Origin of the sequence: Limosilactobacillus gastricus DSM 16045, assembly GCF_001434365.1 — a bacterium.
Lineage (GTDB): Bacteria > Bacillota > Bacilli > Lactobacillales > Lactobacillaceae > Limosilactobacillus > Limosilactobacillus gastricus.
Map to the genome: position 1 here is coordinate 1 of NZ_AZFN01000004.1, position 57,671 is coordinate 57,671.

Consider the following 57,671-nt stretch of genomic DNA (forward strand, 5'->3'; position numbering starts at 1 on the left):
AGTGTCCAACTTTAAGGGTTCACTTCAGATGGGAGATTAGGATTAATAATCTCTTTTTTTGTTTACAAAAGTAAACGAAGTGCTATACTAATTATGATTACAAATGTAGACGAAGGAGTTGATTGGATGGAATTAACAGTTTCCAATAGCGAGTGGGACCTTATGCGAGTGGTCTGGTCTTTAGATCAAGCCACTTCGGCTCAAATTATTGCGGGGATTCAAACACAGCGTTCCTGGAGTGCCTCGACCATTAAAACAATGTTAAAACGGCTGGTTGATAAAGGTTGGTTAACCTTTACAAAGCAGGGACGGCGGTTTAATTATCAAGCGACTATTGATGAACATACTGCAATGTCCCAACGAGTCGCTGATTGCTTTGCGCAGATCTGTGATATGCACAAGGGCGAGATCCTTTATCAGGTAATTGATAATGCTGCTTTGAGTCAGAGTGATATTGAGAAATTACAAATCTTATTAGCGCAAAAGGCATTAACGGCACCACAGGCCGTTGCATGTAATTGTATTGAATGTCGTCAATGTCAGGAGGAAGAAAAATGAGCGTTCTTCAAATTGTAGTTTTAGTTCTTGCCATCGTGTTAATTGCTTTTATTAGTTGGTGGTTTTTCGGCAAACACGACACGGGAGCAGTTAACGCCACTATGGTTGGTGACCACCAACAAGTCGAAATTAAAGTGGATGGTGGTTATTCCCCTGAGACCGTGGTGTTAAAGCAAGGGGTTCCAGCACAATTGATTTTTAACCGGCTGGATAAATCCAATTGTTTGGATGAAGTGGTTTTTCCAGATCAGGGGATTGATGAAAAATTACCGGCCGAAGCTGTCAAAAAAATCCCGTTTAATACAGATCAAGCGGGGGAGTATTCATATGCTTGTGGGATGAATATGTTTCATGGAAAGGTGATTGTTAAGTAGGAGGTTAGCTGATGGGATTATTTAATAAAAATCAGGTCGTTAAGATTAAAGTTGATCATGGATACGAACCGTCGGTAGTGAAAGTTAAACAGGGTAAACCGGCTCAATTAGTGTTTAAAAGAACGAATCCATCGTCTTGTCTTGAGGAAGTCAAATCGACTCAGTTGGGGTTTGATCAATCGCTCCCCATGAATCAAGCCGTGACAATCTCCATTCCAACGGATCAAGCGGGTGAATACGAGTACACCTGCGGGATGGAAATGTTTAAAGGAAAGGTCGTAGTTAACTAATGACCTATACCAAGCGCTTTTTTATTTCGTTGGTTTTATCAATTCCAATGTTAATTCAAATGATTGGAATGCTCTTTAATTGGATGATGCCATTCTATAATTGGATTGCTTTGATCACCACGACTTTGATCATGGCTTTATCCGCCTTGCCCTTTTGGCAAAGTGCTTGGGCGGCCTTTAAGCATCATCATGCGAATATGGATACTTTAGTTGCAGTTGGTACAGCAGTGGCCTACTTTTATAGCATCTTCGCCATGTTTACGGGACGAGAAGTCTATTTTGAAAGTGCAGCCTTCGTGACGGTTTTTGTCTTGTTAGGGCAGGTCTTTGAAGAACGGATGCGCCATAATGCCTCTAGTGCTGTAGAAAAATTAATTAATTTACAAGCTAAAACGGCTGACGTAATCCGTGATGGAGAAGTTATGACGATTGCGCTTGATCAAGTAACCGTGGGTGATTTTGTGCAGGTACGACCTGGACAGAAAATCCCCGTCGACGGTGTCGTGACTGAAGGTCGCTCGACGGTTGATGAGTCGATGTTGACCGGGGAAATCATGCCTGTGACTAAAGAAAGAGGGGACCAAGTTTATGGGGCGACTCTTAATAAGAGTGGTCGCTTATTGCTGAAAGTCCAAAAGACAGGCAATGCCACTATGCTGGCACAAATTGTTGAATTGGTGAAGATGGCGCAAACTAGTCGGGCACCTATTCAAAAACTAACGGATCGCATTGCGGACGTGTTCGTTCCCTTGGTATTAATTATTGCAATTGTTACTTTTACCCTATGGTATCTGATATTTGGAGCGACACTCGTGCAAGCGATGCTTTATGGAGTTGCCGTAATTGTCATTGCTTGTCCGTGTGCTCTAGGTTTAGCAACTCCAACAGCGATCATGGTTGGGACTGGACGGGCAGCTAAATATGGCGTCTTGATCAAAGATGGTGAAGTATTAGAAAAAGTGGACCATCTGCAAACGATAGTGTTTGATAAAACGGGAACCATCACGATTGGTCAGCCACAAGTAACAGATGTAATTGGTGACTGTCAAATGACTTTACAATTAGCGGTTAGTTTAGAAAATTCATCCGAACACCCTTTGGCACAAGCAATCCTGGAAAAAGCTAAGGAAGATGGAGTTTCTCAGCAATCAGTTAATAATTTTCAAGCGATCCCTGGGCAAGGAGTTCGTGGTGAGATTGATCAACAAACGATCTTGGTCGGCAATGACAAATTAGTCGCTAATCAGCAAATTTCAGCTGATTTGCAAAAAGCTAAAGTTCAACTGCATCAGGAAGCTAAAACCGTGGTGAATGTCGGCGTTAATGATCAAGTAATAGGATTAATTGCGATTCAAGACCAACCCAAAGCCGACGCTGCTCAAGCGATTAGGGCCTTAAAACAACGGGGTTTGAAAACGATGATGTTAACAGGAGATAGTCAAGAGGTAGCTCAATCCATTGCCCACTTGGTTGGGATTGATCAGGTAATTGCGGATGTTTTACCTGATCAAAAAGAAGCATCAATTCGGCACTTACAAGCGACGGGATCAGTCGCCTTTGTGGGGGACGGTATAAATGATGCTCCAGCATTATCAACGGCGGATGTCGGGATTGCGATGGGCTCTGGGACTGACATTGCGATTGAAGCTGGTGATATTGTCTTGACCAATAATCGTCTCCTAGGAGTTGTAGATGCAATTGATATTAGTAAAAAGACCTTCCAACGAATTAAACTGAATCTTTTCTGGGCCTTAATTTATAATGTGATCGGGATTCCGATTGCGGCCGGGCTCTTTGCGGAACTTGGCTTAATCTTGAGTCCGGAATTTGGTGGGTTGGCGATGGCCTTATCATCTATTTCGGTCGTTGGTTCTTCTTTATTGCTAAATCGTGTTAAAGTTGGTTATGAACAGTAGAAAATATCAAGAAGCTGGGGAATTTTTATTTTCTCAGCTTTTTAGTTTGTGAAATTATTTAATTTCTTAAGTTTTCTTCACAAAGTATTTGATTGGCTAGGCGACTGGTAATTGTGAATTTAATAATTTTTATCCAAAAGCTTGTGAAATTAAAAGAAAGCGTTTACAATGTGAATCACAAAGTGAATGGAGGAAATTATTATGACTTATCAAACGATTAATCCATATTCCAACGAAGTGGAAAAGACTTTCGAAAATACAAGTGCAGCTGAAGTTGAACAAGCCATAGTTAGTGCTCGCCAATTATATTTAAAATGGCGGACTGGCGACGACTTAGCAGCTCGAAAAGCGGTGATTGTAAAGTTAGGACAGCTCCTTCGGGAACGGCGGACATCCTTAGCCGAATTAATGACCCGTGATATGGGGAAACTCATTGGAGAAGCCGAGGGAGAAGTTGACCTTTGTGCCAGTTTTTGTGATTACTATGTTGAACATGCGGATGAGTTTTTAGCACCACAACCCATCTATACTAATTCTGGGAATGCTCACATTTTAAAGCAAGCCTTAGGGGTATTGATGGCTGTGGAACCATGGAACTTCCCATTCTATCAGATTGCGCGGGTTTTTATCCCTAACTTCTTGGTGGGAAACCCAATGCTCTTAAAAGATGCTTCCAATTGTCCAACTTCAGCGCAGGCCTTTGCAGATTTAGTACTTGAAGCTGGCGCTCCTAAAGGCGCATTAACCAATCTCTTTGTCGATTATGATCAGGTGGCGGCGATTATTGCCGATTCAAGAATCGCCGGAGTCTGCTTAACCGGTTCTGAACGTGGTGGTCGCTCAGTCGCCACGGAAGCCGCAAAATCGTTAAAGAAATCGACACTCGAACTCGGTGGAAATGATGCCTTTATTGTTTTAGAAGACGCCGATTGGGACCAGTTAGCGCAAATTGCTCCGCAAGCTCGACTATATAATGCCGGCCAAGTATGTACGTCCTCGAAACGATTTATTGTTCCTGAAGCCCGGGTAGATGAGTTTGTTGAAATTCTTAAAGCGGCCTTTAAACAGGTTAAGATGGGCGACCCAATGGATCGATCAACGACTTTAGCGCCGATGTGCTCGAAGAAGGCGAAAGAAAAGTTAACTAAACAGGTTCAAACAGCAATTGATAATGGCGCTAAGCTGGAATATGGCTTTGAACCGGTCACTGAGCTGGCGGGGCAATTCTTCATGCCGACGATCTTAACGGGGATTACGGAGGACAATCCTTTGTTTGATCAAGAAATGTTTGGACCTGTCGCGGTTGTTTACGGATACCAAACCGAATCCGAAGCAATTGCCTTAGCTAATAATTCTAGTTATGGCCTCGGAAATACGGTTTTTGGTTCTGATATTGCCCATGCTCGAGAAGTGGCCGCTCAAGTAGAAAGTGGGATGAGCTGGCTAAACGCAGGGTGGGCCTCTCTACCTGAAATTCCGTTTGGTGGGGTGAAAAATTCAGGTTATGGCCGGGAATTGAGTGAAATTGGCTTTACTGAATTTGTTAATCAACACTTAGTTTATGAAGTAGAATAGCTCCAAGCCCTTTACCTTACTGACTACTTGTGCTATAACATTCATCAAAACGAGGGTTGCTTCCGAATACGCCTCGCTAAAAACAAACAGGAGATGATGTTATGGAACGAATTGCTAAATCGAAATTATTTGATTTATTAGGGGTTGTACTAGTGGTGGGGATTGCCATCGCCAGTGGTTATTTAACTGAAACCCTTGCAGAAGTAACAAACTGGGGTAGTTGGGCGCGTTGGGTGCCATTTGGGCTGATCTCTATTGGGAATTCGGTCCTGTCCATTTATTCGACCCGGCTAACTGGTCGCATGAATAATGTCGGTAATTGGATTGGGATTATTAACGCTGTCCTATCAGGAACCATTGATTACTTACTTGGCAATCAGGCGGCGATTGTCACGTATCCGGTGACCTTTATCATTTATATTTTTGCAATTCGAACCTGGATGCGGTCGGAAAAGTATCGGGCGACTAAGCCCTTGACGGGAACGAAGAAGTGGCTAGTGATGATTAGTCTGTTCATCTTAAGTATGGCCTTTTCCTTTGCCACCAATTTGATTGGTTGGAAAAATGGTTTCCAACAACCGCTATTTTGGATCGTGGTGATTGCCTTTGGCCTTTCACTAACCGCTAATGTTTTAAATGCCATGAAGTTGACAGTCCAATGGCAATACTGGTTTGTTTATAACTTTGTCCAGTTAATTAAAGCCATATTGCAAGGTAATTTTGCTAACGTTGGTAAATACATCTACTACATTATAAATGCCTTGGCCGCCTTAAGTTTTTGGACAAATTTATCTGCCAAGACAGAAATTGAAGAACCATAAATAAAAACTCGATCTTGAAATTCAGGATCGAGCTTTTATTTTTAGGTTAAGGTTTCGCCACGCAGACTACGGTAAAAATTAACTTGGCAGGCTTTGTAATAAGGTATGATCCAGATACAAGCAATTCCGCATGTAATGATCCCCAGGATACCCCAGCCGATGAAGGATAAGTCGAGCAAGAATAATTGAGTTTTATGACCGTCCATTAATTCACGACTCTGAGTAATACAGTTCAGGTAAGAAGGTCGGTCATCAGGATGAGCGCTCAATTCATCCTTATAGATAAAGTAGGTTTGAGCATAACTATAGTGCTTAATGATCGCGGGGAATAATAGTAAGATTGACCAAAGAGAAAGGAAAATGTACATGATCAAGTAGAGACATAGGGTTGCTAAGAAGTACTTTTTCGTATAAATCGAAAACATCCCCTGCGTGGCACTGAAGTTGGCGTTATCCGTTCGGAACCAATCTAGCATGGTAAAGAGTGCTCCAATGGCTACGAATTCAACTAACATAGTGATGATAAAGTTCAGAATATTATTGTTGAAACCTGCGACGATATTGTTATGACTTAAGAACCCCAAATTATTATAGTGGTATGAGGTTAGGTCGGGGTGGAAGAATAAATAGATTAAAGCACCGAAGATAACACCACCGATAAAGGCAAAACCAATACTAGCGATAATTGCTAAAATAATTTGAATAATATTTAAGCTAATGGCTTGTCCCCAGTGGCCCCGTAATTTGTGACGGGCAGCTTGTTTTAGTTCGCGTCTTGATACCATGTTAAGTCCCTCCTTTTTATTTTATTATATCAGAAATAATGCAACCGTTATATAGCTGATCTAACAATTATGAGACCGTTTTCTTTCAAGCTAAGATGAGATAAAATGGATATATTGAGGAGGGGTGTCAGATGTTTTTAATTGATACGAGTCGACATGGCAAGCCAGTGTATGATCCAATTGTTAACCAATCATTGGATAATTATTTAATTAATGATTTACGGTTGCCGGGGCATGGCTTAATCATGTATATTAATGATCCGGCGGTAATTATTGGCCGCTTTCAAAATGCCTATGCTGAAGTGAATTTGCCTTATTTAAAAGAGCAAGGAATTAAGTTGGTGCGCCGTTCCAGTGGCGGCGGGGCGGTCTATCATGATCGCGGAAATATCGTCTTCGAAAATATAGTAGTAGGCGATTTATCTAATTATGGTGATTTTAAAGCCATCGGGGATCCAATTGCCCAAGCATTACGTCAACTAGGGATTGCTAGTGCAGAAGTCCGCGGTCGAAATGATATCGCTGTGGATGGGAAGAAGTGTTCTGGGATGGCCATGGTTAAAAGTGGTGATGCTTATGCCGCTGGTGGCACCATATTGTTTGATCTTGATCAAACCGTTGCCTGTCAAGTTTTAACCCCAGATCGGGGAAAACTTGAATCCAAAGGGATTAAATCAGTAGATGCGCGGATTACCAATTTGAAGCCTTACTTACCAACGCAATATCAAACCTGGACCAGTGATGATTTTAAGAACTATTTATTATGTGCCTTGTTTGAGGTTGATCAAGTTGCTGATATTCCTACCTATCATTTAACTGATGAAGATTGGGCAATTATTGACCAACGGATTGCGGATCATTATGGACAAGAGGCTTGGAATTATGGTAAGAATCCCGGGTATCAATACTATGTTTCAAAACATTTTCCGATTGGCACTATCTCCTTTAACTTTAGTGTTCAGGAGCAAAAAATTAGCGCGATTAAAGTCTTTGGTGATTTCTTCACGACAGGAGATCCTACTAAGGTGGAAACAGTTCTATTAGGGTGTAGATTTGATCACGATCATCTAAGAGCTAGTCTGTCACAGGTCGATTTACCGGCTAATCTTGGTCATGTCACCGTCGATGAAATTGTTGATTTATTAATGGAGGAAACAAATGGAAATTAAAACAGCTGTCGTTCAAACACAAGGAGCCCCATTAGAATGGACTCAGGCGCAATTAGATGAACCAAAAATCAATGAAGTACTGGTTAAGGTGGTAGCTAGCGGGATCTGTCACACGGACGCGGAAGGACGTGATACGGGGATCACTCCTTACCCCGTTGCGTTAGGCCACGAAGGAGCAGGGATTGTTGAAAAAGTTGGAGCGGCAGTGACCACAGTAAAGCCCGGTGATCATGTTGTCTTATCTTATACGGTTGATGGAACCTGTCCACAATGTCGAACCGCGCATCCGGGTAGTTGTGAAAGCTTTAATCTTTATAATTTTGGTGGAGCGTCTAAAGATGGAACCCACCGAATTCATGATGAAACCGGTCATGATATTTCTAACTTCTTTGGCCAATCTTCTTTGTCAACTTATGCGGTCGTTGATGAGTCTGGAGTAGTGAAAGTAGATCCAGAAGTTGATTTACGGTATTTAGGTCCGCTTGGTTGTGGCTTTTTAACCGGGGCGGGGACAATGTTAAATTATATTAAGCCTCAATTTGGAGATACGGTTGCCGTATTTGGGGCTGGTGCGGTCGGAATTGCGGCAATTATGGGAGCCAAAATTATGGGGTGCCGTCATATTATTGCCGTTAACCGCAAAGATTACCGGCTAACGATTGCCAAAGAAATGGGTGCCACGGAAGTCATTAACAACTCTAAGGTTGATCCGGTAGCTGCCATCAATGAAATTGTTCCAGGTGGGGTTGATTATGTAATTGATACCACTGGGGTTGGTTCGGTCATTTTAGATGGCTTACATGCCCTGCGACCAGGTGGAGAATGTGTCCTAGTCGGAATTGGTGGTGACCTGAACTTGAATGTTATGAATGACTTGCTAGCAACCAGTAAGAAGCTAACCGGGGTTGTGGAAGGTGACGCAGTTCCGCAAACCTTTATTCCTAAATTGGTTGATTACTTTAAGCAAGGAAAGTTTCCACTAGATAAATTAAGTCGCTTCTATCAACCCGAGGACATTAACCAAGCCTTTGCTGATTCCGCATCGGGAGAGGTGATCAAGCCCATTATTGTATTTGATGAATAATAAAATCGCCTGAGAAAGTATTCGTGCTTACTCAGGCGATTTTTATGATGAACGTTGCTGGTTATTTAAAATTCCGTCAATAATGTCTTGCAGACTAATGGCTTTCATTTCATTAAAAGCTGCTTGTTGAATTCGATCATAAGCGTCTTGTAACGTAGTTTGAATGTTGCCACCAACAATACAAGCTGGATTGGTATTCGGATCAATATGAATTAAATCATGGTTAATATCAACAGCTGTATAGACGTCGTAAAGATTGATCTTAGCTGGTTGTTTTGCTAAAGAAGGGGTGGCCGATCCTTGATGAGTTAAGATGAGTCCAGCTTTTTTAGGTCGCGCATAAGATTACGAACCACACTGGGATTAGCTTCAATGCTATCAGCAATCCTTCGGCTGGAAAGGTCACCATTTTGATAAATATCAAGATAAGCTAAGAGATGAATAGCATCACTAAATTTATAAGAAAATTTCATGATCAGTGGCTCCTGTAAGTTAGTAAATCATCACTATTGTAACAAATTACCAAAAGGGCGCCCATCTTGCTGGCGATTTTCATGATGACTAGCGACTCAAAACCTCTTTAATGGCCTCGGTAATTGGCAATAAATCATGACCAAGGACGGTTGGTAAATCATTAGTATTTTCTGACAATGACCCTTCTTCAATTGGCAATTGGAAAGAAGCATAAAGCGTTGCCAGATCATGATTTAAACCAGTCGCTTCTAGTGCTGAAATGTATGCGTCTTGACTAAGCTGAGTTACTTCAAAATTGTTACCGGTTGCCACTTGAAGGGCTTCACCTAGTTGAGCATAGGTCATGGCCGGACCAGTAAATTCATAGATCTCAGCGGGGGCTGTTGAGACTAACACTTTGACCGCCGCTTCAGCATATTCACGTTCAAGCGCCCAGCCGGCTTGGTTGTTAGCCCAGTAAGCAGCTACTTGGTCATTAGCACCGTTTTGGAGGAAACCAAGCTCATTTTCTAAATACCAATTGTTCCGTAAGAAAGCATGGTTCAGGCCCGCCTTAATAATGGCTTTTTCGGTTAATCGATGATCTTGGGCTAAAGCGCTAATTGAAGTTTGAGCATGTGGAAAACTAGTATAAGCTACGAATTCGACATCATTATTTTGCAATGCCTGGATCACATTTTGGTGTTGAAGATCACGACTTACTTCACCGCCAGGTTGAGAAGAAATAAAGAGGACTCGATCAACCCCGTCAAGGGCAGCCGTCATTGAATCAACTGAGTCGTAAGATCCTTGTCGAACTTCAACCTGTGGGAATAAAGTTTGAGCCTTGGCTTGATTCCGGGCGATTACAATGATGTCCTTTGTATCAACTAACTTTAATAATTCATTAACCGCCGTTTGTCCAAAGTTTCCAGTAGCAGCAGTAATTGCGTATTTCATAATCTAATACTTCCTTTCGAGATGTTGATTTATAATTTACAAGTATTATCATAACACATGTAATTTTTAAGTCAACAAGTTTATTCAAAAAAATCAATCTATTCGAAAATAGACTGATTCATTCGCTGTTATTTTAAGATCGAAAAGGCGGCTTTTAAACCCGCGATGACCATATCAGTACCGATGACGGCCAAGATTAACCCCATGAGTCGGGTGATGACAGTTAATAAATTCTGCCCCAATTTTTTAATTATTAATTCCCCGTATATAAAGAGAAAATAGGTTAAGAAAGCAAGAATGGCAAATGAGAGAATCACAATTAATGGATTATGCTTGTCAGCGAGGTTCATGGCTGTGGCAATGGTTCCTGGCCCAGCCAATACCGGCATGGCTAAAGGGGTGATCGCCACCGACATCTGTTGGTCAATGCGCGGATTCTTTGGATCAACATTGTGTTGGAGACTAGATGATTTTCCTTTAAGCATGTCGTAGCCGATAATGGCGATGACAATTCCGCCAATGATCCTGAGAGCTGATAAATTAATCCCAAATAAATCGAAGATATATTTACCAACGAGGGCAAACAGGATCACAATGATGGTCGAAATCACTAAGGCTTCTTTAGCAATAGAGCGATTAACTTTAGGATCATCGGCGGTCGTTAGGCTGATAAAAACGGGCATGTTACCAAGCGGATTGAGGATGGCAAAGAAGGCCATAAAGGACACCGCAAAAGCTGTTATCAGGTTCATAGTTGGTACCTCCTTTTAGATAGCTTTATTTTACCATTATAGGATGGTTATAATGTGAAATAGATTACAATACTTATTATTTGTAAGTGAATCTCTGAGATGATAAACTTTAGATATTAAATTAAGGAGATTAAAAATGACAAATCCATTCATTGAATTACAAAGCAAACGCCACTCGGAATATGATTTAAATGATCAGGTGAGCCAATCACCAACACAATTGGCTGATCTAATTAAAACGGCGATAAAGCAATCACCGACCGCCTTTAACAATCAATCAACGCGAGCAGTGATCACATTTGGTAAGGATTCGGATGCCGTTTGGGAGATTACTTTAGCGGAATTGAAGAAAGTAATGAGTGATGATGCAGCGATCGAACAGACTGCCGCCAAAATTGATGCCTTTAAGGCGGGCTTTGGGACGGTGCTCTTTTATACTGATACAGATGTAGTTAAGGAGATGCAGGCTCAATTCCCTAGTTATGCCGATAATTTTCCTGATTGGGCCGAACAAGGTCTTGGGGGTGCTCAACAAGCCGTTTGGGAAGCTTTGACAACAGAAGGCCTAGGCGCAAGTTTACAACACTACAATCCTTTAATTGATCAACAAATTGCTGAACGATTCGACATTCCTGATTCATGGCAGTTACGTGCTGAAATGCCATTTGGTAATGTTGGTCAAAAGGCAGCGGCTAAAGATTCAATTGATGATGATTTGCGCTTCAAAACCTTTGGGATTTAAGGAGGAAGATGATGGCTAAATTATTAAGTAACACGAGTTTAACAGCGGAACAAACGCAATTTTTTAATGAAACAATGGATTTTATTTCTACTAGCGGAGTAGACGGGAAACCCCAAATTGGCCCTAAGGGATCATTAAGGGTTTTAGATGATGAACATTTAGTTTATCTAGAATATACTTACGGGCAAGCCTTTGAAAACATTAAGGCTAATCCTAAAGTAGCTGTTGCTGGATGGGATCCCAAGAATCATTTATCATTCCGGGTTAACGGGACAGCAGAGCTTCACAAAGATGATGACCTTGCTGATAAATTATTGGCTGATAGTCAACATCCGGAAGCGACGGTGGTCGTAATTAAAATTGATGAAATTTATGCTTTAGCATAAAAATTAAATGCATATTAAAAGGCTCCCTAGATTGGGGAGCCTTTTAATATGGATTATTGTAATTTTGCTAAACCGTTAGTAGCGACTTTTTTCAAGGCCTTAGCTGAATCAGCCATGGCTTTTTGTTCCCGCTCGTTTAATGGGACTTCAATGACCCGAGCGACCCCAGAAGCGTTAATAACTGCCGGCGTTCCAATGTAAATATCTTCTAAACCATATTCACCATTCATTGGTGCACCAACTGGGAGAACCGCATTTTGATCCCGTAAGATTGCCCGTGAGATCCGCATTAAGCAAGTTGCAACCCCGTAGTAGGTGGCACCCTTAGTGTTGATGATCTCATAAGCTTTATGCCGAACATCATCTTCAATTTGTAATAATTCTTCGTCAGTAACCCCAGCTTCTTTTGCCATTTCTAATAAGGGCTTACCACCAATGGTAGCGCTGGAGTAGGCAGCAAATTCCGTGTCACCATGTTCAGCCATCATATTTGCCATCACATCTGGTGAAGCAACGCCAAATTTCTTAGCTAAGGCAACCCGAAGGCGAGCGGAATCTAGCGAAGTCCCTGAGCCAACAACTTTGTTCTTTGGGAAACCAGAGAACTTTTGAACGGCGTAGGTTAAAATGTCCACTGGGTTAGCAGCGACTAAGAAGATCCCATCAAATCCACTGGCCATGATTGGATCGACGACGGATTTCATGATTTTTAGATTTTTATCAACTAATTCAATCCGTGTTTCGCCTGGCTTTTGAGGCACCCCGGCGGTAATGACTACTAAATCGGCATCGCCACAAGTGTCATAATCAGCATCGTAAACCAATTTAGGCGAAGTGAAAGGTGTTGCATCTTCTAGATCAAGGGCATCCCCGTGAATGCGGTCTTTATTGATATCGATAATCGCAAATTCTTCAGCGAGTCCTTGTTGAACCATTGCAAAAGCATAACTGGAACCAACCGCACCATCACCGATCAAAACAACTTTTTGATGATTTTTAGACATAAGTAAAAACTCCTTTTCTGATAATGCTTACTTACAAATTAATTTTACTATAAAGATTATGTCCTTGTCATTTGAGGATCGCCAATCTAGTCTGGATCAGCTAGTGACTTGCCACTTTGAGTTTGCTTAAACCAGGTAAAGGGCTTGCTCGATAGTTTGGTATTCTTCCGAACTCAATTCTAGGTTTAGGGCTTTAGCGTTAGCGGCTACCTGATCAGGGCGCTTAGCACCAGGAATCACGACGCTGATAAACGGATTTTGAATATACCAGGCCAGCACGGTTTGCGCCACAGTTGCCTCATGAGCGTCAGCAATTGGCCGGATTTGTTCAACTGCAGTTAAAGCCTTGGTGAAACGTGGTTCTTTAAAGTCGGCAATTTGACTGCGAATATCATCTGCTGGGAATTCAGCTAAGTGGTCGTATTTACCAGTAAGTAGGCCTGAAGCTAATGGGAAATATGGCACAAAAGAAATCTGATTTTCATGCAGATATTCGACCATTCCATCAGTCAGATGATCTTGGTGGAGCAGACTAAATTCGTCTTCAACCACATCAACATAACCATCAGCATTAGCTTCTTTAATTTGAGCAAGGCTAAAATTCGAGATCCCGATGGCGCGAATCTTCCCTTGTTCACGTAACCGCTGTAAGGCGCCAACTGCTTCGGCCTTTGGCGTATCATGATCCGGAAAGTGGAGATAATAGATATCGATATAATCAGTGCCTAAACGTTGCAGACTCTGATCAACTTGTTGAGTAATGAATTTTGGATCATTATTGATTATTTCTTCACCCGACGAAAAATCGTGGGCGCCCTTCGTGGCAATCGTCAATTCATGACGATCATAATTTTTAATGGCCTGACCAACTAATTCTTCCGAGTGACCTAACCCATAAACATAGGCCGTGTCGAGCAATCTGATGCCGTGATCAATGCCGGCCTGGACTAACTTGATTCCATCCTCATCTTTTAAATTTGGAAAAAGGTTGTAACCACCCACGGCATTGGTTCCCAATCCCAATGGAGTTGTGGTGACATCAGTCTTTCCAATAACAGATTTTGTCATAAGCTCCTCCTTTTATTGATAGCGCTTCCATAACTTTATTGTAGCATATTCAAACTTCTTCTTGGAAGGACTCCCAAAAGCTTAGTTAGCAAAAATTCTTGATAAAATCATTGCCCTAAAGTCAACTTTAGGGGGTAAGATATAGACATAGATAATTTTTAATTTATATGGAGGAAAATTATGAAAGCTGCAGTATTTGAAAAAGCTGGTCAAATGGTAGTTGATGAAGTGGCAAAGCCAACCATCCAAGCCAGTGATGATGTAGTCATTCGTGTCGTTCGTGGTTGTGTGTGTGGTTCTGACTTGTGGTCATACAAAGAGGGAGACGAAAAGGAAGCGCACTCTGCCAATTCCGGTCATGAGGCAATGGGGATTGTAGAAGAAGTGGGTCCTGATGTAACCTTAGTTAAGCCCGGTGATTTTGTTATCGCCCCATTTACTCATGGATGTGGACATTGTGCCGCCTGTTTAGCTGGTTATGATGGGACTTGTGAAAATCACCCCGTACCAACTAATTGGAGTAATGGTTATCAAGCCCAATATATTCGTTTCCAATATGCTAACTGGGCTTTAATTAAGGTTCCTGGTCAGCCTGAAGATTATTCGGAAGGGATGTTAAAGTCCTTATTGACTCTTTCTGATGTCATGGCAACTGGTTACCACGCTGCGCGGTCAGCAAATGTTCAAAAAGGGGACAAAGTTGTTGTAATTGGTGACGGGGCAGTTGGCCAATGTGCCGTGATTGCTGCTAAGATGCGGGGAGCTTCCCGGATTGTTTTGATGAGTCGGCATGCTGACCGTCAACAAATGGCGCTTGAATCAGGGGCCACTGATATTGTTGAAGAACGTGGTGAAGAAGGGGTTGCCAAGGTTCGGGAACTCCTTGGTGGTGGGGCTGATGCCGCCCTTGAATGTGTTGGGAAGGAACAATCACTCGAACAAGCCTTGGGTGTAATCCATAATGGTGGTCGCGTTGGTTTTGTTGGGGTTCCCCACTTTGCTAAGTATGACTTAGGGCAAGCCTTTGTTACGAACACGGCGATTGCCGGTGGAACAGCTAGTGTAACCACTTATGACCGTGAAGTTCTTTTGAAGGCCGTCTTAGATGGAGAAATCAATCCGGGAAAGGTATTCACGAATACTTATACTTTGGATGAAATTGATCAAGCTTATCAAGATATGGCAAATCGGAAGACGATTAAGTCTTACCTTGTAATGGAATAATCTACCGAAAAAGTTGCGACAAAAATTTGTGGCAACTTTTTTTATTTTGTTCTTGACCTGGAACGCGTTTCATAAATTATCCTATGGATGAAATCAAATGAAAGCAGGTGTTCAGGATGACAATCAAGCATATTTTTACTGATTTAGATGGAACCTTATTAAATTCTGATGGTCGGTTAACTGACGAGAATGCTCTGCTAATTAAGCAGAGTCAATTGCCAGTGACCATGGTATCAGCCCGCTCTCCTCGCGAAATGTTAGCCCCGCTCCGGCAACTCGCTCTTACCGGTCCCCAAATTGCCTTTAATGGCGGTTTGATTTATCAGATGCTGCAGGGAGAACTTAAAGTTTTAGATACCCATCCGATGAATTTAGTGACGGGACGCCAAATTCTTTCGTATATGGCAATTTATTTCCCATCAATTAGCACCACTTATTATGATGAACGGGCTTGGTATGCGGATCATGTAGATTATGGCACAGAAATTGAAAGTCAAGTTACTGGTGAAGCGCCCGTTATTATGAATCCCGGTCAATTTTTAGCAAATCCGGCTAGTCATTTAATGAAGATTATGATTATGACCCATAATTCAGCCGAACGTGAAGTCATTAGTCAAGCCTTGGCGCAATTGCATTTGCAGGATGTTAATATTAAGGCTTCTGGTGAACAGTATCTTGAAATTACTAGTCGGCAAGCCTTAAAATCATTAGGGATAAATTATATTGCGAAAAGCCTTAAATTAAATAAAGCTGAAATGGTGGCTTTTGGTGATGGCCAAAATGATTTGCCAATGTTCCAACAAGTTGGTTTAGCAGTCGCAATGGAAAATGCTGCCACAGAAGTGAAGGCTCAGGCCAACTTGATTACTAAGACCAATGATCTAAATGGGGTTGGTTGGGGACTAAATTATTTAATCTCATAAAAGGAGATACTTATGGTCACAATGCTTGATATTGCTCGCGAGAGTGGATATTCTTTATCGACTGTTTCGCGGGTGGTTAACCAAGAAAAATACGTTTCCGAAGAAGTCCGCGCTAAGGTTCAAGCGGTCATTGATGCCCATGACTATGCGACTAATCGAATTGCTCAGGACCTCAGCCATGGTGAGAATCGGGTTGTCGGGGTGGTTTTGCCAGATAATCGCCATCCCTATTTTGAAGAAATCTTACGAGGCATTACGGATCGGGCTTTTGAAAGTGACCATCGGATTGTCCTATTACCTTCACGTTATGATAAAGATAAAGAAGCAGAATTTTTAGAGGGCTTGCGACATAAAGAATACTCCTCCTTGATTTTTACATCGCATCGGTTGCCACTTACAGACTTTTTAAAATATCAAAAGTATGGGCCGATCGTTTGCTTGGAACACACAAACCTACCAATTTCGAGTGTTTATAGTGAACGAATTGCGGCCGCGAAAGATGCCTTTCGATGGTTTAAAGCCCAGGAACCCACCTCAATTGCTTTGCTCTTTTCACGTGCTGCCAGCGTTAGTGCCACTAATCGTCAAACCCAGTTAGCTTTTGAAAAGGTGTTTGGATATTCTTTGCCAGATCAGGATATCTATACCGGCATGTATACCTTTGATGACGGGTATCGTATCGCTCCACAGTTAGTAAAACGTCAGTACCAGGCAGTTTTTGCTAACAGTGACGATATTGCTAGTGGGATTTATCAATACTATCGTTACCATCAGCTCACACAACCAATCATGATTGGACAAGAACAGCAGACTTCGGGGCAGTTATTAACGCTCCCAACCATTAACCATAATCTCTTTGAAATTGGCCAACGCGCCTTTGAATTGGCTGAAAGTACGGAAGTTCAACAAATTCCGATTCCAGCCGCCTTCGTTTTAAGAAACTCTTCAGAGATGTAACAAATTTTCGGATTTGTTGCATTTTTTTAATTTCCCCTAAATTCAGGAAAAATGATTAACAGATACTTAAATTAACGGTAAGATTAATTATTATAAGGTTATTAGAAATGACTCATTAAAGATTGGGGGAAAATACGATGGCGGGGAAGACCTACGGATTAATCTACATGTCACCAATTGATATTCGACTTGATATTGTCAATTTGAAGAAACAAACCGTGATTGATCGGGTTAATTCCGTTCCGTTTGTGTCGGTTGGTAATTATCAAGCCGAAATGCCACAGATTATTGAGACCTTAATGGGCTTTAAACAATTAATGGCTGATTATGGAGTGGCTGATTATCACTTTTGGTGGCATTACCAAACGGTTGATCCTATTACGGCAGGCTATATTTGCGATCAAATTAAGATTCGGACGGACCTAGATGTCGATTTGCTGAATTTGGGGCAAGTCACTTATTTAAAGAATAGTGCCGTTTTAGCAAGTTTGAAACAAGGCGACTTACAATTAACGACTGATTATGTCTATCAACTAACTTTAAGTCCCCAGGGAATTGTGATTTCTGAGTTTTACCGTCATGAGTTTATACAAAGCTGGACGATCAGCTTAAACCTAAATGAATTTAAGTTAATTAGTGACTCCATGTCGCATTCATCTCTCAACCCGATTGAAATCATGATTGACTATACGCGGAGTAAATTAGAATATTTACGTAAAGAATTAGTACATTCAGACTTAGCCACTTTGATTATTCAGGATGCCTGGATTTTAAATCGTCATTTCTTGGCATCGGGTGAAGAATTTAAATTACTCTCCAGAGATGAGATTAAACAGTGTTTTACGGATGCAACTCAGCAATCGGATCAGTATTTAATGCAACATTATGGCTTTGAAGAAGAACAGGGCGCGCGCTTTTTATTCGGGATGATTGTAATCCAACGAGTCTTTCATTACATTGCTCCGCGTGAAACTTACCTGACTAACCGCTCGATTGGTCATGGTTTAGTGCTGAATGAAGCCGCTCGGGCTGGCTATTTAAAGGATAACTACGCGGAGGTAATTTTGACGGCTGCCAAAAATATTGCGGAACGGTATCAGGTTGACCTTCACCATGCCAATCAAGTTCATCGGTTTGCCAAACATTTATTTGAACAATTAAAGAAGTTGCATCGGCTCGATAAAAAAGAAGAATTATTACTAGAAGTTGCCTGTTATACCGATGACATTGGCACCTTCATTAATCAATCAGGGCACTATGACCACTCGGCTTATATCCTACAAGCTAACCCGATCATCGGCTTATCAGATGAAGAAAATAAAATTATTGCCGAGATTTCACGCTATCATAGCTCGGAGTCTCCGGAAACCGGTCAAGCCCATTATCGACACCTTGATAATGACATTCAAATGATTGTGGCCAAATTAGCTTCCATTTTGCGACTGGCCGATGCCCTGGATGATTCTCGGCGGCAAAAGATTGATAAAATTTCTCTGTCCCTTAAAGAAGGGGAATTAATTGTGACCGTTTCTTCGAATCAAAATCTAGCATTGGAACGGTGGTCCTTTGATCTAAAGGCAAGTCTATTTAAAGAGGTCTTCGGCGTGAAACCGGTATTTAAACAAAGAAGGGTGAAACAAGCATGACCAAAAATTTTGCTAAAACCGAATATTTTAAAAATCGTGAATTAAGCTGGATTGATTTTAATGGTCGGGTCCTGCAAGAAGCTCGCGATAAAATGAATCCCTTGTTGGAAAGAGTTAACTTCTTAGGCATCACGCAAAGTAACGTGGATGAATTTTTTATGGTTCGGGTCGCCTCGTTAACCAAAATGGAGGCAGCCAAGGTTGAATCAACCGATGCGAGTGGCATGACCCCTCAGGCCCAAATTATTTCTATTAACGAAGCGGAACATCAAGCGGTCCGCCAACGTTATTCAACTTATAACAAGCAATTAATCCCGGCACTTGCGGATGCCAATATTCATTTGTTATCAGCAGATCAATTGACGGATGGTCAAGCTGAATTCATCGAGCGTTACTTTAATGATGAAATTTATCCAATTCTGACCCCGATGGCGGATGATTCTTCGCGGCCTTTCCCTTTTATTAGTAATAACTCCCTAAATTTAGGGGTGCTTTTAAAAGATGAAGCAGGCAATAACGATTATGCTACTTTGCGGGTGCCGACTGGGGTAGTTAACCGATTGGTTAAATTGCCGGAAGCTGAGAATGATTTTATTTTGCTGGAAGATATCATTAAGCCTTTCTTAGGGCGTCTGTTCACCGGTTACACCATCAAAAAAGTGATGGCGTATCGACTGATCCGTGATATGGATTTAGATGTGGCTGAACGGGATGCCTCAGATCTTTTGATGGCGGTTCAAGATCAACTGAAAGAACGGGAACGGGGCCATGTGGTTCGTCTTGAAATCGATGGCAAGATGACGGATAAACTTTGTCGACGGTTAGTAAAAAAGATTCACGTGGATGAACGGGCGATTTATGAGGTCAACGGGCCAATCGATTTAACTTTTCTCAAGAAGTTACCATCCCGAATCAGTGGTCATGATGATTTGAAGTATCAACCTTTCCATAGTTATCAAGAGCCAGCCTTAGATAAAGATCATGATATTTTTGCGGCCATGCGCCAGCAAGATCATTTGATGCAGCACCCTTATGATACTTTTGACAGTGTCGTCAACTTTATTCATCAAGCGGCGACTGATGAGCAGGTTTTAGCCATTAAAATGACGCTATATCGGGTTTCAAAGCAATCACCAATTATTCGAGATTTAGGGCTGGCGGCGCAACGTGGTAAACAAGTGACGGTTTTAGTCGAGGTCAAGGCCCGCTTTGATGAAGATAATAATGTTCACTGGGCTCAACAACTGGAAAAGATGGGCTGCCATGTTATTTATGGTTTGGTTGGTTTAAAGACTCACTCTAAAATTGCCCTGGTTATTCGGCGAGACGAAGATGGAATTCGGCGTTACTTGCACTTGGGAACTGGTAATTATAATGATTCCACAGCCCGTTTTTATACTGATATGGGTTTGCTAACTTGTAATCGTGATATGGGGATGGATGCCACGACGCTCTTTAATATGTTATCGGGCTATTCGCAACACCAATATCTACATAAGATGCATCAATCGCCAAAGTTGATTCGTCAATTTATTAACCAAAAGATTGATGAAGAAATTGCCGCGGCTCAGGCTGGTAATAAAGCTCTAATCAAGATGAAGATGAATTCTTTGTCAGACAAACATATTATCGAAAAGCTTTATGAAGCTAGTGCGGCGGGTGTGAAGATTCATCTGCTCATTCGGGGGATTTGTTGCTTAAGAACTGATTTGCCAGGTGTTAGTGACAATATTAAGGTTCATTCGATTGTCGGTCGGTTCTTGGAACACAGCCGGATTTATTACTTCTATAATGATGGAAATGAAGATGTATATTTGTCCAGTGCTGATATGATGACCCGGAATTTAAACCGGCGGGTAGAACTATTATTCCCCGTCTTGCAAACTGATTTACACGATCGTGTTTTACGAATTTTTGATATTTTATGGCGAGATAATGTTAAGACGCGGGTTTTGCATGACGATCAGTTTGAACGCGTTAATCGGCGGAATCAGGATCCACTAGATGCCCAACAATATTTTGTTGATGAAGCGGAACAAAAGATTCAAGCTTTAAAAGCTAGTGAGCAGGATAAGTCGTCAAGTGAATTTCAGCCCTTGACTAAGCATCCTGATAATTTGTCGTTAGATAGTGAGGAATAAATAACCATGATCAATTTTGTTGTGATCGATTTAGGCTCTAATTCGGTTCGAATGCGGATCAATGAGTTAATGGAGAATGGATCATTTTTGTTAACGCATCAAGTTAAAGAATACGTCCGTTTATCGGAAAATATGGGACCCGATAAAGTCTTGCAAAAAGAACCGATGGAACGGACGATTAAGGCCTTGCAGGAATTAAAAAAAATCTATGATCAATTACCCAATCCGCAGGTACATGCCATTGCGACCGCAGCCGTTCGCCAAGCGAAGAACCAAAAGCACTTTTTGAAGCGCGTAAAAGAAGCGGTGGACCTAGAGTTTGATGTTATCTCTGGCGATCAAGAGGCCTATCTTGACTACCTCGGGGTTACGCGGACTTTGCCGGTTAATGACTGTATCATCATGGATACGGGTGGGGCTTCGACCGAATTAGTCTACGTCGAAGGAGGTAAAATGAGAGATCGGATTTCGATCCCGCTGGGTTCAGTTTTAATTTCCCAACGGTTCGGGTTAGATGATGAAATTTCAGCGGTCAGTCTCTTTAAAGCCATGACCTTTGTAGAACAGTCCTTAGCCAAAATTGATTGGCTCCAAGAGGCTCATGGGAAGCAACTCATTGGCCTGGGAGGGAGTAATCGGACCTTAGCCAAAATTATGCGACGTCAGTTGGCTCTTGATCCTGATGATCTTCCGGATATTCATGGGATGCATGTACCGAGTGCGCATGTTTATGAACTTATGGAATCTGTCATTCAAATGAACCGGACCCAACGTGAAAAGACCCCAGGTTTAGCGAAAGTTCGAGCCGATGTGATTGTAGGTGGCTGGATGCCGATCATTTTAGTGATGCGGATGCTAGATATTCAAGAAGTCGTCTTTTCTAATCATGGTTTACGTGAAGGAGTTCTCTATGATTATTTAGATCATCAGGCTTAATTACGGGGGTGAGTAAATGCCAGTAAGTTTTCGGCAAGCCACGACCGCAGATTTACCAATCATGACTGCGATATACAATCAGGCGATTCGCCGTGGTGGGATTACTGATGATGATCAAGAAGTCACCGTCGACGATCGTCAAGTCTGGTTTAAGACCTTTACGAATCATTTTCCTTTATGGGTGATTTTAGATCGTCAAAGAGTGATTGGTTTTGTTGGCTTGGAAGAATTCTTTCCTCACCCGAATTTTGATCAAAGTGCGCAAATTTGTCTTTATCTTGATGATTCTGTTCAAGGGCAAGGAATTGGTTCAAGGGCCTTAGCATATGTTGATCAAATGGCGGAGCGGTTAAAGATCAAGACGATTGTTGCCTACATTTATGCAGATAATTTGCCCAGTCAAAAGTTGTTTGCTAAAGTGAACTACAAATATCAGGGGGATTTACCCCAGATTGCGCATGTTCGTGGCGAATGGGCAACCATCAAAACTTACGTGAAAAACTATGAATAGCAGGTGATATGATGTTAAAAGTTGGAATCAGTGGCGCTACTGGTCAGGCCGGATCGGAATTAACCAAGGCGGCCCAAGCTAGTGGTCAAATCGAAGTTACGGCCCTGGTTCGAAATGGTGAAAAAGCAAAAACAATGCTAGGTGATCAAGTTAAGGTGCTCGAAAAAGATGCCTTTGCGCTCACTAGAGCAGACCTGGCCGATTTTGATGTTATCGTGGATGCTTTTGCGACCGCACCAGACCTATCCTATTTACAAGTTGATTTGGCGGCAAAGTTAGTCAGTTTTTTCCGTGAGACTACTAGCCCACGTTTAGTATTTATCTTGGGTGCCGGAAGTTTACAGACCGGTGATGATCACCATTTGTTCGTGGATGATATTGCGAAAACTCCTGGAGCCAACGAATGGATTGCAATTCCACAAAATCAGTTAGCAGAATTAGAATTTTTGCGAAACGTCAAAAATGTTAACTGGGTTGGGGTGTCGCCAGGGGCAGAATTTAAGGTCGGCCCTAAAGCAGCAGCGGTTAAATATGGTCATGATGAATTATTGTTTAATGACCAGGGAGAATCATTTACGACCTATGCGACGATGGGCGCTGTCCTGACTAAGGAAATTATCGAGCCACAATATCACCAGGAACGATTTACGGTGATTAATCAATAATTTCCCTTGACATTAAAAAATGATTAGAATACAATTAACGAAATTAAAACGAAAGGACGATTACGTAATGACATTAAAAACTTGGCACAACTGGCATAGTTAAGTAAGTGTACATTTTGGTGTAGGCTTACTTTTGATTTGACTTAAATCAATTGATCGGGCCTATGCCGGCGTAATCATTCATTAGTAATGAGTTGGGTGGCGTAGCTGTCACTCAGCTCTTTTTATTTACCTGGAGATGGCCCATGGACAAGCAAATAGGAAACGAGGTAAATAAAATGACCAATGCAGTAGAAAAAAATATGTTTTATGGTGAATTCGGGGGCCAATATGTGCCTGATAATATTAAGGTGGCGCTTGATGAAGTCGCGAAGGCGTATCAAGCGGCTAAAGAGGATCTGAGCTTTTTAACCGAATTACGGGCTTTATTGAAGGATTATTCCGGTCGGACGACGCCTTTATATTATGCAGAAGCCTTTACGAAGTCTTTAGGTGGCGCCAAAATCTACCTTAAACGAGAAGACTTGAATCATTTGGGAGCACACAAGCTCAATAATGTCTTGGGACAGATTTTATTGGCGAAACGAATGGGGAAAACACGGATTATTGCAGAAACCGGAGCTGGTCAACATGGGGTGGCGACGGCCGCCGCGGCCGCACGGTTTGGTATGGAGTGTGAAGTTTACATGGGGGCGGTTGATTGTGAGCGCCAAAAGCTAAATGTATTTCGGATGAATTTATTAGGGGCCAAGGTTAATCCAGTTGAAGCTGGAACAGGCACCTTAAAAGATGCTGTCACAGCGGCCTTTGCTGATTTTGCGCAAAATCTAGAAAATACCTTTTATATTGTTGGATCGGCGGTCGGCCCGTATCCTTATCCACAAATGGTGCGAGATTTCCAAAGTGTGATTGGTAAAGAAGCGCGAGCACAAATTTTAGAAAAAGAAGGACGGCTTCCCGATGCGGTTGTAGCTTGTGTCGGGGGTGGTTCCAATGCCATCGGTTCATTTGCGGCCTTCTTGCAAGATCAGGATGTGCGTTTAATCGGGGCTGAAGGAGCTGGAAAAGGGGCTGACACTTCTGAAAATGCGGCCACGATGACCAATGGACGGGTTGGCGTTAGTGATGGGATGAAGTCCTATGTCCTAATGGATGATCAAGATCAGGTCTTACCGGCTTATTCTATTTCTGCGGGCCTTGATTATCCAGGGGTTGGTCCGGAACATGCCTATCTTAAGGATGCTCAACGGGCAGAATATTATCCCATTACCGATCAGGAGGCGATTGAAGCTTTCCAACTCTTATCAAAAACGGAAGGGATCATTCCAGCCCTAGAAAGTTCACATGCCCTCGCCCAGGCAATAAAATTAGCGCCTACTATGGATTCAGATCAAATCATGATCGTGACCGTGTCAGGGCGTGGGGATAAGGACGTTAATCAAGTCGCTGATTATTTAGGGGTTGAATTATAGAAATCAAGAAATGCATTTAGGGGTGAAAAGGGACAATTAAGGTTTCTTTTCACCCTCTTTTGAGTGTCCAAAGATGGTTAAATTTCTTATAATATAGTTATAAGAAAATGGGGGGGCAACACTTATGACGACGATTTCTGGAAAGAAACGCTTGCTTCAAATTACCTCGATACTTAAAAAGTATTCTTTCATCAGTAATTTTTATCGGCAGACGAACCCAGACCAAATACGTCTGGCCTTAGAGGAGTTAGGTCCAACTTTTATTAAGTTAGGGCAGATTTTATCGACCCGGCCCGATTTGGTATCGCCAGCACTGATCAATGAATTACAACAGTTACAAGATAAAGTTAAAGCAGACGATTATGAGGTCATTGCTCAAATTTACGAGGATCAAACCGGCCAAACAATTGCTGAAAATTTCGCTAGTTTTGAAGAAACCGCCTTTGCATCAGCTTCTATTGGTCAATGTCACCATGCCACTTTATTAGATGGCACGCCGGTCGTGGTCAAAATCCAACACCCTGACGTATCGACTTTGGTGCAAGTGGATCTAAATCTCTTCCGCCGGGCCGTGAAAATGCTGAAATACGTGCCCAATGATGGCAAATCGGTAGTGGATTTACCACAGGTGTTTGATCAACTGAGCACTTCTTTAATGAATGAGATTGATACCCTCCATGAAGTGAAAAATGGGGAACGCTTTTATGATCTCAATAATGGCCAAGGAGTCTTTGTGGTTCCCAAAGTCTATTCCAATGAATCGAGTGCCAAGATATTAGTGAATCAAGCCATGACAGGTGAGAGTATTAAGCAGCTCTTTGCGAGCGAGGAGCATCCCTTATCAATGGATGAACAGGCTCGAAATACCGCGATTGGCCATCAATTGGTGGAAAACTTTATTAAACAGGTTTTTACCGATCACTTTTTTCATGCTGATCCCCATCCAGGAAATATCTTATATCGACCAGTTACCTCATCCGATCAACCAAATGTCTCGATTGATACGAAAACCAAAACGTTCAACCATCTGGAATTTGAGTATCAGAAAGCGAGTGAATTACCACCGTTTCGTTTAGTTTATTTGGATTTTGGGATGATGGGGACCTTATCCAACGAATTGGCGGATGGGATCGCCAACATTATTATTGCCTTAGTTCAAAAGGATATCTACAAAATTAGTCAAGCGGTTTTGGTGGTTTGCAATCGGACGGGTCAGGTTGATGAACAACAATTTAACCAGCAATTTGGTATCTTTATTCGACCATATTTAAATCAAGGTTTGGGTGATATTGATTTTGGCACAATGGTTTTTGAGATCACGCGGCTTTGTCAAACGAATCATTTACAAATGAAACCAGAAGTTACCATGCTAATGAAGGCTTTTGCGACCCTGGAAGGCACAGTAGCCAAGTTGGATCCCACCATTTCGATGATGGCTGTAGCGCGCCCCTTCGCTAAAAAATATTTAAAAGAGCATTTTAATTGGCGAGAAAGCTTGGGGGATGCCTCTTTAGCCATGTATAGTTCATTAGAGTCCTTATCGAAACTGCCAAATCAGGTCAATCGGTTAATGACGAATCTGGCCAGTGGGGAGCAACAATTTAATTTCCATTATCAGGGACAAGATAAAGTATTAAAGTCCTTACATAAAATGGTCAATCAATTAGCCACTGTAATCGTGATTGCGGCGGTAATCATGGGATCTTCAATTATGGTGGTTGGGAGTACTGATCATCCTTTTATCCATGATTTTGGAATTTGGGCATATGTAATCGCAATTATCTTAGTTGTGATAATGATGATTTCTTGGTTATGGAAGAGTTGGCGGAAGTAGATTACCAATAATTTTAATTAAAAATTTGTAAATGTTGGTCTCCTAATTAGATTCCTTCTAAAGAAAGCGTTATAATAGATATATCGAAGGAGGGAGATATCATGAAATATCCACAAACTAAAGAAGTTTTAAACCAATTAGTTGCTGATTTAAGTCAATTATCAATGGTTGTTCATCAGACCCACTGGTACATGCGGGGGACGAACTTCTTGAAGCTACACCCATTGATGGATGAGTGGCAAGAAGATTTGGATGCCCAATTAGATGTGATTTCAGAACGGTTAATTGCTTTAGATGGCTCCCCATACTCAACTTTAACCGAAATGGCGGAACATACTAAGATTCCTGACGAACCAGGGACTTGGGACAAGTCAACGCCGGAACGTTTTGAAATTCTTTCCAAGGATTACCATTATTTAGCAGATCTTTACCAAAAGGGTATTGAAGTCAGTGATGACGAAAAGGACTTCAGTACGCAAGATATCTTCATTGGTTTTAAGACGGAAACGGAAAAACGGCTTTGGATGATTCAAGCCGAACTTGGCAAGGCACCGGAACGTGATGCTTAAATTATAATTTTTCAATCTCCTTGGGACTTCCTAAGGAGATTTTATTTTAAAGTCAAAAAAGCGAACAATTATTCATTTAGCTTGGCTTTCTGGTAAAATGGAAGAAATACTTTAAGGAGCGGGACTAATGGCAAAATTGCGGCAGCTTAAGGCTAAGCGAATTGTAATTAAGGTGGGAACCAGTACTTTAATTACTCCGAACGGGAAGGTCAATTTACGCGCTATTGATCAGTTAAGTTTTGTGATCTCGGGGCTAGTTTCCCAAGGCAAACAGGTAGTTTTGGTTACTTCAGGAGCGATTGGAGTCGCCATGAATGAGGTCGGCCTTGAACAACGTCCCAAAGCGATTCCATCGCAACAGGCTTTGGCAGCAATTGGACAGAGTCGATTGATCACCATGTATTTGGAGCGTTTTACCACCTATGGTCAAAACATTAGTCAAATTCTCCTAACTTATGATGTCTTAAAAGACCCGGAAACCCGACAGAATGCCTTAAATTCCATTGAGCAACTTTTGAAATGGGGGATTGTCCCAATTGTCAATGAAAACGATACGGTTTCCGTTGATGAAATGGATCATCAAACGACCTTTGGGGATAATGACCAACTTTCTGCCAAAGTGGCCGAGTTAATTAATGCGGATTTACTGATTGTTTTATCTGACATTGATGGTTTGTATGATGATAATCCGCATACTAATCCTGACGCCAAGATGATGGAAGAAGTTCATGAAATTACTGCATCAATTTGGGAAGTTGCAGGTGGAAAAGGCTCCAAATACGGCACAGGTGGGATGCAAACGAAATTACTAGCGGCCCAACAGATGCTAGAAAATAGCAAAGCAATGGTGTTAATCAATGGTCAAGATCCCAGTCGGATTTTTGATGTAATCGCCGGGATCCCAGTGGGAACACTCTTTCAGAAAGGATGATCATATGAATTTAGAAACGATGGGTGAAAAGGCCCAAGTAGCAAGTCGTAAATTAGCCCAATTAACGACGGAAGAAAAGAATCAAGCCTTAAGATCAATGGCCCAAGCGCTAGAGGACCATACTGAAAATATCATTGCGACGAATCAACGGGATTTGAAAGCAGCTGTTGGGCTTAAGGCAAGCTTTGTAGATCGGTTAACCCTTGATCGAGCCCGAATTGTGGGAATGGCCGATGGCTTACGACAACTCGCTCGGTTAGCTGATCCGATCGGGGATGTTGTGGATGCTTGGACGACACCGACGGGATTAGAAATTGCCAAACGGCGGGTTCCCTTAGGAGTAATTGGCATGATTTTTGAAGCGCGGCCTAATGTATCGGTTGATGCGAGTGGCTTGTGTTTTAAATCTGGGAATGCCGTGATTTTGCGTGGTGGTAAAGAAGCTTTACAGACTAATCAGATGTTAGTGAAGGTTTTACGGCGGGTCCTGGCTGATCATGGTTTGGATCCGAATGCCATCCAGTTAATTGAGGATACAAGTCATGAAGTAGCCAATCAGTTTATGCAGTTAACGGAGTATTTAGATGTCTTGATCCCGCGTGGCTCGGCCCGGCTGATTAATGCGGTAGCCCAACAAGCAACGGTACCAGTGATCAAAACGGGGGCGGGGAACTGTCATATTTATGTAGATGATGATGCAGATTTGGCGATGGCTATTGATGTAGTTGTGAATGCTAAAGTGCAACGACCGTCAGTATGTAATGCCGCTGAAAAATTATTAATTAATTCAGCGGTCGCAAGTGAATACCTGCCAGCCATCGCCCAGGCCTTGATAGATCAAAAAGTAGAATTACGGGGTGATAAACGCGCTCAAGCAATTCTTGGTGATCAGGTTAATCCGGCTACCAGTGAAGATTGGGATACGGAATATAATGATTACATCATGGCCATTAAAGTGGTTGATACTTTAGATGAAGCTATTAGCCACATTAATCAGCATAATACCCAACATTCTGAGGCAATTATCACCAATAACTATGCCAATAGTCAGCGCTTCTTAGCAGAGGTGGATGCAGCAGCTGTTTATGTTAATGCTTCAACTCGCTTTACTGATGGTAGCGAATTTGGCTTTGGTGCCGAAATTGGAATTTCAACGCAAAAATTACATGCCCGAGGACCAATGGGATTGAAGGAATTAACCACGACGAAATACGTAATTCGTGGTGATGGACAAGTACGAAAATAAGGAGATCGAGATGACAAAAGTTGCAATAGTGGGGACCGGTAGTATGGGAAGTGCCATCTTAGAAGGATTGGCTAAAACCAAGCAGGTAGATTTGGTGGCCGCTAATCATCCCAATCCACGGGCTAAGCAGTTAGCAGCTCAATTAAAGATCAAATTATATGAGCGTAACCAAGATTTAATTGCAGAACAACCTGATGTGGTGATTTTAACGGTACCTGTCCCCGTGACCTTAGATGTAGCCAAAGAATTGGCGGGCTTAACTGCCGGAACGGTTGTGATGTCGGCGGCTGTTGGGGTGACAGCTAACGATTTACAAGCCGTCCTCCCACAGGCTGGGGTGGTCCCATTTGTCCCAAATACACCGGTAGCAATTAATGCTGGTACCATTGGCGTAGCCTTCAATGATCAATTAAGTGCTGACCAGCGTCAAATAGCTAACCAGGTACTGGCTCTGTTGGGCGACGTTATTTCAGTACCAGAAGAACGGATGGATATTGTTGGCACAGTGGGCGGTTGTGGCCCGGCTTTTGTCGATGTGATGATGGATGCGATGAGTGATGCGGCAGTCGCTAAGGGTCTTGATCGAGCAACGGCTTACCAATTAATCGCAAGTATGGTTAAAGGATCGGGGGCTTTAGCAAGTCAGAGTGGCTTAACCCCGAGCCAACTACGCGATCAAGTTACGTCACCGGCTGGAACAACGATTCGTGGCGTGATGGCTTTGGAAGCCAATGGTTTCCGCCATGCCGTGATTGAAGCTATTAATAAATCAGCTGAATAGAATGGTAGGAAAAATAATGGGGATTGAGCGAAATTTAATTTCTTATCTTTTAAAACATAGAAAAATACTTATTTTTGGTATTATTACTTGTTTAGGCGTTGTAATTCGGTTGTGCTTATTTAAATTTAGATCAGGAGACTACGATATATATTTATCTACCTGGTATGAGCAAATTAGAGAACTTGGCGGTATTAAGGCCCTACACTTTCAAGTTGGTGATTATGGTGTGCCATATCAGCTAATAATAGATCTGTTTACTTACATTCCAATTAACAACTTGTATTTGTATAAAGCTCTTTCTAGTTTGTTTGATTTTATTTTAGCGTTCTATAGTGCATTATTATGTAAACAGTTCAATAAGAAAATTGATTTCAATGTAATATATGGAATTATATTAATGATTCCTACAGTGATATTAAATTCGGCATTGTGGGCTCAATGTGATTCGATATATTGTAGTTTTGTTTGCATATCATTATATTATTTGATGAAAAATAAGCCATTACCGTCATTTATTTTCTTGGGTATTGCTTTTTCATTTAAACTACAGACAATTTTTATTTTTCCAGCTTATATCTTATTTTATTTGATAAAGAAAAATATAAGCTGTGTTCATTTTTTGATTATATTAGTATCAATGTATCTAATGAATATACCAGGTTTTATAGCTGGCAGAGATCTTTTAACACCTATAAAAGTATATATGAATCAAACAAATGAATATAAGCAATACGGATTAAATTTTAATTATCCTAATTTTGCGTCCATTTTTAATTCAGTTGGGAGACATTATTTTGATAGCTTTAGTAAATTTTTGGTAATTTTCACAATTCTTTCTTTAGTTGTTATATATACTATAGTCTTAGATAAACTAGATGATACTAATCTTGAGGCAATACATATAATTGCTTTAAGTATGATTACAGTTTTTACTATGGTTGTATTATTACCTTCTATGCATGAACGTTATGGGTATTTACTTGATTTGATGTTGCTTTTTTCTGCCGTAATTGATAAACGTTATATACTATCTTTCTTTGTAATGTCTATGGTTAGTTTAATAGCATATTCAAAGACAAATTTTGGACTTCAATATCCATTGGTTTTTATTTCAGTAATAGTACTTTCAACTTATGTATATAGTTGCTATATAGCTTACGATGCTTTCATTTGCAGACAAGTACCATCTCTCAAAAAAGAATAGGTAATTAAAAAGTGTGTTAGTAATTGTATCTATAAATCAGCTGAATAGAATGAAAAAGAGTTATGACCAGTAAAATAGTCATAACTCTTTTGTCTTTTATAAAGTAAATCCAGTAAAACGATCGGCGATTAAGCCGTATACTAACATTCCAAAGAAGACGACTAGTGATCCAGCCGCTAAAATATCAATTCCGCAAGCATACATTGAGTAGATACTGTAGATCCCAGCGATAAAGGCAATGAACATGGTGGTTCGGTGGAAAGGTACTTCACAGCCTAGTTTCATTTGATTGACCTCGGTAACCTTTAGAGAAGCCATACAAAGCAGATAAGGGACCAGATTCAAGACAACGGCTAAATTAACTAATTGGTTAAATTGTTCATTTAGGGTTGGATTAATGGTCATAAATGAAAGAATAAATTCAATGATCATAATAGTGAGCATCCCGACAAATGGGGCCCCGTGAGCGTTAACCAATTTGAAAAATTTGGGGAAATAACCAGCGACGGCCGATACTCGGAAGTTTTCACTAATGGTGAATTGCCAACCTAAGAGGGCACCAATACATGAGATCGTCATCATTGCCATGACGAGTTTCCCAAAGAAAGGACTTAAGATTGAAGCATAAACTAACCCGAAAGGAGCGTTGGATTTTGCTAGGGCAGCGTGACCGATAATTCCTTGCGCAACATTGGTTGAAAGAATATAGATAATTCCAGCCGCTAAAGTTCCGCCTAGGACGGCGATTGGAACATTACGCTCGGGATTTTCCACCGCATCCGAATTAGAAGCCGCTGATTCCAGACCTAAGAATGACCAGAGAGTGATCGGAACGGATTCCGTAATTCCAGACCATAAATTAAGGTGATGAGGATTCCAGCTGGTCGCAAAGGTGTGGCCACTGAACCAGAACCAACCAAAAATAGCAATAAACCCAACGGGAATTATGACAAACCATACAGTGACAGAACCAATCCGGCCCGTTACTCGTGGTCCCCAATAATTAGCGAAAGTTGCAATTAGTAAGATTATAATGGTCCAAATTACAATATCGGTCGATGAGAGGTCCCAACCTAAGAAAGTTGATCCATAGCCCACGGCAGCTACCGCAATGGCAACATTTGCGAAGATCAAAGAAATCCCATAAGAGTAATTGATTAAGAAATTCCCAAATTTACCAAAGGTATTCTCGGAATATCCACCCATTCCGTTCTTACGGTTATGACCATAGGTGCCCAGACGAGCATAAATGTAGGCCAGACTCATGGCCCCGGTTAAAGTAACCAACCAAGAGAGCACCGAGATTGAGCCGACCGCCGCAAGTTTAGCAGGTAACATAATAATCCCTGATCCTAACATGTTAACCATCGTAATGATCGTCAACTGGAAGACACTCATTTTTCGTTTTTCCATGAAAAGCTCCTTGTTTTGCGTCAAATCGATGGACGCAGATTGATATCTATTATAACGACAAACCAGGTGAAAGGTAAACAACGTAATTAGTTATATTTTATGAAGAATCTAAAAATATTTGTTAGTAGCTTCACAATATCGGGTAATTACAGAAATTCAAACATTATAAAAATGAAACCGCTTACCTGATTCTGACGTTCACAAACTCCTGGAAATAAAGGATAAAAAAGGGCTTAAATTAATTGACACCCTTGAAAAAAGGTGTAGTATATAAGTTGTGAAATAAGTAACAAACTTTTTTTAGGAGGCCATGAAGCATGGTAGAAAAAGCAAAGCCTAAGATGACGAAAGAACGAGCTGAAGAAATCGTTGATGGTTTAGTTAAAAAGGCCCACGAAGCCTTAGACATCATGAGCGACTTTGATCAAGAAAAAGTTGATTACATTACTCACCAAATGGTGGAAGCTGGTCAAGATAAGCATATGGAATTAGCCGTGGAAGCTTATAACGAAACCGGTCGGGGTGTGATTGAAGATAAAGCCATTAAAAATATGTTTGCGACGGAAGAAATTTGGCACCACATTCGCAAGCACAAGACCGTTGGTATTATTGAAGATGATAAGGCTAACGAATTAATTAAAGTGGCCGAACCATTAGGGGTAATTGCTGGGATTACGCCAGTGACAAACCCAACTTCAACGACGCTCTTCAAAGCGATTATTGCTATGAAGACCCGAAACCCAATCATCTTCAGTTTCCACCCACAAGCCTTACAAAGTTCACGGCATGCTGCTAAGATTTTACGTGATGCAGCTATCGCTGCCGGAGCACCAGAAGGGGCTATCCAATGGATCGATGAACCTAGTCGAGAGACTTCGACCGCTTTAATTAATCATCCTGGAGTTGCTTCAACCTTAGCTACAGGTGGTCCAGGAATGGTTACAGCCGCCTACTCAACTGGGAAACCAGCCTTGGGGGTTGGACCTGGTAACGGTCCGGTATACATTGAAAAGACCGCGAACTTAAAACGGGCTGTTAACGATATTATCCTATCCAAAACTTTTGATAATGGGATGATCTGTGCCACGGAAAACAGTGCCGTCATTGACGCTGATATCTATAAAGAGGTCACGGACATGTTTAAGGCTAATCGGATGTACTTCGTACCAAAGAAGGACTTAGACAAGCTACGCAAGGCAATGTTTAATTCAGAAACTGGTTCCGTTCTTGGACCAATTGCCGGTAAATCAGCGATGCAAATTGCTGAAATGGCCGGTATTGAGGTTCCAGCTGATACCCAAGTGTTAGCAGCTGAGATCACTGGTGTTGGTAAAGATGAAGACCTATTATCTGGCGAAAAATTAAGTCCAGTCCTTTCAATTTACAAGGCTAAGGACCAAGAAGAGGCCTTTGACATTTGTGCCCGTTTGCTCGACTATGGTGGACTTGGTCACACGGCGGCGATCCAAACTTCTGATATGGAGTTAGCTAAGCAATACGGTATCCAAATGAAAGCTTCCCGGGTGATTGTTAACTCACCGTCTGGGTTAAGTGGGATTGGTAACTTGTACAACCGGATGACGCCATCCTTAACCTTGGGGACTGGTTCCTGGGGGGCTAACTCAATTTCTCATAACGTGACGGACTACGATTTGATCAACGTCAAGACAATTGCCAAGAGGCGGAATAATATGCAATGGATTAAATTACCACGTGTTTACTTTGAACGGGATGCTGTACGTTACTTGAAGGATATGCCAGACATCAATCGGGTCTTCATCGTTACGGGACCATCAATTCAAGCTCATGGCTATGTTGATGTGGTAACGGATCAATTGAAGTTACGGCAAAATGAAGTGCCATACATGGTCTTCTCTGATGTTGAAAACGATCCAAGTACCGAAACGGTTAAGAAGGGGGTTGCTTTGATGAACTCCTTCAAGCCGGACACTATTATTGCCCTTGGTGGTGGGTCGCCATTGGATGCGGCTAAAGGAATGTGGATGTTCTATGAGAATCAAGATGCTAGTTTCTTTGGTGCTAAGCAGAAGTTCATCAACATTCGGAAACGGGCCTACCGGTTTGAAAAACCAACCAAGGCCCAAATGGTGGCCATCCCTACAACTTCGGGTACTGGTTCAGAAGTTACCCCATTTGCGGTCATTACGGACTCAGAAACGCATGTTAAGTACCCATTAACTGATTATGCTCTAACACCAGATGTGGCGATTGTGGACCCACAATTTGTTGATACGGTACCAAAGGGCAACATTGCCGCTTCGGGATTGGATGTCTTAGCTCACGCGATGGAATCGTATGTATCGAATATGGCATCTGATTACACCCGTCCATTATCCTTACAAGCGATTAAGTTAGTCTTTGAAAACTTAACGAAGTCCTACAATGGAGATGCCAAGGCGCGCGAAGAAATGCATAATGCCTCGACCTTAGCCGGGATGTCCTTTGCTAACGCCTTCCTTGGAATTAACCACTCGATTGCCCACAAACTTGGGGGAGCCTTTGGCTTAACTCACGGGATCGCCATTGCGATTACAATGCCACATGTTATCAAGTTTAATGCTACGCTTCCTAAGAAGTTTACGACTTGGCCAAAATACGAATATTTCCGGGCCGATGAAGATTACGCCACGATTGCCAAAACGATTGGCTTAAGTGGGAAGAACAATGAAGAATTGATTGATAAGTTATGCCTAGCCGTCCGTGATTTAGCTCACTCAGTTGGCGTGAAGTTAAGTCTTAAGGACTGGGGTGTCTCAAAGAAAGACTTTGATGCTAAAGTTGACGACTTAGCAGTCTTAGCTTACGAGGACCAATGTACCACTGCTAACCCTCAAGAACCATTGATCAGTGATTTGAAGCAAATTATGATTAATGAGTACGAAGGGACTGGGGTCGAAGATAAATAAGCACCAATTTAAAAAGGATCCGATTTTAGCGGATCCTTTTTGTTTTGCGATAAATTTGCCAAATCAAGGTGAACAAGATACTCAATCCCCAGACAATCAGAAGGGGATAGTAATAAAATGGTAATTTAAAGGAAAGGGTGATCGTATTATGACCAGCCGGAGCGGTGATCGTCGGGACGCCAATCTGATTAACTTGATAGGCAACTTTTTTACCATTCAGTTTTAATTGAGACTGTTGATAGGTAATCAGAGGGAGCTGGATTTTACCGGCTTGATTCTGCTGCCAGCTGATTTGTAATTGTCCATTTTTGGTCACTTGATGGTTGAAGTATCGGAAATGATTAATGATCGTTGCTTGATAAGTGACGGCCCGGAATTGTTGCTTCCCTTTTAATTTATATTTCACGGGTAAATAGTCTGGGTGTCGTTTGTCAATGATCAAGAAAAGGGAGCCAGGATGGTCCGAGTTGATGTAGTTTTTAATCAAGTGTTGATTATAACCGACAATGGAAACAGTATTGGTCCAACTGGTCAGGCCTTTGTGTTCAGCAATGATACAACGATGGCGAGTATGGTTAACGACAGAACCAGCCGCCATAAAGGTCGCAATGACGAGCGCTACTTGAGCAATTACCCGCCAAGCTCGACGAGAATTATTGAGATAAGATAAGCTTCGGGCTAATCCCGCAAACAAAAGCGGATAGGCAATAATTGTCAGCCGGTAGGGAAATTGTAAACTAGATTGGAGTTGGGGGAGGGTTTGATCGAACCAACGCCAGGGAAACAAATTCGTGGCTAAGAAAAGCCAAACTAAGCCATTAATAACCAACCATAAGCCTAAATGATCATGTGACCGTCGCCATTGCCATGCAATCAGCATGAGGGTGATGAAAATCATTATTACCATTAAGTGGCTCAAGGTACCACGGCTAGCAAGGTGGATCCCGAGATGAAGGACATTTTTCGAAAGGACAAAGGCGCCGGGATTAGCGATCTGATTTTTAGAGTAGAGAACCAAAAAATTTAACCAAACATTGGTCGTAAAAATAATGGTGAGGCCAATGCTTTTTAATAACTGTTCCCAGAGATGCCGCTTTCGATGGCTCCTGATCCAAGCATCGATAAAGAAAGGAACTAACATGACGGTGAAAAAGATCGTGCTTAAAACATGAATTTGCATAATGACCGTCATGGTCAAAGCTAAGGACCAAACCTTGATCCCATCATCAGGATTTTCATGGAGACGGATGGCTTGAACAACGGCAAAAGGCGCTAAAGCGGCTCCCCAAGCGGTCATGTTTTGATATTGCATCCAGCGGGTCATCCATCCAGCGCCCATAAAAGCGATCGTAATCATGATTCCAGCCCATTGGGGGGCTTTAACCTGTTTAGTGACCTGATACATCCCACAGGCCGCCAGCATGAATAAAATCAAATCACTAATGATTTCATAGCCAAACCATGACTGGGTCAGCACCAAGATAAGATCATTTAAATAAGCGAACAAGGGGCCGTAAACGGCATTAATGACCCGCCCAGACTGTTCAAAGCCAAAATTTGATTGGAATAAGTTAAAGTGACCGGTCTGGATTTGCTTAGCCGTATCGTAAAACCGGTTCATATGAAAGAGCCCGTCGGAACCGACTAAGGTGACGTGACTAATTAGTTGGGGGCCTAAAAAGACCAGTGCCACCAGCAAAAAGATTAGGTAGGGCCATGAGCGTGTGGACAGTTGACGAATTCTCATGGCTCGTTACCGATAGGTTCGAACAGCGGGAGCTTGGTAGTTGTCCATGAAATCAAGCAGCTCATTAAAAGTTGCGATAAAGCCGATTGATTCCACAAAATCGCGTTCCGCAAAGCCGGCAACTTGCATCTTACCCAACATACTTTTGAGGGGATTATAGTAACCGTTGAAGTTAAAGAGGGCGACTGGCTTAGCATTATCTCCAATGGCGGTCCACGAAAAGGCTTCGCTAACTTCTTCTAAAGTTCCTAAGCCCCCCGGCAAGGCGATCAGTCCATCGGCTAGATTCATCATCTTATCTTTTCTGATATCCATTTTGGGGACAATCTGGAGATCACTTAACCGGTCTAAACTAGTCCCGCGGTCATATAGTTCTTGGGTAATTACGCCATGGACTTGACCACCATGGTCTAAAACCGAATTGGCGACCGCCCCCATCATGCCGTATTGACCACCGCCATAGACGAGACTAATTTGATGGTCGGCTAGTTCTTGACCAAAGCGCTGGGCTAATTTGATGAATTCTGGATTGTGACCAGGATTGGCACCGCAATAGACGGCAAGTGACTTAATCATTGATTCTCTACCTCACATAAATAGCTATAACAATAATGTTAATTATACCGACATCAAAGAAAAAACGATAGTTAAATCACTATCGTTTAGAGGGGTTCAATATTGTAGGCTTGATCATCGGCTTCATCGATTAATTTAACCGGCCGTTCTTGATTGGTTTGGATGGTGATCCGGTAACCAAATTTATCCACAAAGGTTAATTCCTGACTGTTAATGTGCTCCACATTAGCTGGAATCGCTTGATCATCAATTGTAAGATTTAGTTTTGGTGAAATTGAAATTGTGTGCGTACGATTCCGAGTGCCATCAAAATATTTCCAATTCCCAGCATATAAAACGGGTAAAGAAGTTAATGGTTTGATTTTGCGTTTCAATTGGGTGAACCCTAGCGAGCTAGAAATTCCAGCGACTAAGCCGATGCTAGATACTAATAGGCTGTTTTTTCTCATAATTCGTGACCCCATGGTAAGTCGGATTCTGATATATACTAATATACCCTTTTTTTAATGAGTTTATGTTATTAAAAGATTTCAATTCTGTTAAAACTTTGCAATAATTGGTAAAATGAATTTTAGAACTATGAAAAGGGGTCAATCTTATGTTAAAACTAGGAATTATTGGAACCAATATTATTACCGATCAAATGTTAGATGCCGCTAAAACATCGGGACGTTATCAACTAACAGCCGTTTACTCCCGAACTACCAAGCGGGCGAAGGAATTTGGAAAACCATATGGGGCTACGCAATTTTTTGATGATTTAGAAAGCTTCTTTGATGAAGGTGATTTTGACGTTGTCTACATTGCTTCGCCTAACAGCGTGCACTATCTACAAGTTCGCTTGGCCATTGAAAACGACAAATTTGTCATTTTGGAAAAGCCGGCCTTTGTTAACCCCGAAGAATTTAGTCGGATTGAATCCTTATTGCAAGCTCATCCGAAAGCGCGCTTGGTGGAGGCTGCTCGTCATATCCATACAGGGCTCTTCCATGAATCGGAAAATCAATTAGCGAAGATGGAAACCGTGGAAGGGGCGAACTTCACGGTGATGAAATATTCATCCCGATATGATAAGGTTTTGGCCGGTGAAAAACCTTATCCAAATATCTTCACCCCCGAATTTGCTGGGGGCGCCTTAATGGATCTCGGGGTGTACGCGGTCTATGCTTCTGTGACCTTATTTGGGGCACCTAATAGTGTGGTCTACTTCCCAACGATGGTCAAGAGTGGTGTCGATGGTTTAGGTACTGCCTTATTAACCTATGACAAGTTTAGTGTGACTTTGAATTTCGGTAAGACGGCCAACTCACACCTAGTTTCCGAAATTTACGGATTAAAGGATACTTTGGTTTACGACAGTATTTTTGATACCACCAAGGTAACTTACTTTGATGCTAACAAGGAAGCACATGACTTATCAGCTAAGTATTATGAAAACTCCATGGTCGATGAGTTAAACGACTTTGCTAATCTCTTTGAGAATCCTAATGATGAAGTTCAAGCAGCCCTTTACAAGAAGTGGTTTGAACTCGCCCGGACCGTTAACATGGTAATGTTCAACTTGCGGGAATCAGCTGATTTGACTTTCCCTGCCGACAATAATCGTTAAGCACATGCAATTAAATGAAAGATTTCAGCAACATTTTCAAGAGCGTGGTTTTGAAGAACCGACCTTAATTCAAGAACAGGTTTTTCAACCCATGCTCCAAGATCAAGATCTACTTGGAATCGCTCCAACTGGCTCGGGTAAGACCTTAGCTTTTGCCTGGCCCTTATTGCCCAAACTAATGGCTCAACAAGGTGTCCAATTGGTAGTTTTAGAACCTTCGCAGGAACTAGCGATACAAACAAGCCAGGTCTTGCGAGAATGGGGAAGTTTGCTAGGCCTAAGCGTTCAATCATTAACTGGGGGAGCTAACTTAAAACGGCAGGCAGAGCGATTGAAAAAAGGTCATCCGGAAGTGGTGGTTGGCACGCCGGGGCGCGTAAATCATTTATTAGATGAACGGATCTTAAAGTTACATCGAGTGATCACCGTAGTAGTTGATGAAGTGGATGAACTCTTAACGGATGATTCGCGCGATCAAGTTTTACGAGTTATTCAAGTGGTTCCCCAGGAAGCCCAGTTAGCCCTATTTTCGGCGACGAGCGGGGAACTGACGAATCAGTTAAGGGATCTATTTGATCGTGACTTTAGTGTAGTTGATGTTCGAGCGGATGATCACAGTCGCGGCCTTGTTAATCATGGCTTAGTGAAAGCGTCCACGATGAGCGATAAGGCGGCCATGCTGGAACGCTTGAGCCATACGAAAAATTTTCGGGCCTTGGTATTTTTTACTAGTATTAAGACTTTGCATTATACGGCAAGTCGTTTACAACATGCAGGTGTTTCGGTAGCTAGTTTAGGTGGTAAACAACGGCAGACAGAACGTGAAGAAATGCTTCGAAAGTTTCGTAAACGACAAGTGAAATTGTTATTAACTACAGATGTGGCTGCCCGGGGGTTAGATATCCCTAAACTACCGGCGGTGGTAAACTTTGAATTACCGAACTCGGCCGATGCTTATGTCCACCGAACCGGCCGAACCGGTCGTCAAGGCGAACCTGGCACGGTCATTAATTTAGGGAATGGTCATGATTTTCGGGATTTAAAAAAGCTTTTGGCGGAAACTGAATATGTTTTAAAACCGATGACAATTGCTAAACAACGAGTCATGGACCAGGAAAAAGCGAAGGAATTAGTTAAACCTAGCCCAAAGGCCAAAGTAGATTCAGCGAATAAGAAAACAAAGGGGTCAATAACCCAATCGACGCCGTTGAAAGCTCGCAAAAAAAAGAATCGTAAAAATAAGGGAATTCGCTTCAAACATCGGCAAAAATCACAAAATTAAAATCGGACTGGCTGGACCAAATATGGTATTATGGTCACAGTCCTTTTTTGGCCCTATAGTATAACTGGATAGTACACCCGCCTCCTAAGCGGTCGATTCCGGTTCGATTCCGGATGGGGCTATTAAATTACAGATATATTAGTGATATAATTAAGCCGAAAGTGGGGTGACACGATGTCAAAGAAAAACTTTCGGCTGGTAACTGGTCTAATTTGGTTAGTCTTATTATTAGTCGGTTGGTTGTTGTTTCATATTTCCTGGTGGGGCTATCTCCTGATGATCATTTGGATCGGTTTTGCTCACGTTTGGTTAAATCGCTTGCGAGATGACCAAGTGACGAGTTTTACTTGGCTCTTTGTGATTGTTGATGTGATTTTGTTATTGATTGCTATGATATAAAAAGAACGAGGATCGATTTGAAAATCGATTCTCGTTCTTTTTTAATCGTCAAGATGATAGACTTCAACATAGCGATCAAAGCGTGGCAAAGTAAAGGAAAGATAACCGTAATGATCAGTATTAACTAACCCTTTCTTCTTCAGGCGATCTCGACATCCTGACATCAGACTAGAAGAATAATGGAGTTCTTCACGTAAATCTTTGATGCGACATTCAGCATGGTTACCTTGGATTTTAACCATGGCAATCAGAACCTTTTGATCGTTAAACATAATTTCAGACCACAATTTATGATAAACATATTCTTGAATATTAGCATCAAATTCATTGAGTAAATCAAGTTCGTTCAATTCTGGATGTTCCCATTTTAAATATCCTAGAAGTTGGAAAGCGTAGGGATATCCTTTGGTAAGCTTAGCTAGTTTAATGGCCTCTGGATCTGGGAGGTTAAAAATTTGTTGATACTCATTACTGATAGCGGTCAGGTTTAACGGTCGTAAGAAAATTTTGGGCGCTCGGTATAGAAAAGTTAAATTATCATCATTTTGTAAGTCAGAAATGTTTTCGTAGAGTCCAGTCATTAATAAAAAAATCGGGGCGTCTTGACGAATAAAAATTTGAAAGGCCGACGCAAACTCTCGCATGGCTGGGGTATTAGTAACTTCGTCAATGGAAACCAAAATTCGGTAATGGCGGTCACGTGCAACTTTTAGCAGTTGGTCAATCGCAACTTCAATATCAGAAATTTGATGACTTGGTTCAAAATTAGCAGTAATTCCCCAAAAAGATAAGTTTATTTTGGCATCAACATATAATTTATGTAATTGTGGGGATTGATAAAGCTTACTTGCCAGAGCTTGCAGTAAGTCACGAGAACTGTTGAGTTCAATAACAATCCAGTGATCTTTTTGACTTAAAGTTTTATCAATTTCTGTTAAAGTAACGGTCTTACCTGATCCCCGGATTCCTGACAAAACATAAATTTGATTATTAATAAGTGGAGCATCAAATTCATCAATAACCTTATTGATGGCTTGGGGTCGATCGATTAGAGTTAAAGGAGTTTTACCAAAATTAAGGGTAAAAGGATTTTGAGTCATATTTTTATCTCCTGTATAACTATGTATAACTTTTTTCAAATTGTATAACTATGTATAACTTTTTTGCACAACAAAAAATCGGGAACTCAGTCCCGATTATTTATCAGCAATATCCCGATTATCTTTAAAAATTAACCACTTGGAGAAGATATAGTTGGCAATGACGACAATGACATTATCAATGACCTTAAGGATGAATTGTTGCAAATCACTATCAAAGCCAAAAACGTGAACCCCAATATTCATAAATGCGAGGTCAATGATCAAAGTGAGAGCCCGATAGAAGAAGAAGAGCAGACATTCGACCAGAAAATCACTAACCGTCGTGTAATGGGAACCAAAAACCCAAACTTTATTGGTTAGATAGGCCACAAAAACGGATAAAAACCAAGCAATTGAGGTGGCTGCTGTTACTCCCAGGTGGGTGTACATGATCATTAACTGATAAGAAGCAATATTAATAATGGTGGTGACAACACCCCAGAAAAGATAAGCGATAATCGATTTGTACTTACTAAATAATTCCATCAGCATGTTTTATTTCACCTGAGCAATTAACTGATCGACCATTTTTTCGAGTTGGATGACGTCGTCGCCTTCTGGACTAAGGTTAATTTTAACGAGGTCGGCTCCCCTAGTTGCCCCAGCAGTTTCGAATGCTTCAGCAAATTTATCAACTGCCACGCAGAAGTCATCACCATATTCGGTATCACCAGAACCAGCGACTCCGTATACCTTGCCACTTAGATCGGTCTCTTGCAGATCTTCGTAAAAGTCGAGCCCTTCATCAGGCAATGCGCCTTCATCGTATGTGTAGGGGCAAACGACGCAAATATCAACGTCAGCAAAATCGGCGGCGTCAGCTAAGGTAATTTCAGTCATCTCAACGTCGACATTCCGTTCTTCAAAAGTGCTGGTAATGATATCAGCCACATCTTCATTGTTACCGGTGATGGTTGCAAAAACCACTAAGGCTTTCGTCATGTTCATTTCCTCTTTTCGACTAATAATTCATTGTCATAGTATAGCATGTTTTGTAAGTGGTATACTATTTACATTAATGGAAAGAAGGAGTCGACAATGATTAGTTTGAAATCATCACGTGAGATTCATGATATGGAAGCTTCTGGTGCAGTTTTAGCGGGGATGCATATTGGAATGCGTGAAATTATTAAACCAGGTATTTCAAGCTGGGTAATTGAAGAATTCGCCCGGGAATACTTTCAAGATCGGGGAGCAGTTGCTGCCCAAATTGGTTTTGAGGGATATGAATTTGCCACCTGTGTCAGTGTGAATGATGAAATTTGCCATGGCTTTCCGCGTAAAGAACTAATTCTTCAAGAAGGGGATTTGGTTAAGGTTGATACGGTAGTTGAATACGATGGGGCCTTTAGCGACTCCTGTTGGAGTTATGCAGTCGGTCAAGTGAGTCCGCAGATTCAAGACTTGATGAAGGTCACTAAAGAATCATTGTATTTAGGGATTGATGCGGCCCAAGTTGGCAAGCGACTCGGCGATATTGGGGCGGTCATTCAGCATTTTACCGAAGATGAACATGGTTATGGGGACGTTCGGGATTTTGTCGGTCATGGCATTGGACCGACGATGCACGAAGATCCGATGGTAGCTCATTACGGCATTGCTGGGAAGGGCAAACGCCTGCAAAACGGCATGACCATTACGATTGAACCAATGATTAATACCGGCACTTGGGAAGCGGATACTAGTGATCCAAGTGGTTGGGTGGCCCGGACAGCTGATGGCGGTTGGAGTTGCCAATACGAGCACACTATTGCTATTACGAATGATGGTCCCAAAATCCTAACATCACAAGATCCACAAGCCGATGCAGAATACTTATTAGCTGATTATGAAGAACTGTTTACTCCGCATGCTGAAGCGGCCAAACGAATTGCTCAACATTATCAAAACAAATAGTTAGATTGGAACTGGGGTCGGAAGCTAGTCGTGTTCTTAACTGGCAAGCTTGAAAACTATCAAGACGATTATTAAAACGAGGAGGATCGGTAATGCGTAACGCCCGCCAAACGGTCAAGCGAATTATTCGGACCTATCTTTATCATTTTCAAAAAGCTCGCTTGTCGGCTTCAGCAGCGGAACTAGCCTACTATACCCTTTTATCAATTTTTCCGGCAATTCTAATTGTTGGTAACATTTTACCGATGGTCGGGCTAGATGCAAAGACGGTTTTGAGTTATTTAGAAACGGCGATTCCAACGTCCGTTTATAATTTAATCAGTCCTGTGATTTACGATCTGTTACATCGTGGTAGTGGAGGGCTGTTGACGACCGGGGTGGTGATTGCTATCTGGTCGACTAGTCAGGCGATCGCCGCCTTTCAACGTGATGTGAATGCGGCCTATGGGGTGGCTGAAGACTTAAATCCCATTTGGAATCGGATTGTTTCTTTTTTGTGGATTTTGGTGGTGCTAGTCGTCATTGCAACCTTGGTTTTTCTGTATGGGTTGGGGGAACCAATTCTGCGGAATCTACAGCCAATTTTAAATTTCAATACGCGCTACATTCATCAATTTGCTTCTTATCGGTATCCTGTGACCTTTATAGGCCTTTTTGTGGGCTTACTTTGTTTATATTATTTCGTGCCAAATGCACGGGTTCGCTTACGTTTTGTGGCTTTAGGATCTTTGGTAGCGACTTTCCTGTTAATGGGCTTAGCTCGGCTCTTAACCTATTATGGGGTGCTATTTAATACCCAAATTGCCTCTTATAAAACGATTTCGGCTTTTATTGTCATGATGATTTGGCTCGATTTATCGGGAATCATTGTGATGATTGGGGCCACGATCAATGCTACCACCCAAGTATTGGTGGAGGGTAAAGTTCAACAGCGACGGTATTTATGGGATTTCATAAAAGACAAGTCCAATTCAGATCAGCCTGAATAATCAACGATTTAAACAACCTAGTAGGGTTGTTTTTTATTTGGTCAAAATTAGTCAGACAAAATCATTGCATTTCAAATTTAAGGTGTTATAGTAATACTTGTAATTAGCACTTAGGTGATGAGAGTGCTAAAAGTGATCACCTAGGCTAATCAAAATAGACAATTATTAATTTATTGGAGGGATTCACCGTGTTAAAACCATTAGGAGATCGTGTTGTTTTAAAGGCAGAAGACGAAGAACAAACTGTTGGAGGAATTGTTTTAGCATCCAACGCTAAAAACAAGCCGACGACGGGGACGGTAGTGGCTGTTGGCCCAGGAAAGACTTTAGACAATGGTCAAGTCCGGGAACTTAGTGTTAAAGAAGGCGACAAGGTCCTTTTTGACAAATATGCCGGAAGTGAAGTTGAATACAACGGTGATAAGTACCTAGTTGTTCATGAAAACGACCTAGTTGCGGTAGTGGATTAATTATAGAGATCGAGGTAGATAAGAAATGGCTAAAGAACTTAAATTTGCTGAAGACGCCCGGGCTGCAATGTTACGTGGGGTTGACAAGTTAGCGGACACTGTTAAGACTACGATTGGTCCAAAGGGACGGAATGTGGTCCTTGAACAAAGCTATGGTTCACCTACCATCACTAATGATGGGGTTACCATTGCTAAGGGAATCGAATTAGAAGATCACTTCGAAAACATGGGGGCTAAGCTTGTCGCTGAAGTTGCTTCTAAGACTAACGACATTGCTGGTGATGGGACGACCACGGCTACGGTTTTAACCCAAGCTATTGTTAACGAAGGAATGAAGAACGTGACTGCTGGTGCTAACCCAGTTGGAATCCGCCGGGGGATTGATCTCGCTACTAAGACGGCAGTGGAAGCTTTAAAGAAGATGAGTCATGAAGTTAAGACCAAGGATGACATTGCGCAAATCGCTTCAATCTCTGCTGCTAACCCAGAAGTTGGGACTTTGATTGCCGATGCAATGGAAAAGGTTGGTAACGACGGGGTTATCACGATTGAGGACTCGCGGGGAGTTGAAACCAGCGTTGACGTGGTTGAAGGGATGAGCTTTGACCGTGGTTACATGTCTCAATACATGGTCACGGATAACGACAAGATGGAAGCAGATCTTGACAATCCATATGTCTTGATTACTGACAAGAAGATTTCTAACATTCAAGACATCTTGGAATTGTTACAAGCCGTCGTTCAAGAAGGTCGTTCCCTCTTGATTATCGCTGATGACATCACTGGTGAAGCTTTACCAACCCTTGTTTTGAACAAGATGCGGGGAACCTTTAATGTGGTATCAGTTAAGGCCCCTGGTTTTGGTGACCGGCGGAAGGAACAATTAGCTGATATTGCTGTTTTGACTGGTGGGACAGTGATCTCCGATGATCTTGGTATGAACTTGAGTGATGTTACGGTTGCTCAATTAGGTCAAGCTAACAAGGTCACGGTTACGAAGGATGCCACTACCATTGTTGATGGTGCTGGTGATAAGACGGCAATTGCTGAACGGGTTGAACAAATCAAGAAGGCGATCGCAGAATCAACTTCTGACTTTGACAAGGAAAAGCTTCAAGAACGGCTTGCTAAATTAGCTGGTGGGGTTGCCGTTGTTAAGGTCGGTGCTGCTACGGAAACCGAATTAAAGGAACGTAAGTACCGGATCGAAGATGCCTTAAACGCTACACGGGCTGCTGTGCAAGAAGGATTTGTTCCTGGTGGTGGAACTGCCCTTGTGAATGTCATCGCTGACCTTGAAAAGATTGAAGCTACGGGTGACGAAGCTACCGGGGTTAACATTGTTAAGGCTGCCTTAGAAGCACCAGTTCGTCAAATTGCTGAAAATGCTGGTTTGGAAGGTTCAGTTATTGTTAACCAATTAAAGAACGAAAAGCCAGGGGTTGGTTACAATGCGGCTGAAGACAAGTTTGAAGACATGGTCGCAGCCGGAATTGTTGACCCAACTAAGGTAACACGTTCTGCTTTGCAAAATGCGGCTTCAGTTTCATCATTGTTATTGACGACGGAAGCAGTTGTTGCTGACAAGCCAGAAGATAATCCTGCTCCTGCCGCTCCAGCTGGTGCCGGCATGCCAGGCATGATGTAATCTAAGAATTAAACATAAACATTATTTGATATTAAACCTCCAAGGCAAAGATGCTTTGGAGGTTTATTTTATGGTTCGGGGGTGATAGAATAGCTTTTGTTTAAATTTTCTTTAAGAGAGGCAAGATTATGTGGAGATACCTGAAACGACTTTTAATTGGGAAACCATTAAAAACGTTAGACGAAGGTCAAGCTAACCTAACCAAATTTAAAGGGTTAGCCCTTTTATCTTCAGATGCTTTATCGTCTGTGGCCTATGGTACGGAGCAAATTACGACTACCTTGGTCGCTTTATCAACGGCGGCGATTTGGTATTCGCTACCGATTGCTGGGATTGTCTTAGTCCTGTTATTTGCGATTACCTTATCTTATCGGCAAATTATTCGCGCTTACCCAAATGGCGGGGGCGCCTATGTGGTTGCTACTAAAAACTGGGGGCAAAATGGCGGTCTAATCGCTGGTGGCTCCTTGCTGGTTGACTATATGTTGACGGTGGCGGTTTCGACCACTTCGGGAACGGAAGCCATAACTTCGGCCATTCCTAGTCTGCTACCTTATTCGGTGCCGATTTCCGTCATTATTGTGATTGCGATTATGATGTTAAACCTCCGGGGGTTAAGTGAAAGTGCCAACTTCTTAACGATTCCGGTATACTTTTTTGTGATCATGATCGTGGTCATGATTGTCTGGGGATTGATCAATATTGTGACCGGGCATGTCGCTTATAATGCCACGGCCGATTACGGAACCCCTGTTGCTGGGATGTCGGCGGTTCTTTTTATCCGGGCCTTTTCAGCTGGTTCTTCTTCTCTAACAGGTGTGGAGGCCATCTCGAATGCGGTGCCTAACTTTAAGGAACCGAAAATTAAAAATGCGGCGAACACATTAGCAATCATGAGTTTGCTCTTGGCTGCTTTCTTCGGCGGGATTACCTTCTTAAGTTTCTACTTTGGGATTGTTCCTAATGGGCGAGTGACTGTCCTTTCCCAGATCGGATCGGCCGTTTTTGGTGGCCATGGGGTAGCCTTTTATTTACTCCAATTATCCACAGCCATGATCTTAGCTGTTGCTGCCAATACCGGATTCTCGGCTTTCCCGATGTTGGCTTTTAATATGGCCAAAGACAAATTCTTACCCCATGCCTTTATGGATCGAGGCGACCGGCTTGGGTACTCTAATGGGATCATCGCTTTGGCAGTTGGTGCCATTATTATGATCTTGATCTTCCACGGGGAAACCAATATGTTAATTCCTTTGTACGCGGTGGGGGTCTTTGTGCCCTTTACCTTATCGCAATCAGGAATGATTATTCATTGGTTCCGTGAACGGGAAGGTCATTGGGTCTCCAAATCAAGTATTAATTTCGTGGGAGCTGCCATTTCCTTAGCTCTAGTTTGCTTTCTTTTTTGGCAACACTTTTGGAATGTCTGGCCATACTTAATCATCATGCCCCTGTTGATTTGGATGTTCTACAAAATCCATCAACATTATCTTAGTGTGGGTGAACAGTTACGGGTTTATGAGAAAACTAAGGTCCAACTCCATGATTATGATGGGGCCACGGTAATTGTTTTGGTCGGGAATGTCACCCGGGTCACCAAAGGGGCCATTAACTATGCCCGCTCAATTGGTGATTATGTCATTGCCATGCACGTGTCATTTGATGAAAATCCCGGAAAAGAGCATAAAACAGCCAATGAATTTAAGATTGAATTTCCAGATGTCCGCTTTGTCGATATTCATTCATCATATCGGTCCGTGGCCCAGCCAACTGTACGGTTTGTGGATATTATTGCTAAACGGGCGGCTGATCGTAACTATTCCGTTACGGTGCTGGTACCGCAATTTATTCCACGGAAACCATGGCAGCGAATTTTGCATAACCAAACCAGTTTGCGTCTGCGAACAATTTTAAATTCTCGTGAAAATGTGATTGTCTCGTCTTATAATTATCATTTGAATAAATAGTAAAAATTACTAATTAATATTTGAAAACTAATTTACATATGGTAAAATAAAGGTGTGAAAGAGATAGCGGGTTTACGGAGCCCATTGAAAAAACCGGGATTTTTAGCGGGTTTACAGTCCTATTACAAAACTGGAACTTATAGCGGGTTTGCGGAGCCCATTAACAAAACCGAACTTTCGCTATTAAGGAGGTTTATACTCCTATATACATAACTAATTTGGATATATTAGATATGTATATGGAAGTATAAACCTTTTATTTTTAATTCATTTGGGGGGATTATGAGGTTTTGTACAATTAACGAAAGATATATGGAATATTTAAGGTCTATCGATTCACGAATTTCAAAATATAATTATGGGAGTGATCACTATAAACCTTTTTCCATACTCTTTTTACGGTTAATAATCTAGTAAATGTAGGTTCAATTACTTCACCAAAGTCGAAGCATCGACACATGCATTCGGATATTGATTTTAAAAAAGTTTTTATTGATACTAATAAAAGACGGGGGAGATATTTTTCGGGGGCAATCAACCTCAATTTAATGTTTCCGGTACCAACTTGGTGCATCAATGACTTTAATTTTTCAGAAATGGATCAGGTGAAGTCATTTAAGAATTCAAAGGAGAAATCAAAATATATTTCATTTCTAAAACATCAACTTAAATCGATTAACCAATTAAATCTTCCAGAAGCAGCCACCAAACTATATAACTATCGATATGAGCATCCAGAGAGTTCAGTTGCGAGAAGATGTTTAGATTTTAAACAGTTAGAAATATTCTCCAAAGAGTATGACGATGAGATTGATAAGTAAATACCCCCGTCACTTGACTGACGGGGGTTATTTATTATAAGGAATTTCATGTTGACGTTCTTCACCAGGAGTTAAGGTTAGTTGATCATTAAAACGACTTGTTAAATCATCGATGACCGTTTGAATCTGATCATTATCAACGTAAACTTGGGTGGTTACGTTCACCCCATAGACTTCATCAGCAATTTCCAAGGGGATTTGTTGTAAATAATAAAGTAACTGATCGTGTAGTTTATAAGGAACCTCAATAGCTAAAATTGTTTGCGTGATCCGTTGAACGATGCCAGCTTCCTCGATTGCCGTAGAAGTAGCGTTACTATAGGCGCGAATTAAGCCCCCCGCACCTAACTTGATACCGCCAAAATATCTAGTCACGACGGCACAAACGTTGTGGAGACCACGCTTTTGCAAAGCTTCTAAAATTGGGACCCCTGCAGTACCGCTTGGTTCACCATTATCACTTTCACGTTGGATTTCATCATGATCGCCGATTAAATAGGCAAAACAATTATGATTGGCTTTCCGATGCGCTTGACCAATGGAACTAATAAATTCACGTGCTTCTTCTTCAGAGGCAATCTTTTTTAAATGACAGATAAAGCGCGATTTTTTGATCACGAGTTCGTGACTAGTATCAGTTTTAATCGTTAAAAAAATGTTTGCCATGGGATCCTCATTTCTACGTATATTTGGGTGGAGGTGAACCGGATGGAAGTAAGTCACTTTTATGGGCGCCAAGTGTTGGCTTACCCATGTGAGATGGATAATTTACCAAGTGAAATTCAAATTATAGACCCAATTGAGATTCGGTCCACAACGATTCGTTGTCGTCGTTGTAATCAGATTATCAAAAAGCCCGATGCGGCTCTACCTCATCACCAGTATTATTGCCCAACTTGTATCAATTTGGGCCGAGTCAGTACACTAGCTAAATTTTACCATCTTCCCGAACCAAATCAATTTGAAATTCCCCCGACCATTTTGACTTGGCAAGGTCAATTATCATCTCTACAAACGATGGCTGCTCAAGAAGTGGCGGCTAGTATGGCACATCACGATCATCGCCTTTTGTGGGCGGTTACCGGCGCGGGCAAAACCGAGATGATTTTTCCGGGTCTCGCAGCAGCAATAAAACGCGGCGAACGACTTGCTATTGCATCACCACGGGTAGATGTTTGTTTAGAATTGTACCCACGTCTTCAAGAAGCGTTTGCTAATACAAAGATTGCCTTATCACACGGTCGACAACCGGAACAGTATCACTATTGGCAATTAACGATCTGTACTACGCACCAGCTGTTAAGGTTCTATCAGGCCTTTGATAATTTGATCATTGATGAAGTTGATGCCTTTCCGTACGCTTCGAATGAACAATTGATCTATGCCACTCACCAAGCGATCAAACCGACGGGTGGACTTTTATATTTGACGGCAACACCTGGGCCAGCGCTTTTTAAACAGATTAAAAAACATCAATTAAAGGTGTCATACTTACCTTTACGTTATCATGGCCATTTGTTGCCAGAGATTAAGGTTAAACGAGCGGGGCGTTGGCGACATCGCTTACCAAAATCGCTGATTCAATGGATTAAGCATCGTTTAGGAAAGTTAGAAATGCTAATCTTCGTTCCGCATGTGGCTGATTTAGCATATGTGGAAACTATTTTTAAAGAACAAATTCATCAAGCAAGGTTCACCACAGTCCATGCTGCCGACCCCCAACGTTTAGAAAAGGTTCAAGCTATGCGTGATCATCAATATGACTTTTTAATCACTACGACGATTTTGGAACGGGGAGTAACTTTACCGAAAATTGATGTGGCCGTGCTGGGGGCAGATGATCAAGTATTTTCCGCCTCGGCCCTTGTTCAAATTGCGGGACGGGTGGGTCGCTCCAGTGAACGACCGGGCGGTGATGTGACCTTTTGGGTTCAAGAACCAGCAGTAAATGTTAAAGAGGCCCAACGCCAAATCAAGCAGATGAATCGACGGGGGCGGCATTATCAATGAAAAAATGTTTGTTGTGTCACCAAGACATTCAGTATCAAGTTCCTTTAAGTCAGTTACTCTTTGGTCCGACACCGCAAGAACCATCGCTATGTCCCGATTGTCAAAAGCGTTTTCGCCCACGGCCTCAAAATGGATGTCAAGGTTGTGGGCGACCTTGTGACCGGAAACTTTGTAATGATTGTCAGCTCTGGCAAAATGAATATGGCTGGGTGCTTAAAAATCACAGCTTATATCACTATGATCAGGCTATGAAGGATTTTATGCGTCAATATAAATTTATGGGTGATTATCGCTTGCATCAAGTTTTTCAAGAGGAAATCACCCAAAAAATTCAGTCACTGCAACCAACGCTAGTCGTCCCAATTCCAGCCACGCCACATACTTTAATGACGCGGGGCTTTAATCAAGCGGCGGCTTTATATACTGGCCTACTAAGTGAATTGTTGGGCCACCTACAAGCAGATAAACAACCGCAAACTTCAAAAGGGCGTCAAGCACGGTTATCCACACCCCAGCCGTTTGTCTTAACGAGTTCAGCATCACTAGCAACAGAACACATCGTTTTATTAGATGATATATACACGACTGGGCGGACCCTTTATCATGCGGCGGACTTATTGCGCCAAGCTGGGTGTCAAGATGTCCAAAGTGTGACCTTGGCCAGCTAAATAATCGGGATGTCGACTTATGAAAATGAATTGTGAAACCGGTTTAATTCGATTATAATAAATATAAGGATATGAGAAGAGTGGTCCTTCTGATATCAGCCGAGTCTTCAGAAAGGGACTTGGTCTGAAAGGAGAGAGTAACATGTTAAAGTTTAACATTCGTGGCGAAAACATCGAAGTTACAGACGCCATTCGTGAATATGTAGAAAAGCGCTTAAGTAAGTTAGAAAAATACCTGGAAGAAAATGTGCCGGCTGAAGCACATGTCAACTTGAAGGTATACTCCAACAAGACTTACAAGGTGGAAGTTACCATTCCATTGCCATACTTGACTTTACGGGCGGAAGAAACTTCAAACGACATGTATGGAAGTATTGATTTAGTCACTGACAAGTTGGAACGTCAAGTTCGTAAGTACAAGACCAGGGTTAACCGGAAAGCTCGGGAAAAGGGCTTGAAGGACCTTGAATTTGTGGACACGGTGGACGATGAAGAACCAGTCAGTGACTTAAAGATCGTACGGACCAAGCAAATCTCTTTGAAGCCAATGGATTCTGAAGAAGCCGTATTACAAATGGATATGTTAGGTCATGACTTCTTCGTCTTCGAAGATGCTGATACTAATGGTACAAGTATTGTCTATCGGCGCAATGACGGTCGTTATGGGTTGATTGAAGTAAATTAATTTTTTGAGGTCAGGCTAGAAATGGTCTGGCTTTTTTATACGCAAAAAAGCCCGTTTCCCAGGTGAGTAGGAAACGGGCTTTCGACTAGAAGGACTTAACAACCACGTCGTCAGTCGTGGTGACATATTTGGCTAAAACTGGTACGACGTACAATTCCTCGCCCTGCTTATCAAATAACTTGGCGTCAGCAATGGCTTGCATGGCGGCCTTAACCGTTGCTTCATCCAGGGATTCATTTACGTAGTTTAATTTTAAGGTGTGGACCTTATTTAAGTTACTCTTAAATACTAAATCTAATACTTTCATCAGAAACCTCCTAAATTTATTCACTAATCTTGGAAACGGTGCTCAGTTGAACATCGGTGACATTATCACCCGTCAATGTCTTGAGGGCGGCTAAGAAGCTTTGCAATTTGGCGTCGTCAATATTTTCGACCAAGTTAGCAAAAGTCCGCCGAATGGACTCTTCTTGGTGACTGTTGATGGCCGTTAATTGAAGCTTATTCGCTGAAAAGGTATGTTGCATGATATAATCTCCTTGAATCTTTCTATGTAATCATTGGCCAATGCTTACATACCTTACATCGATTGAAGCAAAGAATTTGTCAGGGTGAAAATGAAAAAAATTACCAAAATCGAAGCACAAAAGCGACTGGGACGCTACAACATTTACTTAAATGGCCAGTATGCTTTTCCGGTCGCCGAAAGTGTCTTAATCAAATATCGATTAGCAAAAGATCTGGAATTAGATACAGCGACGCTCGAACAAATCACTAAGGACGATCAAATTGCTAAAGCTTATGGGCGGATGTTGGATTATTTGTCGCATCAATTACGCACGGAAGCCGAAGTGAAGCAAAAATTAACCGACCTTGAAACGCCCCCCGAAATGATTGATCCCGTGATGGAACACTTACGATCTGACCGACTGTTAGACGATCAAGTTTATGCGGACAGTTATGTGCGGACGGTGATGCATACCGAATTGAAGGGTCCGCAAGTCATTCGTCAAAAGTTACGGCAAAAAGGGGTGGGGGAATTAGTGATTGATCAGGCACTGGAGCAATTTGATCTCAATAGCCAACTCGAGAATGCTCAAAAGCTCGCCCAACGACTAGTGAAACGTTACCGTCATGAACCAATTCGGCGTCAGGAAGAAAAAGTGCGTCAGGGTTTGATGACTAATGGCTATTCCAGTGACCTATATAATCAACTCAAAGAAAACCTTGTCTTAGTCCGTGATGAAGATCAACAATCATCATTATTAGCGACCAGTGGCGAAAAAATCTGGCAACGCAATCGACGCTATGAAAATCTCTATGAGCGTAAAATGAAAACGAAACAGGCCCTATATCGAAAAGGCTTTGACTTAGATGCGATTGATCGTTGGCTAGCAGAACGCGATTCTTAAAAATGACTTTTGCTGAAGTTGAAATACTGGTATTATGTAACAGTGAGTTCATTTTAAAAATTTGAGAAAGTACTTATGAAAACAGAAAACAAGTTTCAACAAAAACCGTCCTATCTGTTTTTTAAACGGCTAACCGATATTATTTTATCGGTGGTGGCCTTAGTTTGTTTTAGTCCAGTATTCTTAGCAGTTTGGTTTAAATGCCAATACGGCGATAATAAGGGACCGATTTTTTTTAAACAAACGCGGATTGGTCAATATGGACGGCCTTTTAAAATTTATAAATTTCGCTCGATGATTGTCGATGCCGATCAAGTGCTGCATGCTAATCAAGAATTATATGCTAAGTATGTGGCTAATAACTATAAACTGGAGCCGGAAGAAGATCCGCGGATCACTCGGACGGGACGCTTTTTACGCAAAACCTCGCTAGACGAAATTCCGCAATTCATCAATATCATTCGTGGGGAAATGAGTATTATTGGTCCACGGCCGGTCGTCGCCGAAGAGGTGAAGATTTATGGTGATCGGGCAGAGAAGTTCCTATCGGTCAAACCCGGAGCCATGGGACTTTGGCAAGCTAGCGGTCGGAGTAATATCGGTTATCCCGAACGCTGTGATCTAGAATTGAGTTATGTGGATCAAGCTTCGTATTGGTTTGACCTCAAAATAATGTTTAAAAACATTATTAGTATCTTTACTAGCGAAGGGGCTTATTAGTCCTGGGAGAGTAATATGAAGATTAAAATTTTAGTAGCAACCCATAAGAATTACCAAATGCCAACTGACTCGGTTTATTTACCTGTTTCAGTGGGGCAAGCCTTACATCCAGACCGGCAATTACCCTATCAAGGTGATGATCAAGGGGAGAATATCTCGGTAAAGAATCCTCATTACAATGAGCTGACCGCCATCTATTGGGGATGGAAGAATCTGGATGTTGACGCGATGGGCTTAGTTCATTATCGGCGGCACTTTATGAGTCGACCAGGTCGAAAAATGCAGGATGTGATCTCTGGGGCCGAGGTGGCGGACTTGTTAGAGCAATATGATGTTTTACTTCCTAAGCGTCGACACTACTGGATTGAGACGAACCGATCCCAGTATTTGCATGCTCATGAACATGCGCCTTTTGAAACTATGGAAAAGGTAATCAAAAATGATTATCCCGAATATGGGGCGGCCTTTGATTTGGTAATGCAACGAACCTGGGGACATATGTTTAATATGTTCATTATGAAAAAAGAACCGCTTGATCAGTTCTGTCAGTGGATGTTTGACGTGTTAGAAAAAGTTGAAGCGCAGACGGATGTTTCAACCTACACGCCATATGAACAGCGAGTTTATGGCTTTTTAAGTGAGCATCTCTTAGATATTTGGTTGGAAGTTCATGCCGAATATCGAGTTAAAGAAATTCCGTATGCTTTTATGGAACCCACGAACTGGTTAAAAAAGGGCGGAAATTTCATAAAGCGGAAGTTAATTGGACACCGATAGGGGATTGAAAATGAGAACCAAGCTGAAAAAAATTTGGAATACCCCCATTACCGGTGCTCAACTATATTTATTAGCCTTTGCGATCTATTTCATTCCCGCTTTCCTGATTGATTCTTTATATACTAATTATATTAGTTGGTCCAAGTTGCGTTTGCTAACTTATTTAGCGATTCCGATTTTAATCTTTAAAATTTATGTTATGGACCGCTGGCGGTGGCCTACAAAGCTATTCATTACTGGATTAATTCTCTTTAGTGTTATTGCTTGGCGAGCTTCCCGCTATCCAGAATTAATGGTTACTATGGTTTTTGTTTTGGCAGCTAGTGGAATCGATTTTAAACAAGTAGCCCGGTGGTATCTATATCTGTCGGTTACTTTTCTAGTTATAATTGCCGTGACTTCCCTTGTTCACATCGTGCCTAATCTCGTATATACGTCAGCACTGCGGCCAGACCGATATGGACTTGGAATGGCTTACACAACCTACGTCGCTTCGCATGCTTTATTTTCGGCCTTAGCTTATTGTTACGTTCGTTTTGGCAAACTTGGTTGGCTTGATTATCTAGGCATCGCAATTGTAGCCTTTGTAACCATGAAGTATACCAATACTCGGTTAGACTTTTATGCAATGTTGTTAATGATCCCTGTTATGTGGATTACGCAACGAGCAGCCAATGGTAAGCGGTATGCGCAAATAATTTTGTCATTTTGGTGGATTGCGACCCCGGTGCTGGCTGTAATCACGTTAACGGGTGCTTACTTTTTCGATGATCATAACCAAATTTATCGAAAATTTAATGAGCTTTTATCGGGGCGCTTAGGGTTGAGTAAGAAAGCATTTAGCATGTATGACCCCAATATTTTTGGTCGATACATCCAAGAAAAAGCTTTTGGTGGAGCTAAGGGACAGGCTTTTGCTAATCAAAATCAATTTGGTTTAAGTGCTGATTATTTTTATATTGATTCCTCTTTTGTCCGGATGTTGCTTCTGTGGGGAATTGTCATATTTTTGCTGTTTATTGTTGCGATGACATTTATCGCCTTAGTTAATACAATTCAGCGGAAATATATTTTGTCGGCAATTGTAATGTTGGTAGCGATCAATTCGATGGTTGAACCACACTCATTGCAATTAATCTATAATGTTTTTATTCTAGCCCTAATTCCGCAAATCGAATGGGTGAAACACAAATTAAGTGGAGATAATTATGTCAAATAAAATAACCTTGAATAATATTAGCAAAGTCGTTTGGAAAAATTTAATCGTGATCTTGGTCATTACGATTATTGGTGGCTTAGCTGGCGGCTTCTATGCTGAGCACAAAAAACATACATCTTATGTAGCAGATCGTTCCTTGATGATTTCCCATGGTTACAATGACTCAACCGCAAATGAACAGGTTCAGGCGGATCTAAGTTTAACGAAAACCTATAAAGGAATGTTGGATAGCATCGATGTGGCTAATGCTGCCCGTAAGACTTTACCAAAGAAGTTACAAAAGAAGTATAGTGCTAGTGAAATTCAATCGATGATTC

At 41.7% G+C, this 57,671-nt stretch carries 56 protein-coding genes, 1 tRNA gene and 3 pseudogenes (1 of these 60 running past the window's edge); 44 read left to right on the forward strand and 16 right to left on the reverse strand.

What is annotated here, in order from left to right; all coding sequences use genetic code 11:
* Positions 1–126: 126 nt before the first annotated feature.
* The 6 genes from FC60_RS01655 to FC60_RS01680 all read left to right on the forward strand — a co-directional run bounded on the left by FC60_RS01655 (position 127) and on the right by FC60_RS01680 (position 5,534).
* Positions 127–558: a CopY/TcrY family copper transport repressor gene (locus FC60_RS01655; RefSeq protein ID WP_056936777.1), complete on the forward strand. Its 432-nt coding sequence runs from the start codon at positions 127–129 to the stop codon at positions 556–558.
* The gene (locus tag FC60_RS01660; protein WP_056936778.1) at positions 555–932 is read left to right on the forward strand and encodes a cupredoxin domain-containing protein; all 378 of its coding nucleotides are present in this window, start codon (positions 555–557) and stop codon (positions 930–932) included. The genes FC60_RS01655 and FC60_RS01660 overlap by 4 nt, the downstream gene beginning before the upstream one ends.
* Before the next feature lie 11 nt (positions 933–943).
* A complete protein-coding gene (locus FC60_RS01665) occupies positions 944–1,222 on the forward strand; it encodes a cupredoxin domain-containing protein (RefSeq protein WP_056936779.1) in 279 nt (92 codons plus the stop codon).
* Positions 1,222–3,138, forward strand: a complete 1,917-nt coding sequence (locus tag FC60_RS01670) for a copper-translocating P-type ATPase (protein ID WP_056936780.1) — start codon at positions 1,222–1,224, stop codon at positions 3,136–3,138. The genes FC60_RS01665 and FC60_RS01670 overlap by 1 nt, the downstream gene beginning before the upstream one ends.
* Positions 3,139–3,339: 201 nt before the next feature.
* Positions 3,340–4,713, forward strand: a complete 1,374-nt coding sequence (locus FC60_RS01675) for an NAD-dependent succinate-semialdehyde dehydrogenase (protein ID WP_056936781.1) — start codon at positions 3,340–3,342, stop codon at positions 4,711–4,713.
* Between the two features lie 101 nt (positions 4,714–4,814).
* On the forward strand, positions 4,815–5,534 hold the full coding sequence (locus FC60_RS01680) for a nicotinamide mononucleotide transporter (RefSeq protein ID WP_056936782.1): 720 nt from the start codon (positions 4,815–4,817) through the stop codon (positions 5,532–5,534).
* Between the two features lie 41 nt (positions 5,535–5,575).
* Here FC60_RS01680 and FC60_RS01685 read toward each other — a convergent pair whose 3' ends face one another.
* Complete coding sequence (locus FC60_RS01685) at positions 5,576–6,319, reverse strand: DUF975 family protein (RefSeq protein WP_056936783.1); 744 nt, start codon at positions 6,317–6,319, stop codon at positions 5,576–5,578.
* A gap of 131 nt (positions 6,320–6,450) precedes the next feature.
* On the opposite strand from FC60_RS01685, the gene FC60_RS01690 reads away from it, so the two are divergent.
* Both FC60_RS01690 and FC60_RS01695 read left to right on the forward strand, forming a co-directional pair.
* The gene (locus FC60_RS01690) at positions 6,451–7,488 is read left to right on the forward strand and encodes a lipoate--protein ligase (protein WP_056936784.1); all 1,038 of its coding nucleotides are present in this window, start codon (positions 6,451–6,453) and stop codon (positions 7,486–7,488) included.
* The gene (locus tag FC60_RS01695; RefSeq protein ID WP_056936785.1) at positions 7,478–8,572 is read left to right on the forward strand and encodes an NAD(P)-dependent alcohol dehydrogenase; all 1,095 of its coding nucleotides are present in this window, start codon (positions 7,478–7,480) and stop codon (positions 8,570–8,572) included. The genes FC60_RS01690 and FC60_RS01695 overlap by 11 nt, the downstream gene beginning before the upstream one ends.
* Before the next feature lie 42 nt (positions 8,573–8,614).
* Here the strand turns inward: FC60_RS01695 and FC60_RS01700 are convergent.
* The 3 genes and pseudogenes from FC60_RS01700 to FC60_RS01710 form a co-directional block, all read right to left on the reverse strand.
* Positions 8,615–9,045: pseudogene (locus FC60_RS01700) on the reverse strand (Rrf2 family transcriptional regulator).
* A gap of 88 nt (positions 9,046–9,133) precedes the next feature.
* Positions 9,134–9,985 (reverse strand): NAD(P)H-binding protein, encoded by an 852-nt coding sequence (locus FC60_RS01705; protein WP_056936786.1) that lies wholly within the window; start codon positions 9,983–9,985, stop codon positions 9,134–9,136.
* Positions 9,986–10,113: 128 nt separating this feature from the next.
* On the reverse strand, positions 10,114–10,737 hold the full coding sequence (locus FC60_RS01710) for a MarC family protein (protein WP_056936787.1): 624 nt from the start codon (positions 10,735–10,737) through the stop codon (positions 10,114–10,116).
* A 136-nt stretch (positions 10,738–10,873) separates the two neighbouring features.
* On the opposite strand from FC60_RS01710, the gene FC60_RS01715 reads away from it, so the two are divergent.
* Together FC60_RS01715 and FC60_RS01720 are read left to right on the forward strand one after the other, a co-directional pair.
* Entirely contained in the window at positions 10,874–11,479 is a 606-nt protein-coding gene (locus tag FC60_RS01715; RefSeq protein WP_056936788.1) for a nitroreductase family protein, read from the forward strand.
* 11 nt (positions 11,480–11,490) lie between these two features.
* The gene (locus FC60_RS01720; RefSeq protein WP_056936789.1) at positions 11,491–11,865 is read left to right on the forward strand and encodes a pyridoxamine 5'-phosphate oxidase family protein; all 375 of its coding nucleotides are present in this window, start codon (positions 11,491–11,493) and stop codon (positions 11,863–11,865) included.
* A 53-nt stretch (positions 11,866–11,918) separates the two neighbouring features.
* On the opposite strand, the gene FC60_RS01725 is transcribed toward FC60_RS01720, so the two are convergent.
* Complete coding sequence (locus FC60_RS01725; protein WP_056936790.1) at positions 11,919–12,869, reverse strand: L-lactate dehydrogenase; 951 nt, start codon at positions 12,867–12,869, stop codon at positions 11,919–11,921.
* A gap of 86 nt (positions 12,870–12,955) precedes the next feature.
* Positions 12,956–13,937: pseudogene (locus FC60_RS01730) on the reverse strand (aldo/keto reductase).
* A gap of 180 nt (positions 13,938–14,117) precedes the next feature.
* On the opposite strand from FC60_RS01730, the gene FC60_RS01735 reads away from it, so the two are divergent.
* The 15 genes from FC60_RS01735 (at position 14,118) to FC60_RS01805 (ending at position 30,977) form a co-directional block, all read left to right on the forward strand.
* On the forward strand, positions 14,118–15,161 hold the full coding sequence (locus FC60_RS01735; protein WP_056936791.1) for a zinc-binding dehydrogenase: 1,044 nt from the start codon (positions 14,118–14,120) through the stop codon (positions 15,159–15,161).
* A 116-nt stretch (positions 15,162–15,277) separates the two neighbouring features.
* Positions 15,278–16,084: a Cof-type HAD-IIB family hydrolase gene (locus tag FC60_RS01740; RefSeq protein ID WP_056936792.1), complete on the forward strand. Its 807-nt coding sequence runs from the start codon at positions 15,278–15,280 to the stop codon at positions 16,082–16,084.
* A gap of 12 nt (positions 16,085–16,096) precedes the next feature.
* A complete protein-coding gene (locus FC60_RS01745; protein WP_056936793.1) occupies positions 16,097–17,041 on the forward strand; it encodes a LacI family DNA-binding transcriptional regulator in 945 nt (314 codons plus the stop codon).
* Between the two features lie 137 nt (positions 17,042–17,178).
* Entirely contained in the window at positions 17,179–18,687 is a 1,509-nt protein-coding gene (locus FC60_RS01750) for a hypothetical protein (protein WP_056936794.1), read from the forward strand.
* A complete protein-coding gene (locus FC60_RS01755) occupies positions 18,684–20,828 on the forward strand; it encodes an RNA degradosome polyphosphate kinase (protein ID WP_056936795.1) in 2,145 nt (714 codons plus the stop codon). Before FC60_RS01750 ends, FC60_RS01755 begins: the two co-directional genes overlap by 4 nt.
* A 6-nt stretch (positions 20,829–20,834) precedes the next feature.
* Positions 20,835–21,764: a Ppx/GppA family phosphatase gene (locus FC60_RS01760; RefSeq protein WP_056936796.1), complete on the forward strand. Its 930-nt coding sequence runs from the start codon at positions 20,835–20,837 to the stop codon at positions 21,762–21,764.
* Between the two features lie 16 nt (positions 21,765–21,780).
* Entirely contained in the window at positions 21,781–22,275 is a 495-nt protein-coding gene (locus FC60_RS01765; protein ID WP_056936797.1) for a GNAT family N-acetyltransferase, read from the forward strand.
* Between the two features lie 8 nt (positions 22,276–22,283).
* The gene (locus FC60_RS01770) at positions 22,284–22,940 is read left to right on the forward strand and encodes an NAD(P)-dependent oxidoreductase (protein WP_056936798.1); all 657 of its coding nucleotides are present in this window, start codon (positions 22,284–22,286) and stop codon (positions 22,938–22,940) included.
* 278 nt (positions 22,941–23,218) lie between these two features.
* Positions 23,219–24,412 carry a tryptophan synthase subunit beta gene (gene trpB, locus FC60_RS01775; RefSeq protein WP_056936799.1) on the forward strand — a complete coding sequence of 398 codons (1,194 nt, stop codon included), beginning with the start codon at positions 23,219–23,221 and terminating at the stop codon, positions 24,410–24,412.
* A 124-nt stretch (positions 24,413–24,536) separates the two neighbouring features.
* The gene (locus tag FC60_RS01780; RefSeq protein ID WP_056936800.1) at positions 24,537–26,246 is read left to right on the forward strand and encodes an ABC1 kinase family protein; all 1,710 of its coding nucleotides are present in this window, start codon (positions 24,537–24,539) and stop codon (positions 26,244–26,246) included.
* Positions 26,247–26,347: 101 nt separating this feature from the next.
* Positions 26,348–26,815, forward strand: coding sequence for a Dps family protein (locus tag FC60_RS01785; RefSeq protein WP_056936801.1), 468 nt, complete (start codon positions 26,348–26,350; stop codon positions 26,813–26,815).
* A gap of 127 nt (positions 26,816–26,942) precedes the next feature.
* Complete coding sequence (gene proB / locus FC60_RS01790) at positions 26,943–27,746, forward strand: glutamate 5-kinase (protein ID WP_056936802.1); 804 nt, start codon at positions 26,943–26,945, stop codon at positions 27,744–27,746.
* A gap of 4 nt (positions 27,747–27,750) precedes the next feature.
* Positions 27,751–28,992, forward strand: a complete 1,242-nt coding sequence (locus FC60_RS01795) for a glutamate-5-semialdehyde dehydrogenase (protein WP_056936803.1) — start codon at positions 27,751–27,753, stop codon at positions 28,990–28,992.
* A 10-nt stretch (positions 28,993–29,002) separates the two neighbouring features.
* Positions 29,003–29,773, forward strand: a complete 771-nt coding sequence (gene proC, locus FC60_RS01800) for a pyrroline-5-carboxylate reductase (RefSeq protein WP_056936804.1) — start codon at positions 29,003–29,005, stop codon at positions 29,771–29,773.
* 1 nt (position 29,774) lies between these two features.
* Complete coding sequence (locus FC60_RS01805) at positions 29,775–30,977, forward strand: hypothetical protein (protein ID WP_156399292.1); 1,203 nt, start codon at positions 29,775–29,777, stop codon at positions 30,975–30,977.
* A gap of 96 nt (positions 30,978–31,073) precedes the next feature.
* Here FC60_RS01805 and potE read toward each other — a convergent pair whose 3' ends face one another.
* Positions 31,074–32,390 (reverse strand): putrescine-ornithine antiporter, encoded by a 1,317-nt coding sequence (potE, locus tag FC60_RS01810; protein ID WP_056936806.1) that lies wholly within the window; start codon positions 32,388–32,390, stop codon positions 31,074–31,076.
* Between the two features lie 317 nt (positions 32,391–32,707).
* Here potE and adhE point away from each other — a divergent pair, with 317 nt between their 5' ends.
* A complete protein-coding gene (gene adhE / locus FC60_RS01815; protein WP_056936807.1) occupies positions 32,708–35,317 on the forward strand; it encodes a bifunctional acetaldehyde-CoA/alcohol dehydrogenase in 2,610 nt (869 codons plus the stop codon).
* A gap of 25 nt (positions 35,318–35,342) precedes the next feature.
* Here the strand turns inward: adhE and FC60_RS01820 are convergent, their stop codons facing one another.
* The 3 genes from FC60_RS01820 to FC60_RS01830 all read right to left on the reverse strand — a co-directional run bounded on the left by FC60_RS01820 (position 35,343) and on the right by FC60_RS01830 (position 38,089).
* Positions 35,343–37,064 carry a glycosyltransferase family protein gene (locus tag FC60_RS01820; RefSeq protein WP_153672808.1) on the reverse strand — a complete coding sequence of 574 codons (1,722 nt, stop codon included), beginning with the start codon at positions 37,062–37,064 and terminating at the stop codon, positions 35,343–35,345.
* Between the two features lie 6 nt (positions 37,065–37,070).
* Positions 37,071–37,640 carry an LOG family protein gene (locus FC60_RS01825; protein ID WP_056936809.1) on the reverse strand — a complete coding sequence of 190 codons (570 nt, stop codon included), beginning with the start codon at positions 37,638–37,640 and terminating at the stop codon, positions 37,071–37,073.
* A gap of 86 nt (positions 37,641–37,726) precedes the next feature.
* Positions 37,727–38,089, reverse strand: a complete 363-nt coding sequence (locus FC60_RS01830; protein WP_056936810.1) for a DUF4828 domain-containing protein — start codon at positions 38,087–38,089, stop codon at positions 37,727–37,729.
* A gap of 149 nt (positions 38,090–38,238) precedes the next feature.
* Between FC60_RS01830 and FC60_RS01835 the strand changes: the two genes are divergently transcribed.
* The 4 genes from FC60_RS01835 to FC60_RS01850 all read left to right on the forward strand — a co-directional run bounded on the left by FC60_RS01835 (position 38,239) and on the right by FC60_RS01850 (position 40,930).
* The gene (locus FC60_RS01835; protein WP_056936811.1) at positions 38,239–39,249 is read left to right on the forward strand and encodes a Gfo/Idh/MocA family protein; all 1,011 of its coding nucleotides are present in this window, start codon (positions 38,239–38,241) and stop codon (positions 39,247–39,249) included.
* Between the two features lie 4 nt (positions 39,250–39,253).
* Positions 39,254–40,531, forward strand: coding sequence for a DEAD/DEAH box helicase (locus tag FC60_RS01840; protein ID WP_056936812.1), 1,278 nt, complete (start codon positions 39,254–39,256; stop codon positions 40,529–40,531).
* Positions 40,532–40,580: 49 nt separating this feature from the next.
* Positions 40,581–40,653, forward strand: a tRNA-Arg gene (locus tag FC60_RS01845).
* A gap of 52 nt (positions 40,654–40,705) precedes the next feature.
* On the forward strand, positions 40,706–40,930 hold the full coding sequence (locus FC60_RS01850; protein ID WP_056936813.1) for a hypothetical protein: 225 nt from the start codon (positions 40,706–40,708) through the stop codon (positions 40,928–40,930).
* A gap of 41 nt (positions 40,931–40,971) precedes the next feature.
* Here the strand turns inward: FC60_RS01850 and FC60_RS01855 are convergent, their stop codons facing one another.
* The 3 genes from FC60_RS01855 to FC60_RS01865 form a co-directional block, all read right to left on the reverse strand.
* A complete protein-coding gene (locus FC60_RS01855) occupies positions 40,972–42,030 on the reverse strand; it encodes an ATP-binding protein (protein WP_056936814.1) in 1,059 nt (352 codons plus the stop codon).
* Positions 42,031–42,126: 96 nt separating this feature from the next.
* A complete protein-coding gene (locus FC60_RS01860) occupies positions 42,127–42,564 on the reverse strand; it encodes a GtrA family protein (RefSeq protein ID WP_056936815.1) in 438 nt (145 codons plus the stop codon).
* A 3-nt stretch (positions 42,565–42,567) separates the two neighbouring features.
* Entirely contained in the window at positions 42,568–43,014 is a 447-nt protein-coding gene (locus FC60_RS01865; protein ID WP_056936816.1) for a flavodoxin, read from the reverse strand.
* Positions 43,015–43,110: 96 nt separating this feature from the next.
* Between FC60_RS01865 and map the strand changes: the two genes are divergently transcribed.
* From map to FC60_RS01895, 6 genes and pseudogenes are all read left to right on the forward strand, one after another.
* Positions 43,111–43,968 (forward strand): type I methionyl aminopeptidase, encoded by an 858-nt coding sequence (gene map / locus FC60_RS01870; RefSeq protein WP_056936817.1) that lies wholly within the window; start codon positions 43,111–43,113, stop codon positions 43,966–43,968.
* Positions 43,969–44,060: 92 nt separating this feature from the next.
* Positions 44,061–44,957 carry a YihY/virulence factor BrkB family protein gene (locus FC60_RS01875; RefSeq protein ID WP_056936818.1) on the forward strand — a complete coding sequence of 299 codons (897 nt, stop codon included), beginning with the start codon at positions 44,061–44,063 and terminating at the stop codon, positions 44,955–44,957.
* Between the two features lie 188 nt (positions 44,958–45,145).
* Positions 45,146–45,427 (forward strand): co-chaperone GroES, encoded by a 282-nt coding sequence (gene groES, locus FC60_RS01880; protein WP_056936819.1) that lies wholly within the window; start codon positions 45,146–45,148, stop codon positions 45,425–45,427.
* A 25-nt stretch (positions 45,428–45,452) separates the two neighbouring features.
* Positions 45,453–47,075, forward strand: a complete 1,623-nt coding sequence (groL, locus tag FC60_RS01885; protein ID WP_007122573.1) for a chaperonin GroEL — start codon at positions 45,453–45,455, stop codon at positions 47,073–47,075.
* A gap of 128 nt (positions 47,076–47,203) precedes the next feature.
* On the forward strand, positions 47,204–49,042 hold the full coding sequence (locus FC60_RS01890) for an APC family permease (protein ID WP_007122572.1): 1,839 nt from the start codon (positions 47,204–47,206) through the stop codon (positions 49,040–49,042).
* A 401-nt stretch (positions 49,043–49,443) separates the two neighbouring features.
* Positions 49,444–49,863: pseudogene (locus FC60_RS01895) on the forward strand (type III toxin-antitoxin system ToxN/AbiQ family toxin); the annotation flags it as partial.
* Between the two features lie 27 nt (positions 49,864–49,890).
* On the opposite strand, the gene FC60_RS01900 reads toward FC60_RS01895, so the two are convergent.
* Positions 49,891–50,529: a YigZ family protein gene (locus tag FC60_RS01900; RefSeq protein ID WP_056936821.1), complete on the reverse strand. Its 639-nt coding sequence runs from the start codon at positions 50,527–50,529 to the stop codon at positions 49,891–49,893.
* Between the two features lie 42 nt (positions 50,530–50,571).
* On the opposite strand from FC60_RS01900, the gene FC60_RS01905 reads away from it, so the two are divergent.
* The 3 genes from FC60_RS01905 (at position 50,572) to hpf (ending at position 53,226) form a co-directional block, all read left to right on the forward strand.
* Complete coding sequence (locus FC60_RS01905) at positions 50,572–51,873, forward strand: ATP-dependent helicase ComFA (protein ID WP_056936822.1); 1,302 nt, start codon at positions 50,572–50,574, stop codon at positions 51,871–51,873.
* Positions 51,870–52,541, forward strand: coding sequence for a ComF family protein (locus FC60_RS01910; protein WP_056936823.1), 672 nt, complete (start codon positions 51,870–51,872; stop codon positions 52,539–52,541). Before FC60_RS01905 ends, FC60_RS01910 begins: the two co-directional genes overlap by 4 nt.
* 142 nt (positions 52,542–52,683) lie before the next feature.
* The gene (hpf, locus tag FC60_RS01915) at positions 52,684–53,226 is read left to right on the forward strand and encodes a ribosome hibernation-promoting factor, HPF/YfiA family (protein WP_056936824.1); all 543 of its coding nucleotides are present in this window, start codon (positions 52,684–52,686) and stop codon (positions 53,224–53,226) included.
* A gap of 85 nt (positions 53,227–53,311) precedes the next feature.
* Here the strand turns inward: hpf and FC60_RS01920 are convergent, their stop codons facing one another.
* Together FC60_RS01920 and FC60_RS01925 are read right to left on the reverse strand one after the other, a co-directional pair.
* Positions 53,312–53,533 carry a DUF2922 domain-containing protein gene (locus FC60_RS01920; RefSeq protein WP_056936825.1) on the reverse strand — a complete coding sequence of 74 codons (222 nt, stop codon included), beginning with the start codon at positions 53,531–53,533 and terminating at the stop codon, positions 53,312–53,314.
* Between the two features lie 16 nt (positions 53,534–53,549).
* Entirely contained in the window at positions 53,550–53,753 is a 204-nt protein-coding gene (locus FC60_RS01925) for a DUF1659 domain-containing protein (protein ID WP_056936826.1), read from the reverse strand.
* Positions 53,754–53,843: 90 nt separating this feature from the next.
* On the opposite strand from FC60_RS01925, the gene recX reads away from it, so the two are divergent.
* From recX to FC60_RS01950, 5 genes are all read left to right on the forward strand, one after another.
* Positions 53,844–54,638: a recombination regulator RecX gene (gene recX / locus FC60_RS01930; RefSeq protein WP_056936827.1), complete on the forward strand. Its 795-nt coding sequence runs from the start codon at positions 53,844–53,846 to the stop codon at positions 54,636–54,638.
* Between the two features lie 75 nt (positions 54,639–54,713).
* Positions 54,714–55,358 carry a sugar transferase gene (locus FC60_RS01935; protein WP_056936828.1) on the forward strand — a complete coding sequence of 215 codons (645 nt, stop codon included), beginning with the start codon at positions 54,714–54,716 and terminating at the stop codon, positions 55,356–55,358.
* 15 nt (positions 55,359–55,373) lie between these two features.
* Positions 55,374–56,135 (forward strand): DUF4422 domain-containing protein, encoded by a 762-nt coding sequence (locus FC60_RS01940; protein WP_056936829.1) that lies wholly within the window; start codon positions 55,374–55,376, stop codon positions 56,133–56,135.
* A gap of 10 nt (positions 56,136–56,145) precedes the next feature.
* On the forward strand, positions 56,146–57,354 hold the full coding sequence (locus FC60_RS01945; RefSeq protein ID WP_056936830.1) for a hypothetical protein: 1,209 nt from the start codon (positions 56,146–56,148) through the stop codon (positions 57,352–57,354).
* Positions 57,344–57,671: the 5' portion of a YveK family protein gene (locus FC60_RS01950; RefSeq protein ID WP_056936831.1), read on the forward strand. Its footprint extends 290 nt past the window's final position; only the first 328 of its 618 coding nucleotides appear in the window; its start codon is at positions 57,344–57,346; its stop codon lies off the right edge, out of view. Before FC60_RS01945 ends, FC60_RS01950 begins: the two co-directional genes overlap by 11 nt.

Bases quoted from the DNA above. Each gene is read 5' to 3' on its own strand.
- adhE (WP_056936807.1), top strand. From the start codon at position 32,708: ATGGTAGAAAAAGCAAAGCCTAAGATGACGAAAGAACGAGCTGAAGAA.
- proC (WP_056936804.1), top strand. From the start codon at position 29,003: ATGACAAAAGTTGCAATAGTGGGGACCGGTAGTATGGGAAGTGCCATC.
- proB (WP_056936802.1), top strand. From the start codon at position 26,943: ATGGCAAAATTGCGGCAGCTTAAGGCTAAGCGAATTGTAATTAAGGTG.
- FC60_RS01670 (WP_056936780.1), top strand. From the start codon at position 1,222: ATGACCTATACCAAGCGCTTTTTTATTTCGTTGGTTTTATCAATTCCA.
- FC60_RS01820 (WP_153672808.1), bottom strand. From the start codon at position 37,064: ATGAGAATTCGTCAACTGTCCACACGCTCATGGCCCTACCTAATCTTT.
- FC60_RS01695 (WP_056936785.1), top strand. From the start codon at position 7,478: ATGGAAATTAAAACAGCTGTCGTTCAAACACAAGGAGCCCCATTAGAA.
- FC60_RS01655 (WP_056936777.1), top strand. From the start codon at position 127: ATGGAATTAACAGTTTCCAATAGCGAGTGGGACCTTATGCGAGTGGTC.
- FC60_RS01925 (WP_056936826.1), bottom strand. From the start codon at position 53,753: ATGCAACATACCTTTTCAGCGAATAAGCTTCAATTAACGGCCATCAAC.
- FC60_RS01690 (WP_056936784.1), top strand. From the start codon at position 6,451: ATGTTTTTAATTGATACGAGTCGACATGGCAAGCCAGTGTATGATCCA.
- FC60_RS01795 (WP_056936803.1), top strand. From the start codon at position 27,751: ATGAATTTAGAAACGATGGGTGAAAAGGCCCAAGTAGCAAGTCGTAAA.
- FC60_RS01840 (WP_056936812.1), top strand. From the start codon at position 39,254: ATGCAATTAAATGAAAGATTTCAGCAACATTTTCAAGAGCGTGGTTTT.
- FC60_RS01745 (WP_056936793.1), top strand. From the start codon at position 16,097: ATGGTCACAATGCTTGATATTGCTCGCGAGAGTGGATATTCTTTATCG.
- FC60_RS01830 (WP_056936810.1), bottom strand. From the start codon at position 38,089: ATGAGAAAAAACAGCCTATTAGTATCTAGCATCGGCTTAGTCGCTGGA.
- FC60_RS01905 (WP_056936822.1), top strand. From the start codon at position 50,572: ATGGAAGTAAGTCACTTTTATGGGCGCCAAGTGTTGGCTTACCCATGT.
- FC60_RS01715 (WP_056936788.1), top strand. From the start codon at position 10,874: ATGACAAATCCATTCATTGAATTACAAAGCAAACGCCACTCGGAATAT.
- FC60_RS01785 (WP_056936801.1), top strand. From the start codon at position 26,348: ATGAAATATCCACAAACTAAAGAAGTTTTAAACCAATTAGTTGCTGAT.
- recX (WP_056936827.1), top strand. From the start codon at position 53,844: ATGAAAAAAATTACCAAAATCGAAGCACAAAAGCGACTGGGACGCTAC.
- FC60_RS01725 (WP_056936790.1), bottom strand. From the start codon at position 12,869: ATGTCTAAAAATCATCAAAAAGTTGTTTTGATCGGTGATGGTGCGGTT.
- FC60_RS01680 (WP_056936782.1), top strand. From the start codon at position 4,815: ATGGAACGAATTGCTAAATCGAAATTATTTGATTTATTAGGGGTTGTA.
- FC60_RS01735 (WP_056936791.1), top strand. From the start codon at position 14,118: ATGAAAGCTGCAGTATTTGAAAAAGCTGGTCAAATGGTAGTTGATGAA.
- FC60_RS01770 (WP_056936798.1), top strand. From the start codon at position 22,284: ATGATGTTAAAAGTTGGAATCAGTGGCGCTACTGGTCAGGCCGGATCG.
- FC60_RS01750 (WP_056936794.1), top strand. From the start codon at position 17,179: ATGGCGGGGAAGACCTACGGATTAATCTACATGTCACCAATTGATATT.
- FC60_RS01760 (WP_056936796.1), top strand. From the start codon at position 20,835: ATGATCAATTTTGTTGTGATCGATTTAGGCTCTAATTCGGTTCGAATG.
- FC60_RS01920 (WP_056936825.1), bottom strand. From the start codon at position 53,533: ATGAAAGTATTAGATTTAGTATTTAAGAGTAACTTAAATAAGGTCCAC.
- FC60_RS01675 (WP_056936781.1), top strand. From the start codon at position 3,340: ATGACTTATCAAACGATTAATCCATATTCCAACGAAGTGGAAAAGACT.
- FC60_RS01940 (WP_056936829.1), top strand. From the start codon at position 55,374: ATGAAGATTAAAATTTTAGTAGCAACCCATAAGAATTACCAAATGCCA.
- FC60_RS01780 (WP_056936800.1), top strand. From the start codon at position 24,537: ATGACGACGATTTCTGGAAAGAAACGCTTGCTTCAAATTACCTCGATA.
- map (WP_056936817.1), top strand. From the start codon at position 43,111: ATGATTAGTTTGAAATCATCACGTGAGATTCATGATATGGAAGCTTCT.
- FC60_RS01740 (WP_056936792.1), top strand. From the start codon at position 15,278: ATGACAATCAAGCATATTTTTACTGATTTAGATGGAACCTTATTAAAT.
- FC60_RS01945 (WP_056936830.1), top strand. From the start codon at position 56,146: ATGAGAACCAAGCTGAAAAAAATTTGGAATACCCCCATTACCGGTGCT.
- potE (WP_056936806.1), bottom strand. From the start codon at position 32,390: ATGGAAAAACGAAAAATGAGTGTCTTCCAGTTGACGATCATTACGATG.
- FC60_RS01665 (WP_056936779.1), top strand. From the start codon at position 944: ATGGGATTATTTAATAAAAATCAGGTCGTTAAGATTAAAGTTGATCAT.
- FC60_RS01825 (WP_056936809.1), bottom strand. From the start codon at position 37,640: ATGATTAAGTCACTTGCCGTCTATTGCGGTGCCAATCCTGGTCACAAT.
- FC60_RS01705 (WP_056936786.1), bottom strand. From the start codon at position 9,985: ATGAAATACGCAATTACTGCTGCTACTGGAAACTTTGGACAAACGGCG.
- FC60_RS01910 (WP_056936823.1), top strand. From the start codon at position 51,870: ATGAAAAAATGTTTGTTGTGTCACCAAGACATTCAGTATCAAGTTCCT.
- FC60_RS01865 (WP_056936816.1), bottom strand. From the start codon at position 43,014: ATGACGAAAGCCTTAGTGGTTTTTGCAACCATCACCGGTAACAATGAA.
- FC60_RS01660 (WP_056936778.1), top strand. From the start codon at position 555: ATGAGCGTTCTTCAAATTGTAGTTTTAGTTCTTGCCATCGTGTTAATT.
- FC60_RS01860 (WP_056936815.1), bottom strand. From the start codon at position 42,564: ATGCTGATGGAATTATTTAGTAAGTACAAATCGATTATCGCTTATCTT.
- FC60_RS01805 (WP_156399292.1), top strand. From the start codon at position 29,775: ATGGTAGGAAAAATAATGGGGATTGAGCGAAATTTAATTTCTTATCTT.
- FC60_RS01855 (WP_056936814.1), bottom strand. From the start codon at position 42,030: ATGACTCAAAATCCTTTTACCCTTAATTTTGGTAAAACTCCTTTAACT.
- FC60_RS01835 (WP_056936811.1), top strand. From the start codon at position 38,239: ATGTTAAAACTAGGAATTATTGGAACCAATATTATTACCGATCAAATG.
- FC60_RS01755 (WP_056936795.1), top strand. From the start codon at position 18,684: ATGACCAAAAATTTTGCTAAAACCGAATATTTTAAAAATCGTGAATTA.
- trpB (WP_056936799.1), top strand. From the start codon at position 23,219: ATGACCAATGCAGTAGAAAAAAATATGTTTTATGGTGAATTCGGGGGC.
- FC60_RS01900 (WP_056936821.1), bottom strand. From the start codon at position 50,529: ATGGCAAACATTTTTTTAACGATTAAAACTGATACTAGTCACGAACTC.
- FC60_RS01685 (WP_056936783.1), bottom strand. From the start codon at position 6,319: ATGGTATCAAGACGCGAACTAAAACAAGCTGCCCGTCACAAATTACGG.
- FC60_RS01765 (WP_056936797.1), top strand. From the start codon at position 21,781: ATGCCAGTAAGTTTTCGGCAAGCCACGACCGCAGATTTACCAATCATG.
- FC60_RS01710 (WP_056936787.1), bottom strand. From the start codon at position 10,737: ATGAACCTGATAACAGCTTTTGCGGTGTCCTTTATGGCCTTCTTTGCC.
- FC60_RS01890 (WP_007122572.1), top strand. From the start codon at position 47,204: ATGTGGAGATACCTGAAACGACTTTTAATTGGGAAACCATTAAAAACG.
- FC60_RS01720 (WP_056936789.1), top strand. From the start codon at position 11,491: ATGGCTAAATTATTAAGTAACACGAGTTTAACAGCGGAACAAACGCAA.
- FC60_RS01875 (WP_056936818.1), top strand. From the start codon at position 44,061: ATGCGTAACGCCCGCCAAACGGTCAAGCGAATTATTCGGACCTATCTT.
- hpf (WP_056936824.1), top strand. From the start codon at position 52,684: ATGTTAAAGTTTAACATTCGTGGCGAAAACATCGAAGTTACAGACGCC.
- groL (WP_007122573.1), top strand. From the start codon at position 45,453: ATGGCTAAAGAACTTAAATTTGCTGAAGACGCCCGGGCTGCAATGTTA.
- FC60_RS01935 (WP_056936828.1), top strand. From the start codon at position 54,714: ATGAAAACAGAAAACAAGTTTCAACAAAAACCGTCCTATCTGTTTTTT.
- FC60_RS01850 (WP_056936813.1), top strand. From the start codon at position 40,706: ATGTCAAAGAAAAACTTTCGGCTGGTAACTGGTCTAATTTGGTTAGTC.